Origin of the sequence: Pseudomonas sp. HB05 (genome assembly GCF_016756915.1) — a bacterium.
GTDB classification, from domain to species: Bacteria; Pseudomonadota; Gammaproteobacteria; order Pseudomonadales; family Pseudomonadaceae; genus Aquipseudomonas; species Aquipseudomonas alvandae.
Genome location: NZ_JAESPG010000010.1, coordinates 115,083 through 170,247 on the forward strand (window position 1 = coordinate 115,083; position 55,165 = coordinate 170,247).

At 60.6% G+C, this 55,165-nt stretch carries 56 protein-coding genes and 1 tRNA gene (1 of these 57 running past the window's edge); 20 read left to right on the forward strand and 37 right to left on the reverse strand.

The annotated features are described in order from the left end of the window. On the forward strand, positions 1–56 hold the 3' portion of the coding sequence (locus tag JMN22_RS26845; RefSeq protein WP_442087941.1) for a hypothetical protein. 31 nt of this gene lie to the left of the window's left edge; the window shows 56 of its 87 coding nt (coding positions 32–87); its start codon lies beyond the left edge, outside the window; its stop codon occupies positions 54–56. A 25-nt stretch (positions 57–81) separates the two neighbouring features. Here JMN22_RS26845 and JMN22_RS12010 read toward each other — a convergent pair whose 3' ends face one another. After that, positions 82–663, reverse strand: a complete 582-nt coding sequence (locus JMN22_RS12010; protein WP_030142162.1) for a TetR/AcrR family transcriptional regulator — start codon at positions 661–663, stop codon at positions 82–84. Positions 664–809: 146 nt separating this feature from the next. On the opposite strand from JMN22_RS12010, the gene JMN22_RS12015 reads away from it, so the two are divergent. After that, positions 810–1,904: an alkene reductase gene (locus JMN22_RS12015; protein WP_198796025.1), complete on the forward strand. Its 1,095-nt coding sequence runs from the start codon at positions 810–812 to the stop codon at positions 1,902–1,904. A 54-nt stretch (positions 1,905–1,958) separates the two neighbouring features. Beyond that, on the forward strand, positions 1,959–2,747 hold the full coding sequence (locus JMN22_RS12020; RefSeq protein WP_198796024.1) for an SDR family NAD(P)-dependent oxidoreductase: 789 nt from the start codon (positions 1,959–1,961) through the stop codon (positions 2,745–2,747). 68 nt (positions 2,748–2,815) lie between these two features. Here JMN22_RS12020 and JMN22_RS12025 read toward each other — a convergent pair whose 3' ends face one another. Together JMN22_RS12025 and JMN22_RS12030 are read right to left on the reverse strand one after the other, a co-directional pair. After that, positions 2,816–3,154 carry a hypothetical protein gene (locus JMN22_RS12025; protein ID WP_198796023.1) on the reverse strand — a complete coding sequence of 113 codons (339 nt, stop codon included), beginning with the start codon at positions 3,152–3,154 and terminating at the stop codon, positions 2,816–2,818. A 99-nt stretch (positions 3,155–3,253) separates the two neighbouring features. After that, positions 3,254–3,649 (reverse strand): hypothetical protein, encoded by a 396-nt coding sequence (locus tag JMN22_RS12030; RefSeq protein ID WP_030142158.1) that lies wholly within the window; start codon positions 3,647–3,649, stop codon positions 3,254–3,256. 123 nt (positions 3,650–3,772) lie between these two features. Here JMN22_RS12030 and JMN22_RS12035 point away from each other — a divergent pair, with 123 nt between their 5' ends. Beyond that, on the forward strand, positions 3,773–5,794 hold the full coding sequence (locus tag JMN22_RS12035) for a DKNYY domain-containing protein (RefSeq protein ID WP_198796022.1): 2,022 nt from the start codon (positions 3,773–3,775) through the stop codon (positions 5,792–5,794). Here JMN22_RS12035 and JMN22_RS12040 read toward each other — a convergent pair. Both JMN22_RS12040 and JMN22_RS12045 read right to left on the reverse strand, forming a co-directional pair. Next, on the reverse strand, positions 5,791–6,030 hold the full coding sequence (locus JMN22_RS12040) for a YceK/YidQ family lipoprotein (RefSeq protein WP_030142156.1): 240 nt from the start codon (positions 6,028–6,030) through the stop codon (positions 5,791–5,793). The genes JMN22_RS12035 and JMN22_RS12040 overlap by 4 nt on opposite strands. Before the next feature lie 139 nt (positions 6,031–6,169). Next, on the reverse strand, positions 6,170–7,540 hold the full coding sequence (locus tag JMN22_RS12045; protein ID WP_198796021.1) for an aminotransferase-like domain-containing protein: 1,371 nt from the start codon (positions 7,538–7,540) through the stop codon (positions 6,170–6,172). A 142-nt stretch (positions 7,541–7,682) separates the two neighbouring features. Between JMN22_RS12045 and JMN22_RS12050 the strand changes: the two genes are divergently transcribed. From JMN22_RS12050 to JMN22_RS12060, 3 genes are all read left to right on the forward strand, one after another. Next, complete coding sequence (locus tag JMN22_RS12050; RefSeq protein WP_198796020.1) at positions 7,683–8,090, forward strand: VOC family protein; 408 nt, start codon at positions 7,683–7,685, stop codon at positions 8,088–8,090. A 79-nt stretch (positions 8,091–8,169) separates the two neighbouring features. Beyond that, positions 8,170–8,796, forward strand: coding sequence for a LysE family translocator (locus tag JMN22_RS12055; RefSeq protein ID WP_198796019.1), 627 nt, complete (start codon positions 8,170–8,172; stop codon positions 8,794–8,796). 84 nt (positions 8,797–8,880) lie between these two features. Further along, on the forward strand, positions 8,881–9,723 hold the full coding sequence (locus JMN22_RS12060; protein ID WP_198796018.1) for a PhzF family phenazine biosynthesis protein: 843 nt from the start codon (positions 8,881–8,883) through the stop codon (positions 9,721–9,723). A gap of 203 nt (positions 9,724–9,926) precedes the next feature. On the opposite strand, the gene JMN22_RS12065 is transcribed toward JMN22_RS12060, so the two are convergent. The 9 genes from JMN22_RS12065 to thrS all read right to left on the reverse strand — a co-directional run bounded on the left by JMN22_RS12065 (position 9,927) and on the right by thrS (position 17,383). Beyond that, positions 9,927–10,003: transfer RNA gene (locus tag JMN22_RS12065), tRNA-Pro, on the reverse strand. A gap of 90 nt (positions 10,004–10,093) precedes the next feature. Further along, positions 10,094–10,450, reverse strand: coding sequence for a MerR family transcriptional regulator (locus JMN22_RS12070; protein ID WP_003179985.1), 357 nt, complete (start codon positions 10,448–10,450; stop codon positions 10,094–10,096). Continuing rightward, positions 10,431–10,733 carry an integration host factor subunit alpha gene (gene ihfA, locus JMN22_RS12075; RefSeq protein WP_002553164.1) on the reverse strand — a complete coding sequence of 101 codons (303 nt, stop codon included), beginning with the start codon at positions 10,731–10,733 and terminating at the stop codon, positions 10,431–10,433. The genes JMN22_RS12070 and ihfA overlap by 20 nt, the downstream gene beginning before the upstream one ends. A 3-nt stretch (positions 10,734–10,736) precedes the next feature. Continuing rightward, on the reverse strand, positions 10,737–13,115 hold the full coding sequence (gene pheT, locus JMN22_RS12080; RefSeq protein ID WP_198796017.1) for a phenylalanine--tRNA ligase subunit beta: 2,379 nt from the start codon (positions 13,113–13,115) through the stop codon (positions 10,737–10,739). 26 nt (positions 13,116–13,141) lie between these two features. After that, the gene (gene pheS / locus JMN22_RS12085; RefSeq protein WP_030142134.1) at positions 13,142–14,158 is read right to left on the reverse strand and encodes a phenylalanine--tRNA ligase subunit alpha; all 1,017 of its coding nucleotides are present in this window, start codon (positions 14,156–14,158) and stop codon (positions 13,142–13,144) included. Between the two features lie 109 nt (positions 14,159–14,267). After that, positions 14,268–14,624, reverse strand: coding sequence for a 50S ribosomal protein L20 (gene rplT / locus JMN22_RS12090; RefSeq protein WP_002553161.1), 357 nt, complete (start codon positions 14,622–14,624; stop codon positions 14,268–14,270). Positions 14,625–14,654: 30 nt separating this feature from the next. Further along, complete coding sequence (rpmI, locus tag JMN22_RS12095) at positions 14,655–14,849, reverse strand: 50S ribosomal protein L35 (protein WP_002553160.1); 195 nt, start codon at positions 14,847–14,849, stop codon at positions 14,655–14,657. 60 nt (positions 14,850–14,909) lie between these two features. Continuing rightward, complete coding sequence (infC, locus tag JMN22_RS12100) at positions 14,910–15,461, reverse strand: translation initiation factor IF-3 (RefSeq protein ID WP_169432615.1); 552 nt, start codon at positions 15,459–15,461, stop codon at positions 14,910–14,912. Continuing rightward, positions 15,461–17,383, reverse strand: a complete 1,923-nt coding sequence (thrS, locus tag JMN22_RS12105; protein ID WP_024779373.1) for a threonine--tRNA ligase — start codon at positions 17,381–17,383, stop codon at positions 15,461–15,463. Before thrS ends, infC begins: the two co-directional genes overlap by 1 nt. Positions 17,384–17,758: 375 nt before the next feature. Here thrS and JMN22_RS12110 point away from each other — a divergent pair, with 375 nt between their 5' ends. After that, positions 17,759–18,061, forward strand: a complete 303-nt coding sequence (locus tag JMN22_RS12110) for a hypothetical protein (protein WP_030142131.1) — start codon at positions 17,759–17,761, stop codon at positions 18,059–18,061. Between the two features lie 289 nt (positions 18,062–18,350). Beyond that, positions 18,351–18,563, forward strand: coding sequence for a cold-shock protein (locus JMN22_RS12115; protein WP_003179963.1), 213 nt, complete (start codon positions 18,351–18,353; stop codon positions 18,561–18,563). Between the two features lie 66 nt (positions 18,564–18,629). On the opposite strand, the gene JMN22_RS12120 is transcribed toward JMN22_RS12115, so the two are convergent. Both JMN22_RS12120 and JMN22_RS12125 read right to left on the reverse strand, forming a co-directional pair. Beyond that, positions 18,630–18,944 (reverse strand): I78 family peptidase inhibitor, encoded by a 315-nt coding sequence (locus tag JMN22_RS12120; RefSeq protein ID WP_030142130.1) that lies wholly within the window; start codon positions 18,942–18,944, stop codon positions 18,630–18,632. A gap of 154 nt (positions 18,945–19,098) precedes the next feature. Then, positions 19,099–19,404 carry a hypothetical protein gene (locus JMN22_RS12125; RefSeq protein WP_030142129.1) on the reverse strand — a complete coding sequence of 102 codons (306 nt, stop codon included), beginning with the start codon at positions 19,402–19,404 and terminating at the stop codon, positions 19,099–19,101. 129 nt (positions 19,405–19,533) lie between these two features. Between JMN22_RS12125 and JMN22_RS12130 the strand changes: the two genes are divergently transcribed. Beyond that, on the forward strand, positions 19,534–19,731 hold the full coding sequence (locus JMN22_RS12130) for a hypothetical protein (RefSeq protein ID WP_030142128.1): 198 nt from the start codon (positions 19,534–19,536) through the stop codon (positions 19,729–19,731). A 46-nt stretch (positions 19,732–19,777) separates the two neighbouring features. Here the strand turns inward: JMN22_RS12130 and JMN22_RS12135 are convergent, their stop codons facing one another. The 8 genes from JMN22_RS12135 to JMN22_RS12170 all read right to left on the reverse strand — a co-directional run bounded on the left by JMN22_RS12135 (position 19,778) and on the right by JMN22_RS12170 (position 27,321). Continuing rightward, positions 19,778–20,806 (reverse strand): nucleoside hydrolase, encoded by a 1,029-nt coding sequence (locus JMN22_RS12135; RefSeq protein WP_198796016.1) that lies wholly within the window; start codon positions 20,804–20,806, stop codon positions 19,778–19,780. A 29-nt stretch (positions 20,807–20,835) separates the two neighbouring features. After that, complete coding sequence (gene rbsD / locus JMN22_RS12140; protein ID WP_030142126.1) at positions 20,836–21,240, reverse strand: D-ribose pyranase; 405 nt, start codon at positions 21,238–21,240, stop codon at positions 20,836–20,838. Beyond that, positions 21,237–22,151: a ribokinase gene (gene rbsK, locus JMN22_RS12145; RefSeq protein ID WP_198796015.1), complete on the reverse strand. Its 915-nt coding sequence runs from the start codon at positions 22,149–22,151 to the stop codon at positions 21,237–21,239. The genes rbsD and rbsK overlap by 4 nt, the downstream gene beginning before the upstream one ends. 24 nt (positions 22,152–22,175) lie before the next feature. Beyond that, positions 22,176–23,195, reverse strand: coding sequence for a LacI family DNA-binding transcriptional regulator (locus tag JMN22_RS12150; protein WP_030142124.1), 1,020 nt, complete (start codon positions 23,193–23,195; stop codon positions 22,176–22,178). A 3-nt stretch (positions 23,196–23,198) separates the two neighbouring features. Next, entirely contained in the window at positions 23,199–24,176 is a 978-nt protein-coding gene (locus JMN22_RS12155; RefSeq protein ID WP_198796014.1) for an ABC transporter permease, read from the reverse strand. Continuing rightward, complete coding sequence (locus JMN22_RS12160; protein ID WP_198796013.1) at positions 24,173–25,726, reverse strand: sugar ABC transporter ATP-binding protein; 1,554 nt, start codon at positions 25,724–25,726, stop codon at positions 24,173–24,175. The genes JMN22_RS12155 and JMN22_RS12160 overlap by 4 nt, the downstream gene beginning before the upstream one ends. Positions 25,727–25,781: 55 nt before the next feature. Beyond that, positions 25,782–26,741: a sugar ABC transporter substrate-binding protein gene (locus JMN22_RS12165; protein ID WP_030142121.1), complete on the reverse strand. Its 960-nt coding sequence runs from the start codon at positions 26,739–26,741 to the stop codon at positions 25,782–25,784. A 133-nt stretch (positions 26,742–26,874) separates the two neighbouring features. Further along, positions 26,875–27,321 (reverse strand): hypothetical protein, encoded by a 447-nt coding sequence (locus JMN22_RS12170; protein WP_198796072.1) that lies wholly within the window; start codon positions 27,319–27,321, stop codon positions 26,875–26,877. A gap of 179 nt (positions 27,322–27,500) precedes the next feature. Here JMN22_RS12170 and JMN22_RS12175 point away from each other — a divergent pair, with 179 nt between their 5' ends. Both JMN22_RS12175 and JMN22_RS12180 read left to right on the forward strand, forming a co-directional pair. After that, the gene (locus JMN22_RS12175; RefSeq protein WP_198796012.1) at positions 27,501–27,800 is read left to right on the forward strand and encodes a DUF1654 domain-containing protein; all 300 of its coding nucleotides are present in this window, start codon (positions 27,501–27,503) and stop codon (positions 27,798–27,800) included. Positions 27,801–27,805: 5 nt separating this feature from the next. Beyond that, a complete protein-coding gene (locus JMN22_RS12180; protein ID WP_030142118.1) occupies positions 27,806–28,495 on the forward strand; it encodes an endonuclease in 690 nt (229 codons plus the stop codon). Positions 28,496–28,631: 136 nt separating this feature from the next. On the opposite strand, the gene JMN22_RS12185 is transcribed toward JMN22_RS12180, so the two are convergent. Further along, positions 28,632–28,997 carry an SPOR domain-containing protein gene (locus tag JMN22_RS12185; RefSeq protein ID WP_198796011.1) on the reverse strand — a complete coding sequence of 122 codons (366 nt, stop codon included), beginning with the start codon at positions 28,995–28,997 and terminating at the stop codon, positions 28,632–28,634. 247 nt (positions 28,998–29,244) lie between these two features. On the opposite strand from JMN22_RS12185, the gene csrA reads away from it, so the two are divergent. Beyond that, positions 29,245–29,439 carry a carbon storage regulator CsrA gene (gene csrA, locus JMN22_RS12190; protein ID WP_003179932.1) on the forward strand — a complete coding sequence of 65 codons (195 nt, stop codon included), beginning with the start codon at positions 29,245–29,247 and terminating at the stop codon, positions 29,437–29,439. A gap of 192 nt (positions 29,440–29,631) precedes the next feature. Here csrA and JMN22_RS12195 read toward each other — a convergent pair whose 3' ends face one another. The 3 genes from JMN22_RS12195 to JMN22_RS12205 all read right to left on the reverse strand — a co-directional run bounded on the left by JMN22_RS12195 (position 29,632) and on the right by JMN22_RS12205 (position 33,390). Beyond that, the gene (locus tag JMN22_RS12195) at positions 29,632–30,087 is read right to left on the reverse strand and encodes a DUF2214 family protein (RefSeq protein ID WP_198796010.1); all 456 of its coding nucleotides are present in this window, start codon (positions 30,085–30,087) and stop codon (positions 29,632–29,634) included. Between the two features lie 201 nt (positions 30,088–30,288). Continuing rightward, complete coding sequence (cysS, locus tag JMN22_RS12200) at positions 30,289–31,671, reverse strand: cysteine--tRNA ligase (protein WP_198796009.1); 1,383 nt, start codon at positions 31,669–31,671, stop codon at positions 30,289–30,291. 21 nt (positions 31,672–31,692) lie between these two features. Beyond that, positions 31,693–33,390 (reverse strand): glutamine--tRNA ligase/YqeY domain fusion protein, encoded by a 1,698-nt coding sequence (locus JMN22_RS12205; protein ID WP_198796008.1) that lies wholly within the window; start codon positions 33,388–33,390, stop codon positions 31,693–31,695. A gap of 249 nt (positions 33,391–33,639) precedes the next feature. On the opposite strand from JMN22_RS12205, the gene JMN22_RS12210 reads away from it, so the two are divergent. Continuing rightward, on the forward strand, positions 33,640–34,146 hold the full coding sequence (locus JMN22_RS12210; RefSeq protein ID WP_198796007.1) for a peptidylprolyl isomerase: 507 nt from the start codon (positions 33,640–33,642) through the stop codon (positions 34,144–34,146). Next, positions 34,143–34,910: a UDP-2,3-diacylglucosamine diphosphatase gene (locus JMN22_RS12215; protein ID WP_198796006.1), complete on the forward strand. Its 768-nt coding sequence runs from the start codon at positions 34,143–34,145 to the stop codon at positions 34,908–34,910. The genes JMN22_RS12210 and JMN22_RS12215 overlap by 4 nt, the downstream gene beginning before the upstream one ends. Positions 34,911–35,022: 112 nt before the next feature. Here the strand turns inward: JMN22_RS12215 and JMN22_RS12220 are convergent, their stop codons facing one another. The 7 genes from JMN22_RS12220 to JMN22_RS12250 form a co-directional block, all read right to left on the reverse strand. Beyond that, positions 35,023–36,552, reverse strand: coding sequence for a DHA2 family efflux MFS transporter permease subunit (locus JMN22_RS12220; protein WP_198796005.1), 1,530 nt, complete (start codon positions 36,550–36,552; stop codon positions 35,023–35,025). A 214-nt stretch (positions 36,553–36,766) separates the two neighbouring features. Then, positions 36,767–37,963, reverse strand: a complete 1,197-nt coding sequence (locus JMN22_RS12225) for an HlyD family efflux transporter periplasmic adaptor subunit (protein WP_198796004.1) — start codon at positions 37,961–37,963, stop codon at positions 36,767–36,769. 15 nt (positions 37,964–37,978) lie between these two features. Continuing rightward, the gene (locus JMN22_RS12230; protein WP_030142109.1) at positions 37,979–39,448 is read right to left on the reverse strand and encodes an efflux transporter outer membrane subunit; all 1,470 of its coding nucleotides are present in this window, start codon (positions 39,446–39,448) and stop codon (positions 37,979–37,981) included. Beyond that, positions 39,445–39,918 (reverse strand): MarR family winged helix-turn-helix transcriptional regulator, encoded by a 474-nt coding sequence (locus tag JMN22_RS12235; protein ID WP_198796003.1) that lies wholly within the window; start codon positions 39,916–39,918, stop codon positions 39,445–39,447. Before JMN22_RS12235 ends, JMN22_RS12230 begins: the two co-directional genes overlap by 4 nt. Positions 39,919–40,168: 250 nt before the next feature. Then, positions 40,169–43,855 (reverse strand): translocation/assembly module TamB domain-containing protein, encoded by a 3,687-nt coding sequence (locus tag JMN22_RS12240; RefSeq protein WP_198796002.1) that lies wholly within the window; start codon positions 43,853–43,855, stop codon positions 40,169–40,171. Continuing rightward, positions 43,852–45,579 (reverse strand): autotransporter assembly complex protein TamA, encoded by a 1,728-nt coding sequence (locus JMN22_RS12245; RefSeq protein ID WP_198796001.1) that lies wholly within the window; start codon positions 45,577–45,579, stop codon positions 43,852–43,854. Before JMN22_RS12245 ends, JMN22_RS12240 begins: the two co-directional genes overlap by 4 nt. 65 nt (positions 45,580–45,644) lie before the next feature. Beyond that, a complete protein-coding gene (locus JMN22_RS12250; protein WP_030142105.1) occupies positions 45,645–46,289 on the reverse strand; it encodes a GNAT family N-acetyltransferase in 645 nt (214 codons plus the stop codon). A gap of 174 nt (positions 46,290–46,463) precedes the next feature. On the opposite strand from JMN22_RS12250, the gene xthA reads away from it, so the two are divergent. The 3 genes from xthA to JMN22_RS12265 all read left to right on the forward strand — a co-directional run bounded on the left by xthA (position 46,464) and on the right by JMN22_RS12265 (position 49,691). Continuing rightward, positions 46,464–47,276, forward strand: coding sequence for an exodeoxyribonuclease III (gene xthA / locus JMN22_RS12255; protein WP_030142104.1), 813 nt, complete (start codon positions 46,464–46,466; stop codon positions 47,274–47,276). Between the two features lie 224 nt (positions 47,277–47,500). Continuing rightward, positions 47,501–48,835, forward strand: a complete 1,335-nt coding sequence (locus JMN22_RS12260) for a substrate-binding domain-containing protein (protein WP_198796000.1) — start codon at positions 47,501–47,503, stop codon at positions 48,833–48,835. A 508-nt stretch (positions 48,836–49,343) separates the two neighbouring features. After that, the gene (locus JMN22_RS12265) at positions 49,344–49,691 is read left to right on the forward strand and encodes a DUF6124 family protein (protein WP_030142101.1); all 348 of its coding nucleotides are present in this window, start codon (positions 49,344–49,346) and stop codon (positions 49,689–49,691) included. Between the two features lie 151 nt (positions 49,692–49,842). Here JMN22_RS12265 and JMN22_RS12270 read toward each other — a convergent pair whose 3' ends face one another. Continuing rightward, entirely contained in the window at positions 49,843–51,081 is a 1,239-nt protein-coding gene (locus tag JMN22_RS12270; RefSeq protein WP_198795999.1) for a M20/M25/M40 family metallo-hydrolase, read from the reverse strand. Positions 51,082–51,157: 76 nt separating this feature from the next. Then, positions 51,158–52,234, reverse strand: coding sequence for a diguanylate cyclase (locus tag JMN22_RS12275; protein WP_030142099.1), 1,077 nt, complete (start codon positions 52,232–52,234; stop codon positions 51,158–51,160). A gap of 292 nt (positions 52,235–52,526) precedes the next feature. Here JMN22_RS12275 and JMN22_RS12280 point away from each other — a divergent pair, with 292 nt between their 5' ends. Beyond that, positions 52,527–53,456, forward strand: coding sequence for an alpha/beta fold hydrolase (locus tag JMN22_RS12280; RefSeq protein WP_030142098.1), 930 nt, complete (start codon positions 52,527–52,529; stop codon positions 53,454–53,456). 160 nt (positions 53,457–53,616) lie between these two features. After that, positions 53,617–54,993 carry a 2-oxoadipate dioxygenase/decarboxylase HglS gene (gene hglS, locus JMN22_RS12285; protein ID WP_030142097.1) on the forward strand — a complete coding sequence of 459 codons (1,377 nt, stop codon included), beginning with the start codon at positions 53,617–53,619 and terminating at the stop codon, positions 54,991–54,993. Positions 54,994–55,165 lie beyond the last annotated feature (172 nt).

Here is a 55,165-nt window from a genome sequence, read left to right on the forward strand (position 1 = left end):
TCATTTTCCTGATCGGCCTGATCGTGGTCATTGCCCTGTTCAAGTTCATCTTCTGATCCCCCACAGCGGTAGCGCAATGCGCTACCGCTGGTTTTCCTCGGGGTCGGAGGCTGGCAAGGACGCCAGGATCTGATCACGGCAGACTTCAAGTATTTCGTCTGCCAACGGCGAATCATCCGGACAAGCGCGCGAGAGCATGACCGCGCCGATGGCATGGGCGAGCAAGTTGATCATCTTTGCCCGTCCACCTTCTCCTGTGGGCTCGAACTTTTCCTCAAGGGTAGCCAGCGTGCCTTCCACCCCATTGGCAAACGTGGCCTTGACCTCATCGGACTGACGCGCCGCGTCGCCACACAACGCCGCCATCGTGCAGCCGTTGCCCCGAGCGTCGCGGTGCTCCCGCGAGACATACATGGCAAAGAACCCAGCGACATCCAGGTCGCTGGCGCTGGTCAATGAGCGCGAAAGACTGTCCGCAGCGGCTTCGGCCATCAGGTCGGCCTTCGAACCGAAATGCTTGTAGAAACCGCCGTGGGTGAAGCCGGCCGCGGCCATCAAGTCCGCCACGCCTATCCCGTCAAAACCTCGCTCGCGAAACAACACGGACGCCGTCTCGACGATGTGTTCCCGGTTTGCCTGTGCCTGGGCCTTGGTGACTCTCATGTTCGTTTACCTCGTACCACTCCGATCAAGTCTTCATCATACATAGATGCCAACCGTAATCAAATTCGTTGACAGTTTAGATTTCGATCATCATCCTAAGCGCAAGCCGCACCCACCGCTCATCTACTGGCACGGAAACGAGAGACATGACCGATCAGATGCTGTTTACCCCCTATACCCTGGGCTCCCTCACCCTCGCCAACCGAGTCGTGCTGGCGCCGCTGACGCGTAACCGCGCAGGCAAAGGCTTCGTTCCCAGTGAATTCGCGGCGACCTATTACAGCCAGCGCGCATCGGCAGGCTTGCTGATTGCCGAGGCCACGCAGATCTCGCAGCAGGGACAGGGTTATCAGGACACGCCCGGCATCTACACCCAGGCGCAGATCGCCGGCTGGCGCGAAGTGACCGATGCGGTCCACGCCAAGGGCAGTCGGATATTCCTGCAACTGTGGCACGTCGGGCGCGTGTCCCACGTGGCCCTGCAGGAAAACGGCGCCGCCCCGGTAGCGCCTTCCGCCCTGCGCCCCGCCACCAAGGTGTTCGTCAATAACAGCTTCGAGGATGTGTCCGAACCGCGAGCGCTCGACGTGAGCGAGTTGCCGGGAATCGTCAATGATTTCCGCCAAGCGGCTGCCAATGCCATCGCCGCCGGGTTCGATGGCGTGGAGATCCACGGTGCGAACGGCTATCTGCTCGATCAGTTCATCAAGGACGGCGCCAACATACGTACCGATGCCTACGGTGGCTCGATTGAAAACCGCGCCCGCCTGCTGCTGGAAGTGACCGCCGCCGTCGTGAGCGAGATCGGTGCCGGACGCACCGGCCTGCGCATCTCGCCGGTCTCGCCCGCCAACGGCGTGTCCAGCAGCGCACCGCAGGCGCAGTTCGACTACATCGTCGATCAGCTCAACACCCTGGACATCGCCTACCTGCACGTCGTCGAAGGCGCGACCGCCGGGCCGCGTGATGTGGCGCCGTTCGATTTCGCCGGCTTGCGCCAGCGCTTCAACAACACCTACATCGCCAACAACGGCTACGACCTGGACCTGGCCACTTCGCAGCTCCTGGAAGACAAGGCCGACTTGATCGCCTTTGGCCGCCCGTTCATTGCCAATCCAGACCTGGTGGAACGCCTGAAAAGCGCCGTCCCTTTGGCTGCCCTCAACCCCGCGACCCTCTATGGCGGCGGCGCCGAAGGCTACATCGACTACCCGACGTTCGCCGAGGCGAATGCCCAATAGCGCCGAAAAAAATCACGCAGTTGATCGCCCCCCAATCCTGAAGAGACTGACACCATGACCACTCGCACAACCGTTCTCATCACCGGCGCTTCCACCGGTATCGGCGCCGTCTATGCCAAGCGCTTCGCCCAGCGCGGCCATGATCTGGTGCTGGTTGCCCGCGACAGCACGCGGCTAGAAGCACTGGCGACTGAACTGCGCAACGAACACACCGTGACCGTTGACGTGCTCCAGGCCGACCTGACCCAAATCGGCGACCTGCACAAAGTTGAAACCCGCCTGCGTGATGACGACCGCATCGGCATCCTGATCAACAACGCAGGCGCCGCCCAGTCCGGCAGCTTCATCGAACAGACCACCGACAGCGTCGCGCACCTGGTTTCACTCAACACCACCGCGCTGGTCCGGCTCGCCAGCGCCATCGCCCCACGCCTGGCAAACGCCGGCGACGGAGCGATCATCAACATCGGCTCGGTGGTTGGCCTCGCACCGGAATTCGGCATGTCGGTCTACGGGGCGACCAAGGCTTTCGTACTGTTCCTGTCCCAAGGGCTCAGCCTCGAACTGACCCCAAAAGGCGTCTACGTCCAAGCCGTCCTGCCGGCGGCGACCCGGACCGAAATCTGGGAACGCGCCGGCATCGACATCAATACCTTGAACGAGATCATGGAAGTGGGCGACCTGGTCGATGCCGCACTGGTCGGCTTCGACCGTCGCGAACCGGTGACCATCCCGCCGCTGCAGGACGGTGCTCGCTGGGATGCGTTGCAGGGCGCGCGGCAGGGATTGTTGTCCGAAATCAAGCAATCGGCGGTTGCCGAACGCTATAAAACCCAGGCCTGAACGGGGCAAACGATGGCGAAGGTTTCAACTTTGCCATTGTTTGCAATGCCGCCAGAAAAAAGCCCAAATTACTTGGGCGCGTATTCCTTGCACATGTCCTGGGCCATGGCCCCGAGTGGTGAGTTAGTTAAGGTGCTCACCATGTTTGAAACCTGGAATTTATAGGCGGGATCGGACTTTATCTTCCTGATTTGCGCCTTGGCTGCTTCGTTGAATTTTGGTTCGGTGGCCATGGCGTTCTCCACATCCCCGTTCAGGCCAGGGTTATTCTTGTTGCATATCTGTTCCATGGCCACCAAGACGACGTACCCCTGGTGCTCTTGATCTTGCTGATTCGCGAGCGAGCTGCCAGCAACGCTGGTTCCAGCCAGGCAAAGAGTAAACGTAGAAATCCTTAACAGCGACATTCAAAACTCCTTATTGATAAAACAGCCTCTACTGCCTGCGGACCAAGATCGCCGCACCTTGTCACGCCCTTCAGTTTTTCCGCACAGTTGCCCGAACGATTATTGCGAGTCTTCGGCGGATGCCTCGTCAGCATCCTCCGGTGGCGCACCATAAGGCTTGCCAATCTCGACCCGGTCAGCCTTTACCCAACCGGTATAGTCCTCGCCATCCTTGGCAATGAAATTCACTTCCAGCCATGATTCGTCCTCCAGGCTGGAGTAGACGGTGAGGGAGTCGCCCGGTATGACGAAAATCTTCTTGTTGGCACAAGCTTCATCCGGCGCTTCGTGGAAATGCAGGCGCCCGGTGCCGATGACCTTGCCTTGCACCGAAGGATGAAACTCAGGCACTGTCCCCGAGAGTTTTTCCGCCAGGGCCGAGCAGTTAACCTTAACGGCGGCCTGGCTCAGGCTGCTGAACAGGCATAGGCACAACAGGCTAGCGCGCAGATACATTCGCGGATTCCGTCTGGATGGGAGCCGTAGGATATAAAGTCTGGAATGCGCAGGGAAGAGACGTATCAGCATTTATAAATGGCTGCGTGGAGCCAAACCATCAGACCTCAAGGCCGCAATGACATGACGGACACAGAGACAGTCTGCGCCGACTGGGAACCGCTTGATCTTGAGTGGCATCAAGGCTTCGCGTTCATGGACGACGTGCTTCTGGGCGATGGGCGCGTGCCAGACGTCTACATCCTGCTCAGCCCTGAAGGCGCACGACCCGGCGAGCTAGCCCAACGTGCCGGGGACGGAGGTTATCCGCCCTCGCCGTTGATGGCCGGCCAGCCGGTCTGGCGGCATCGACGCAACCCGTGGATCTTGCGTGATGCGTTGCACGATTATTACCTGCTCCCCGGTTACCGGGAGCGCCATGGTTACCATGCGCTTCAGGCCCTGCCTTTTCAGTTCCACCGGGGTTTGGAAAGTCTCGGCCACCAGTACTGGCGTGACGAAACCGGCGCCTATTGGTTCGGCGAATACGCGATCACCGAAATCCGGCAGGCACGACCCGACAGCCTGGCGCTGTTGCCATCGTCGCCCGCCTCGGTGGCTTCAACCTCTGCGTTGTTCAGCGACGGGGCGAGCATCTTCCTGCACGGAAAATTCATCGCCGCCGCCACCGCTCGGGTGCGGTACTGCAACCATCCGTCTTATCGGGTGATCGACGGGCAAGTCTACAAGGGCTTCAAGCCCCTGCACCAAAAGGACGGCACACCGCTGCCGATCGCAAACCCCGACGACTTCCACATGCTCGCCCAACGCTGGGGAACTGACGGACAGTCGATCATCGTGCAAGCGCAGCAAGGCTCGAGCATTTCGTACGACTACTTCTACCGCATCGACAATGCCGACCTGACAACCTTCACCGTGCTTAACGAACGCTACGCCAAGGACAGTCGACGGGCCTATTACCTGACGGGGAAAACCATCCGCTACGTCGGCGATTTCCGCCTGCTCAAGGGTTGGCAGCCGGTGTTCGATGAGTGCGGCCGCGTGGTCAGCGCCAGTGAGTACGAGGATGACTATTTTGCCGTGGACGACAAATTCGTCTACGCCGCCGGGACCCGCTTGCGTGACGCCCATGGCCCGAGCTTTCGCCACTTGGGATTCGATTACTACCGTGATCGCCAGTACGTCTATCAACGCCAGAAACGCCTTGATGTCGACGTGGAAAGTTTCGTAGTGGCCCAGCTCTATCGCAATGACCAGGATTACACGCCCGTGCTGGCAGGCGACAAGAACGGCCCGCTGGGTTCTGGCGGAATAATCGATGCAGCCATGCAACAAGCCTGGGCACCCTATTTCGAGGCCCATCCGCAATTGAAGGGTTATTGGTGGCACCGCTTGCAGGCAAAGGCTGACGTCCCGCAAATATCTTCAGAAACGGCGCCTTTACGCGCCATCGGCCTCGGCTTCGAAGTGGGCCGCCAAGTGCATTTTCATGGACGGGCGATCAACGGGCTGGACGCGGCGAGTTTCAAACTGCTGGACACCCACCTGTGCGGCGATGCCCACGGTCTCTATCTGATCCCGTTCCATAACGCCGAAACGCAAGTGCCCGAACGGTTCTCCACGGAGCCTGCCGAGCACTTCCGCTCCTTGGGATCGCCTTACCTGACAGACGGAAAAACCGTGTATTGCCACCGGGTCTTCTATCATCCCCCCGAACCCATTCGGAAGGCTCACGCGCCGAGTTTCGAGTCCTGTGGACATGGCTGGGCCAAGGACCGGGAAGCGGTGTATTACTACGGCGAGGCGAAAAAACGCCTCCATCCCGCTGAGACCCGCGTGCTCGGCACTTACGCCATCAGCCCTGCCCTGATCTTCTCGGAGGGCAAGTGGCTGGATGTCGACTTCGCCCCTGATGAAGTTCGTGTACCGCATCCGGATTTCCTGCAACTGGGGACACGCAAGTTGTTCTGCCATCGACGGCCGCTGAGCGCCAAGCGTTTTGATCTGGCCACCCTGGAGTTCCTGACCGAGCGCTATGCCCGGGACAGGCATCGGTTCTATTACTACGATGGGCATGGGACATTGACGGAGGTTGATGAAGCGGATTATCGGGCATCCCTTGGACAGCCGGTGGCGGGCGCTTAGAGATTGCACTCGTACTGATATTCGAAGGGGAAAAATACGGTATCGACCACCAAGGAGAACGGTGCGTCGATAAGCAAGAAAGGGATCAGCTTTCCTTTGGACGTGCCCACCAGCCACCAGTCGAAGCGCAGGCCGATGTAGGGGCATCTGTGCTTGTCGTAGTCCATCCGCATCGCGGTGGCCATGCAGCCGCTCAAGCTGGTGATCAAGATCAGTAGGATTGCTTTCCGTAGCACTTGATGTCCTTGTTAGTTTTGCAAAGCCCGCGTAGGCCACCTTGGTTGGAAACCCCAGCGATGGATACGAAGGCGCATGTTTGTATGTTTTGCATACGCAAAAGAAAGCCGATCTATCTGATCGGCTTAAATATCTGAATCAGCCAGGATACAGGGTCTGGACGGAGTGATTCGAACATTCAAGCTTGGTCAGGAGCATCAATCCTTGCGCCAGGTCTTCGAAGGTTGGGCCGCCGAGACAAAGCCGAATGCCGGCCGCCTGGTCAGTGTGATCGACCATGACCGATTCTGGCGCAGTCACTTTGATGCCAACCGCGGCAGCCGCTGTGGCGAAGCGATCGGCAGCGTCGCGTGGCATCGGTAGCCAGACGTGAAAGGCGTCCGGATGCCAAACAAGCCCGGCCGCGCCGAACAGCGAAGCGGCCAGGTCTGCTCGGCGTCGCGCTTCATGGCGCAGGTCCTGGGGGATCGATGCGATAACGCCACTGGACAGCCACTCCTCCACCACCGCGCAGGACAATGGCGACGGGGTCATTGGGACATCCTGCAAGACTGCTTGCGCGGCGGCATTCATGCCGTCCGGTAGCGTGAGCATGCCGATCCTCAGCCCGGGACCGATGGATTTGGACAGCCCGTTGACGTGCAAGACTCTCTCGGGCGCCAGCGTCACAAGCGCAGGTTCAAGTGGAGGTCCCAACGCGTAGACGCCATCCTCGATGATCCAGGCCCCGGACCGTCGACAGACATCGACGATAGCCTGCCGTCGCGCCGTGTCCATCGTTGCCGTCGTCGGATTGTGCAGCGTCGGGGTGAGATAAACCGCTTTGCCTGCGCTTGATTCGAGGCTATCGAGGGCGTCTGCAAGCGCCTGCGGCAGCATGCCTTGCGCATCGATCTCGACGCCTTGCATCCGGTAACCCTTGCGCCGGGCCAGGGCAATCGCGCCGGGATAGGTGATGCGTTCTGTCAAAATCACCCCTTCAGGACCGCAGGCAATATCGAAGGCCAGGGAAATGGCTTGGCGGGCATTACTCGTCAGCGCCAGATGCGACGGCTTGACCTCTATGCCGAGCGTTTCAAGCCAGCGCGCCAACAGACGGCGATGCTCCAGATGCCCGGCGGGCGGTGAATACAGGTTGAGATGATCGGTGTCGATCTTGCGCGCAATACCGGTCAGCGTCCGCGCCAAAAGACCGGCCGTCAGCATTGCCGGCGGCACGTTGGACGAGAGGTCGATCTGCCGGTCCTCATGTGCCTGGTGGATCGCCACGAACATTCCCCGGCCCTTGATGCTGCGCACCAGACCTCGTCGCTCCAGCACCGCATAGGCTTTGGTCACCGTGCCAAGACCGATCTGCAACTGCCACGCGAGGTCTCGATGGGCAGGCAGACGGTCACCCCCTTTCAGTCGCCCCTCGATGATGTCGTCGGCCAGGGCGAGCACCAGGCGCTCGGCGACACTCGCCTCGATGTCTGCAAGGCGGGGTATCCAGGGCGATTGAAGACGCATTGCCACCCTCCAGAATGATTAATAGTGTCGCGTGACACTATATAAATAGCCATAAAGTGTCACGCATATTAGGGTATTTCACGAAATCAATCTTTCACCATCAGTCTGGCCGCGATGACGGGGCGAGGCAGCGGAGCGTCTAATGTTTAGCCATGTGACCGTGGGCACAAATGATCTTGAGCGTGCAGGCGCTTTTTATGACGCTATCCTCGCGCCACTCGGTCTGAAACGACGAGTCGTAGTACCTGATGGCGGTCCGGCAGCGCTTTGCTGGGTCACCGCTGAGGCGCCTCTGCCACGCTTCTATGTCTACATCCCTGCCAATGGCGAGCCATCGTCCATCGGCAACGGCAGCATGGTCGCCTTCTTGGCGTCCTCTGATCACGCCGTGGCGCTGGCCCATGCGGCGGGACTTGCCCATGGCGGGACGGACGTAGGAGCGCCCGGGCCGCGTCCCCGCTACGGTGACGGCTATTTCGGCGCATACCTTCTCGACCCCGATGGAAACAAGGCCCATATCGTTCATCGCGCGGATCTGCTGCAACCATGAAAAAAAACCACGCTTTACAGCGCAGCGGATCGCCGCATCCATTTCATGGATTGCGGTATTCATTCCAAGGAGCCGCTCAATGATCGGCAGCCCGATCCTGCTCGCCTTCGGCACCTATGTCCTTGCCGCTGCAAGTCCAGGCCCCAGCAACATGGCAATCATGGATGTGGCGATGCGTGATGGTCGCACGCGCGCCCTGATGCTGGCGTCCGGCGTCATCACCGGCTCGCTCTTCTGGGCGATCCTGGCGGCCACGGGTATCAGCGCCTTGTTGGCCGCCTATGCCCAGGCGCTGTTATTGATCAAGGTGGTCGGCGGTGTCTATTTGCTTTATCTCGCGCTGCGTGCCGGCAGATCCGCCATGCAGTCGACCGCCGACCGCACCAGCACGGTGGCAGGACAGGCGCCGCGTTACCTGTCGCTGTACCGCCAGGGTGTCCTTATGCACATCAGCAATCCCAAGGCCATCATGTCCTGGATGTCGATCATGTCGCTCGGACTCCGAGGGGACGCTCCACCGGGCACCTTATCGGCGATCATCGGTGGTTGCGCAGCGCTCGGCGTCATCATCTTCGGCGGCTACGCCATCGTTTTCTCGACCGCCACGATGATTGCCTGCTACGCCCGCGCAAGACGCTGGATCCAGGGGCTTTTCTCGGCGCTGTTTGGCGTCGCGGGATTGAAGCTTCTGGTCTCGACAAACTGATTTCGTGTTGAAACCAATGGGCCTGGTTCCCCTTCAAGGCAGGTCAGGCGAGCCTGTGTCGCCACGCAGGTGAGAGAGAATGTGATGACCCAGGTGATCCATATGATCGACGTATTCGGAGCAAAAGCCCTGAGTGGAAACCCACTGGCGGTGGTCATGGACGCGGATGCATTGCAGACAGATGACATGCAGCGCCTGACGCGCTGGCTCAACCTGTCGGAAACAGCCTTTGTGCTTTCGCCCACGCATCCGCAGGCGGACTACAGGCTGAGGATTTTCACGCTGGACAGGGAAATGCCATTTGCTGGACACCCGACGCTGGGAAGCTGCCATGCCTGGCTTTCGACCGGACGGGCGCCGAGGAACGAAACGCACATTGTCCAAGAGTGCGGTGTGGGCCTCGTGACCATTCGCCGTGAACAAGGACGGCTTGCCTTTGGCGCTCCCCCACTGCTCCGTTACGGCGCTCCGTCGAAAGAAGAATTAACCGAGGTGCTGCAGTGTCTCGGCATTGAACCCTGTGAGGTCGTTGATGCGGCGTGGATCGACAACGGTCCCGGATGGCTGGGAATCCGCCTGGCTTCGGCAGAGAAAGTCCTTTCCCTGCAACCGGCCCGGAGCTGGCCACGCAGAATCGACTTTGGCGTCATTGGTCGTCACGCCCATGGCGATGCCACCTTCGAAGTTCGCGCCTTTTTCAGCGATCACCTCGGTGCCGTTGTCGAAGACCCGGTTACAGGCAGCCTTAATGCCTCACTGGCACAGTGGTTATTCGACACAGGTGTGGTTGAGCAAGACTATGTCGCCGCCCAAGGCACCCGCCTCGGTCGCCAAGGGCGCATCCACGTAACTCGCGATGATGCAGGCCAAATCTGGATCGGCGGCGAGACACGCACTCAGGTTGAAGGTCGGATTAGCGCAGGGTGAAGGTTGCAGTAATGCCTAGGCGGCGGCGTGGAGATCGCGCACTTGCCGAGGTGTTTCCGGCCTTTTGCTGGACGGCGCCAATGAACGATTCACGTGTTTTGAATATCAGCGAAATTACCGGTTAGTTTTGCGCATGTTTTACGCGCACACAAAAAAGCCGATCTATCTGATCGGCTTAACTGCCTGATTCTACTCAGAAAATATGGTCGGGACGGAGTGATTCGAACACTCGACCCCTAGCACCCCATGCTAGTGCGCTACCGGACTGCGCTACGCCCCGACTAGGCGTGAATCTTGTTCCGCTTCTCAACGGAACGCTCAGGAATATATCGCAAGCTTTTGAAAACTGGAAGTATTTAAAAGCAGAAATTTATTTCTTGAGCACCACCAGCACATCTTCAAGCTCGGCGATCATCTGGCGGATCATTTGTTTGTACTGGGTTGTGTCGTCCTTGGCCTCGTCACCGGAGAGGCGCAGGCGCGCGCCGCCGATGGTGAACCCCTGGTCGTACAGCAGCGCGCGGATCTGCCGGATCATCAGCACGTCCTGGCGCTGATAATACCGGCGGTTTCCGCGGCGCTTGACCGGGTTGAGTTGAGGAAACTCCTGCTCCCAATAGCGCAGCACGTGCGGCTTAACCGCACACAGCTCGCTGACTTCACCAATGGTGAAGTAGCGTTTGCCTGGGATGACGGGTAGCTCGTCGTTATGACTTGGTTCCAGCATAAGCCTCAACTCGGGCCTTCAACTTCTGCCCTGGACGAAAGGTGACCACACGGCGAGCCGTGATCGGGATTTCTTCTCCCGTTTTCGGATTGCGGCCAGGCCGCTGGCGTTTGTCCCGAAGGTCAAAATTGCCGAAACCCGACAATTTGACCTGTTCGTTGTCCTCGAGAGCGTGCCTGATTTCTTCGAAAAACAGTTCGACCAATTCTTTGGCCTCCCGTTTATTCAGGCCCAACTCCTCATACAGACGTTCCGCCATCTCAGCTTTCGTCAGAGCCCCCATACGTCACTTCCTTAACGTGGCGTTCAACCTGTGTTCGAGCGAGGTGAGGATATTCTGCGTTGCGGTATTCACCTCATCGTCATTAAGAGTGCGCGATGGATGCTGCCAGGTCAAGCCGACGGCAAGGCTTTTTCTATGAGGATCAATGCCTTTACCCTGATACACGTCAAATAGCCTGAGGTCCGTCAGCCATTCGCCTGCATTTTCACGAATTACTGCCAGAACCGCACTGGATGCGACGCCGACATCAGCCACCAGGGCCAGGTCGCGACGCACTTCAGGAAAGCGTGACAACTCCTGGAATTTCGGCATTTTTCCTTGGGCGACTTCGGCCAGGATCAGCTCGAAAACGAAGACTGGACGGTCGAGACCCAGGGTCTTGGACAGTTCAGGGTGGATCGCGCCGACGTAACCGACTTCACGACCTTCTCGCTCGATGCGCGCGGTCTGGCCCGGATGCAGCGCCGGATGCTTGCCAGGCACGAAAGTGAACGCGCCGAGCGCGCCGGCAAAGCCCAGCACGGCTTCCACGTCGGCCTTGACGTCGAAGAAGTCGACGACATCGCGCCCTTGAGCCCAGCCTTCCGGCAGGCGACTGCCACAAACGACACCGGCCAGCATCGGCTCTTGCTTCAAGCCGTCCAGCTGACCCACGAAGCGCAGGCCACTCTCGAACAGCCGCACGCGATCCTGCTGGCGGTTCAGGTTGTGCTGCAACGACTTGACCAGGCCCGGCCACAGGGACGAGCGCATGGCCGCCATGTCGTTGGAAATCGGGTTCGCCAGCAAGAGTGGTTCGACACCTGGATTGAACAGTTCGAACTGACGCGGATCGATGAAGCTGTAGGTGATCGCTTCCTGATACCCACGAGCCACCAGCAGGCGACGCAGCTCTGGCAGTTCGCTGCGAGCCTCGGCCTTGGCTTGCGGGGCCAGACGCGCCTGCGGATAGCGAACCGGCAGGCGGTTGTAACCGTACAAGCGAGCCAGTTCTTCGATCAGGTCAACTTCCAGGCTGATATCGAAGCGGTGGCTCGGCACTTCAACCTGCCACTGCCCTTCCCCATCGGCACGGATGGTCAGGCCCAGCGCGCTGAGCAGACGCTCGACTTCGGCTGGAGCCATTTCCATGCCCAGCATCTGGGTGATGCGTTGGGCACGCAAGGTGACCGGCGCAATCTTTGGCAAATGCTGTTCGTTGACGGTCTCGACGATCGGACCGGCTTCGCCACCGGTGATCTCCAGCAGCAGGCCAGTGGCGCGCTCCATGGCTTCACGTGCCAGTTGCCAGTCCACGCCACGCTCATAGCGGTGCGAGGCGTCGGTGTGCAGGCCATAGGAACGCGCCTTGCCGGCCACCGCGATCTGGTCGAAGAATGCGCTTTCGAGGAATACATCGCGAGTGGTCGTAGACACGCCGCTGTGTTCGCCACCCATCACGCCAGCAATCGCCAGGGCTCGGGAATGGTCGGCAATGACCAGCGTATCGCTGCGCAAGGCCACTTCCTGGCCGTCGAGCAGTACCAGTTTTTCGCCTTCTTCGGCCATGCGCACGCGAATGCCGCCGTTGATTTCGGCGAGATCGAACGCGTGCAGCGGTTGACCCAGTTCAAGCATCACGTAGTTGGTGATGTCGACAGCCGCGTCGATGCTGCGCACTTCGGAGCGACGCAGGCGTTCAACCATCCACAGTGGTGTCGGCTTCGAAAGGTCGACGTTTCGGATCACTCGACCCAAGTAACGAGGGCATGCCGCCGGCGCCAGGACGTCGATCGAGCGCACTTCATCGTGCACGGCGGGTACAGCGATGATTGCCGGACGCGTTACAGGAGCGTCATACAGCGCGCCCACTTCCCGGGCCAGGCCGGCCACCGACAGGCAGTCGCCACGGTTCGGGGTCAGGTCAACCTCGATGCTCGCGTCGTCCAGGCCCAGGTATTCACGAATGTCCTGGCCCACCGGCGCATCGGCTGGCAGCTCCATCAGGCCATCATTGCCTTCGCCAATCTGCAGTTCCGCCTGGGAGCACAGCATGCCGTTGGACTCGACACCGCGCAGCTTGGCTTTCTTGATCTTGAAGTCGCCCGGCAGTTCGGCGCCGATCATGGCGAACGGAATCTTCAGGCCCGGACGCACGTTGGGCGCACCGCACACGACCTGGAACGTTTCCGCGCCATTGCTGACCTGGCAAACCCGCAGCTTGTCGGCGTCTGGGTGCTGCTCGGTGCCCAGCACCTCTCCCACCACCACGCCGCTGAAGGCACCGGCGGCCGGCGTCACGCTATCGACCTCGAGGCCGGCCATCGACAGGCGAGCAACCAGCTCGTCCTGGCTCACCTGCGGGCTTACCCAGCCACGCAGCCATTGTTCACTGAATTTCATCCTGCTCTCCTAAAGGTTCGTTACGACTAGCGAAATTGCGCGAGGAACCGCAAGTCGTTGTCGAAGAACAGACGCAAGTCATTCACGCCGTAACGCAGCATGGCCAGGCGCTCGACGCCCATGCCGAAGGCAAAGCCCGAGAATTCTTCCGGGTCGATCCCGGACATGCGCAGCACGTTCGGATGAACCATGCCGCAGCCCATGACTTCCAGCCAACCGGTCTGCTTGCAGACACGGCAACCTTTGCCGCTGCACATCACGCATTCCATGTCGACTTCAGCCGATGGCTCGGTGAACGGGAAATACGAAGGGCGGAAACGCACGGCCAGTTCTTTTTCGAAGAACACCCGCAGGAACTCTTCGATAGTGCCCTTCAGGTCGGCGAAATTGATGTCGCGATCAACCAGCAGGCCTTCGACCTGGTGGAACATCGGCGAGTGGGTAATATCGGAGTCGCTGCGATACACACGGCCTGGGCAGACGATGCGGATCGGCGGCTGCTGCGATTCCATGGTGCGGACCTGTACCGGCGAGGTATGGGTGCGCAACAGCATGTTCGCATTGAAATAGAAGGTGTCATGCATCGACCGGGCCGGGTGATGGCCTGGGATGTTGAGCGCCTCGAAGTTGTGATAGTCGTCTTCGACCTCAGGGCCTTCGGCAATGCCATAGCCGATGTGGGTGAAGAACTGCTCGATGCGTTCCAGGGTCCGGGTCACCGGATGCAGGCCACCGGAAGTCTGGCCACGGCCAGGCAGGGTCACGTCGATGGACTCGGCGGCGAGCTTGGCAGCCAGGCCTGCCTCCTCGAACAACGCCTTGCGCGCATTGAGGACCTCTGTGACACGTTCCTTGGCGACGTTGATCAGCGCACCGACCTGCGGACGCTCTTCGGCCGGCAGGTTCCCCAGGGTCTTCATCACCTGAGTCAACTCGCCCTTCTTGCCAAGGTAGTGAACCCGGATTTGCTCCAGGGCATTGATATCTTCAGCGCTTTGCACAGCCTCTAGTGCTTGAGCGACCAGCGCGTCCAGGTTTTCCATGTACAGACTCCAGATACAAAATAGGGGAAGAGCTTTAAGGCTCTTCCCCTATTTATGACGTTTGACACCTGGGCCCGCAGATGCGGACCCCGGTGACTGCCGGGGGTACTTAAGCCAAGGTGGCTTTAGCTTTCTCGACAATCGCAGCAAACGCCGCTTTTTCGTTCACTGCCAGATCAGCCAGAACCTTACGGTCGATCTCGATGGACGCTTTTTTCAGGCCAGCGATGAAACGGCTGTAGGACAGACCGTTAACACGAGCACCAGCATTGATACGAGCGATCCACAGAGCGCGGAACTGACGTTTTTTCTGACGACGGTCACGGTAGGCGTATTGGCCTGCCTTGATTACCGCTTGCTTGGCAACACGGAATACGCGGGAACGCGCGCCGTAGTAGCCTTTAGCAAGTTTCAGAATTTTTTTGTGACGCTTACGGGCAATGACGCCACGCTTTACACGAGCCATGAGTTACTTCCTCTATTCTTGATCCAAAAATTAACGAAGGCGCAGCATGCGCTCGACTTTTGCCACGTCAGACGGATGCAGCAAGCTGCTACCGCGCAGTTGACGCTTACGCTTGGTCGACATTTTGGTCAGGATGTGGCTCTTGAAAGCGTGCTTGTGCTTGATACCGTTAGCAGTTTTCAGAAACCGCTTAGCAGCACCACTTTTGGTTTTCATCTTTGGCATGTTCGGATACTCCGCATTCAGTTGATAAACATAATCGCAAGGCCTGCCGTGCCCTGTTGATTACTTCTTCTTTTTCGGGGCGATGACCATGATCAGCTGGCGTCCTTCCATCTTAGGATGCTGTTCGACCGAACCGTACTCAAGCAGGTCTTGTTCAACCCGCTTGAGGAGTTCCATCCCCAGCTCCTGGTGGGCCATCTCACGGCCGCGGAATCGCAAGGATACCTTGGCCCTGTCCCCGTCACTCAGGAAACGTACCAGGTTGCGCAGTTTTACCTGGTAATCCCCTTCCTCCGTCCCTGGACGAAACTTGATTTCTTTTACCTGAATCTGCTTCTGGTTTTTCTTCGCCGCGGCAATCTGCTTCTTCTTCTCGAAGATCGACTTGCCGTAGTCCATCACCCGGCAAACGGGCGGGACTGCGTCCGCGGAGATTTCCACCAGATCAAGCTTGGCTTCTTCAGCAATACGAAGCGCTTCATCAATCGAGACGATGCCAATCTGCTCGCCATCAGCGCCAATTAACCGAACCTCGCGTGCCGAGATATTCTCGTTGATCGGGGCTTTCGGTGCAGCTCGTTTATCTTGTCTCATTTCACGCTTAATAATAATTACTCCGAATCTGGGCGACCACGCCGGGAAACCGCTTGCGCGAGAAACTCAGCGAATTCGGCGACGGGCATCGAGCCCAGGTCAGCACCTTCACGAGTACGCACAGCGACAGTCTGCATCTCGACCTCCCGATCTCCAATAACCAAGAGAAAGGGAACCTTGAGCAAAGTATGCTCGCGGATTTTAAAGCCGATCTTTTCATTTCTCAAGTCGGACTTGGCACGAAATCCGCTTTGGTTGAGAGTTTTTTCGACCTCGGCGGCAAAATCTGCCTGTTTATCAGTGATATTCATGATCACTGCCTGGGTCGGCGCCAGCCACGCGGGGAACGCGCCCTCGTAATGCTCGATCAGAATCCCGACGAAACGCTCGAACGAACCGAGGATCGCGCGGTGAAGCATGACCGGGTGCTTGCGGCTGTTGTCTTCGGACACATATTCAGCGCCCAGACGGATCGGCAGGTTGAAATCGAGCTGCAAGGTACCACACTGCCACACGCGACCGAGGCAATCTTTCAACGAGAATTCAATCTTCGGACCGTAGAAGGCGCCCTCGCCTGGCTGCAAGTCGTACGCAAGGCCCGCACTATCAAGGGCTGCGGCCAGGGCGGCCTCGGCGCGATCCCACAGCTCGTCGGAACCGACGCGTTTTTCCGGACGAGTGGACAGCTTCATTTCGACTTCGGTGAAGCCGAAGTCGCGATAGACGTCCATGGTCAGCTTGATGAAGGCGGCGGATTCTGCCTGCATCTGCTCTTCCGTGCAGAAGATGTGCGCATCGTCCTGGGTAAATGCCCGCACGCGCATGATGCCGTGCAGCGCACCCGATGGTTCGTTACGGTGGCAGGCACCGAACTCGGCCAGGCGCATTGGCAGTTCGCGGTAGCTCTTCAAGCCCTGGTTGAACACTTGCACGTGGCAAGGGCAGTTCATCGGCTTGATGGCGTAGTCGCGGTTTTCCGACTGGGTGGTGAACATGTTGTCGGCGTAGTTGGCCCAGTGCCCGGATTTCTCCCACAGGCTGCGGTCGACCACTTGCGGCGTCTTGATTTCCAGGTAGCCGTTTTCACGCTGGACCTGGCGCATGTACTGCTCAAGCACCTGGTACATCGTCCAGCCGTTCGGGTGCCAGAACACCATGCCCGGGGATTCTTCCTGGGTATGGAACAGCCCCAGGCGCTTGCCGATCTTGCGGTGATCGCGCTTCTCGGCTTCTTCGATACGCTGGATGTAGGCCGCCAGTTGCTTCTTGTCCGCCCAGGCAGTGCCATAGACGCGCTGCAACTGCTCGTTCTTCGCGTCGCCACGCCAGTAGGCGCCGGACAGCTTGGTCAGCTTGAAGGATTTCAGGAAACGCGTGTTCGGCACGTGCGGGCCACGGCACATGTCGACGTATTCTTCGTGGTAGTACAGGCCCATGGCCTGCTCGTCCGGCATGTCTTCCACCAGACGCAGCTTGTAGTCCTCGCCACGGGCCTTGAAGACTTCGATGACTTCGGCGCGCGGGGTGACTTTCTTGATGACGTCGTAATCTTTCTCGATCAGCTGCTGCATGCGCTGCTCGATGGCCGCCATGTCGTCCGGGGTGAAAGGACGTTCGAAGGCGATGTCGTAATAGAAGCCTTCGTCGATGACCGGCCCGATGACCATTTTCGCGCTCGGATACAGCTGCTTGACCGCATGGCCAACCAGGTGCGCGCAGGAGTGACGAATGATCTCCAGCCCCTCTTCATCCTTGGGCGTGATGATTTGCAGCGTGGCATCGCTGTCGATGACATCGCTGGCGTCGACCAGCTTGCCGTTGACCTTGCCGGCCAGAGTGGCCTTGGCCAGGCCCGCGCCAATGGATGCGGCGACCTCGGCTACGGAAACCGGGTGATCGAATGAACGTTGACTGCCGTCGGGAAGAGTAATAGTTGGCATGGCGCCTCCTCTCCTAGTGGTGACCCCTACCAAAGGTCACGTGGGTTGGGATGAGCCAGTACAAGATCCAGTCCAGGCCATTCAATGACGAACGCCTGCCTTACAGCGGCAGGAGCCTTGCGGCCAACCGGGAAAACCGAACCAGAGTGACTGGGATTCAAATCAGGGTTAATCGAACATTTGCCGCCACCGGGACCTGTCGTCATCCGGCGCCTGAGAAATACCCGAGCCCGGCATCCTAGCACAGATGAACGGTCATCGCCGCCTCCGGATGGAAGCGCGCGTAAACTCACGCTTTTTATGCCAAAGTGCTGAACCGAAGCGCCTGCAACGCCTCAGATAACAAGACATCGACCCCAAAAGGAGCATCCTCGCATGCGTCTGAATACACTACTGGCAGTAGTCGCCCCCCTCGCCCTGCTGCTTCCGCTGGCCGCCCACGCCGAATGGCCGAAGGGCGAGCGTGAAAAATACATGGCCCAGTGCACTGAAGCGGCCACTCCCCAGATCGGCGCAGCAGCGGCCAAATCACACTGTGCCTGTGGCGCCGACGCGATCAAATCCTATCCGGCCAGTGACATCCAGGCGCTGATGGACAACAAGGCCACCCCTGAACTGCAGCAGAAAGCGCTCGGTCAAATCGCCAAATGCAAGGCCAATCCACCTGCGAAAAAATGAATAATCGGTACCACGCGAGGCCCTCGGCGCCGATAAAAAGGGCCGAATAAACGCTTTTTCGTACGATTTTTTCAGGTTTTTCAGCTTTTTTTATCGTCTTTACTTTCGGCTGAAAGCCTTTGAAACCGGGGCTTTCAGCCAATCCGGACGATAGAGAAAACACGACTGATTGGCAAACAGCTCGTCCGGGGGGCTCCCAAATCGAACATTTCGACTATGATACCCGGGTGTGCCCAGTTGGCCTGAGCAGCACAGTACACTGAAAATATATGTTTCTTGGAGATACACCATGTCTAATCGCCAAACCGGCACCGTTAAATGGTTCAACGATGAAAAAGGCTTCGGCTTCATCACTCCTCAAGGTGGCGGTGACGACCTGTTCGTACACTTCAAAGCTATCGAAAGCGACGGTTTCAAAAGCCTGAAAGAAGGCCAGACCGTTTCCTTCGTGGCTGAGAAAGGCCAAAAGGGTATGCAAGCTGCACAAGTTCGCCCAGAGTAATTTCCCGGCGCGCTAAAAAAACCCCGTCCAAGTGACGGGGTTTTTTATGGCCGGTCGAAAACCGAATCAGCCGCAGTTCACCCGATTGATCACCAGGTTGGCATCGGTATTGAGGTTCAGGCGATCGGAGCGGTACTCAAGGGTCACCATGTCGTTGGGCTTGAGAATACGAGCAATCTGCGCACCCGCACGAGTCCGTGCCTGCTCCAACAACTCCGGCGAGGCCTTCTTGCCGATCGCGAACTCGGCGGACTTCGCTTCGCAGCGGTCATGGCCGGTCTCGGCCGCCGCAGGTTCGGGGGTCGATTCAGAGGTGCTGCTGCAACCGCTCAACAGCGCAACGGCCAGCAAAGTACTCAGTGACGCGAGCTTCCAAGGCATGAAGCCTCCTTTTTTGATTGATAAACAGAGAGCGTGCGACAACCCAAACGGGGCTTGGTTTCAGCACCGTTGCCATCCGCCTGGGCAAAGCTGGCAGTTTGCCTGAGCCCGCGACCCTGTTCGGTCCAGAATCGTGACTGGATATGAACGCGGCTCAATAAACGTCGATGTAATCGAAAGGTGGATTGGGCCAGTTGTCCTTCAGCGCGTTGTAGATCTGCATGACCCAGACCTCGTCGCTGGCAGCGACCCGACCGACATATCCCGAGCCCTTCGCCCAGGTCTCGAGCCGAAACCGCAAGTCGCCGATATCAGTGCCACCGACCACACCCGAAGACAAATAGGCGATACCGCTCTTGGTCACGCGCAACTGCGTATGCTCGTCGTCACTGGCCGAGGCCAGCAATTGACGAACCGCCTCGACGGTGAGGCCGTCAGGAGCATTCAAATCGATCTGCACGGCGGGGCTCCCTTGAAAAATAAAAAGACGAGTGTCGCACAGCCCTCCCCCGATGCCTAAGTCGCAGTGCCAAATCCCTGGCAAAAATGTTTAACTCAGCCTACCGACCTCCAACTCGCGAGCCCTACCATGAGCACCGTCAGCATCGAAGCCACCATCAATGCCAAATGGTCGGAGGGCCATAGTTCCTATAGCCCGGGCAGCCCGGAGGAATTGGCAGTTATCTGCATAGAATTGTTGGTGAGAGAGTTGGGCACGGAGGTCGCCCGCGACTTTATCCAGCAAGCGTTCGAACGCTACCCGAGCATCGTCGACGCGGTGGATTGAACTCATGTGCCCCCAGGCCCAGCCTGCGGACACATAGCCAGGCAGGTTACTTCAGGCGCGCCAGTCGCTCGGTCAGCAGGTCAAAGAAGCCCTGGGCATCGCCGTTTTCCACCCATAACGCGTTCTTCGGTGCTTTCAGGCCGTCGTACCAGTCGACGATGGTCTGCCCGAACGTCGGGCCCTCGCGACTGTCCACGACGACATTGACCGAACGACCGCTAAACAGTTGCGGCTTGAGCAGATAGGCAATCACCGTCGCGTCGTGTACCGGCCCACCCGTCATGCCGTAGTGCTCCATGTCGCCCTTGACGTATTCGTTGAGGATATCGCCGACCAACTTGCTGGCGTTGTTGTTGAGTGCCGCAATCTGCTTCAGGCGTGCCTCGCTGGTGAGGATCTTGTGGGTCACGTCCAACGGCAGATAGGTCAGCTTCACGCCACTTTTGGCAACCACTTCGGCCGCCTGGGGATCGGCGTACAGATTGAACTCGGCCACCGGCGTGATATTGCCGCCGTTGAAATGCGCGCCGCCCATGATGACCACTTCCTTGATGCCCTGGACGATGTCCGGTTCCTGGATCAGCGCAAGCGCGAGGTTGGTTTGCGGCCCAAGCATGGCGATGGTGATGCTGTGCGGCTTGGCGGCCTTGAGGGTGTCGATCAGGTAGTTGACTGCATTGCCCTGGGCCAAGCCTTTCTTCGGCTCATGCACGGTTACACCCGACAGGCCTTCCTTGCCATGGATGTTTTCCGCGTAGATCGGCGTACGCATCATCGGCTTTGGCGCACCGGCATAGACCGGGACCTCTTCGCGGCCTGCCCACTCCCGGGCCAGGCGCGCATTGCGAGAAGTCTTGTCCAGGCGCACGTTGCCTGCGACGGTGGTCAATGCGCGGATATGCAGTTCTTCGGGCGACGCCAGGGCGAACAACAGCGCAACCACATCATCGGCGCCCGGGTCGGTGTCGATGATCAGGTCGATTTTTTCTGCCGCCTGGGCGCTTGCGGTGGTGATCAGGGACAAAAGCAGCAGACTCCGCAGCAGTTGATGGACCTTCTGAGCATAGCGGTGCATGGCGCACTCCTTGTGCAGGTGGGTAAGACTCAGAACGTGACGCCCGCGACGAGCACCACGTTGCAATAGGGAGAGCATTCTCCCGTGCGGATAATCGCCCTCGCCTCGCGGCTGAGCAGCTTGAACTGTTCGTGGCTGACCAGCTCCCGCGAGCCCAACGCGCCTTCGGCATGCAACGCCTCCAACGTGGCCAGGGCCGACGGTTGCTTATCAAGGATTTCCTCGGCCAGTACGTGGCTCTCGACCTGCATTTCGCTGAGCACCACCTTCAAGGTACTGACGAAATCAGGAATACCATGGGTCAGCGCCAGGTCGATCAGCTCGACGTGTGGCGGGACCGGCAGGCCGGCGTCGCCAATGACCACTTTGTCGCCATGGCCGAGGGACGCAATCAACCGTGACATGGCCACGTTCAGCAACGGAGTCTTTTTCATGATTTGAACGCCTGTACTTCCAGCAAAGTGGGGATGGAGGGCTGAGCGCCCGCGCGGGTGACCGACAGCGCAGCGGCGACCTGACCAAAACGAATCGCCTCGGCTTCGTCCTTGCCGCTCGCCAGCGCGGCTGCGAAGCCACCGACAAACGTATCGCCGGCCGCCGTGGTGTCCACAGCCTTGACCCGTGGCGCGGGGAAGTGCTCGAAGCTCGAGCCATTGGCGAACACCAGCCCTTGGGCGCCCAGCGTCACAATCACTTTGCCGGCACCGCTGGCGATCAACTGCGTCGCGGCAGCTTCGGCGGTTTCCAGGGAGTCCACCGCCAGACCACTCAGGACCATCGCTTCGCTTTCATTGGGGATCAGGTAGTCGACGTAGGCGTACCATTCGGACGGCAGCGCACGGGAGGCCGGCGCCGGGTTGAGGATGACGGTCTTGCCGAGTTCGCGTCCGCGCTTGAGCGCATGCCCCACAGTGGCATCCGGCACTTCGAGCTGGCAGATGATGACATCGGCGCTTTGCAGCACGGCGTCGAAACGCTCGAGAACCGTTGGCGTCAGCTCGCCATTGGCCCCGGCGACGATGACGATCGCATTCTGGCTGTTGTCATCGACCACGATCAGCGCCACACCGCTGGAGCCGTCCACGACGCTGACCGCCTGGCAATCGATGCCCTCGGCCAACAGCGCACCGCGCAGTTGCTGGCCGTAGGCGTCACTGCCGACGCAGCCGACCATGGACACCTGCGCGCCCAGGCGCGCGGCGGCCACCGCCTGGTTGGCGCCCTTGCCACCTGGAATGGTAGAGAACGACTCTCCGATCAGGGTTTCACCACCGCGAGGCAGACGCGGTGCACGGGTCACCAGGTCCATGTTCAGGCTGCCTATTACCACTACGTTTGCTGGCATTGCTTCATTACTCATCTATTCGGTTCAGCGGTACTGGGCGAATGTGCCGGACAGCGGTGCAGTCGATTCTCGCAGGACAATGCTCGGCGTCACGATCCGCTGGTCAGTGACAAGCCCCGGCGTAGCGATGCGTCGCAGCAAAACTTCTGCAGCCATTTCGCCAAGCTGCAGGATCGACTGCCCCACCGTGGTCAGCGCCGGGTAGACATAACGGCTCATCTGGATGTCATCGAAGCCGATGATCGACAGCTCGCTGGGCACGCGCACATTGCGTTCGGCGGCGGCGCGCAGCGCACCGATACCGATCATGTCGTTGGCGGCGAAAATCGCGCTGGGCGGTTGCTGCTCAAGCAGTTGTGCCGCGGCCCGATAGCCGCCGGTACTGGTGAAATCACTTTCAAGCATGCGCTCCACAGGCAGCTCGATCCCCGCCTCTTTCAGCGCACGGCAATAGCCCGCCAGGCGCATTTGCGCCACGCTGGTGTCCGCCGGCCCACCAATAAAAGCGATGTCACGATGGCCCAGCTCCAGCAGGTGCCGAGTCGCGAGGTACGCGCCGTACTCGTGGTCGATGCGCACCAGGTCCGCGTCCACGCCGTCAAGCCCACGGTCAACGATCACCATGGGCGTGCGCACGTTGGCCAGCCCTTCGGCCAAGCCGACATCGCCCCCGGCCGAGGCCACGATCAGCCCGTCGATGCGTTTTTCCAGCAACACCCGCAGATAACTGCGCTGCTTGTCCGGGTTGTCATCGGAGTTGCAGAGGATCACGCAGTAACCATTGCGCTCGCAGTAATCCTCGATCCCCCGAGCCAGCTCGGCGAAGTACGGGTTGAGACTATTGGGCACCAGCAGGCCGATGGTTGCCGTGGTCTTGGCCTTGAGCGAGCGCGCCACCGCGCTGGGCACGTAGTCCAACCGCTCGATTGCCGCCTCGACTTTGCGTCGCACCTCGTCACTGACCGGCCGCGTCTTGTTCACGACGTGGGACACGGTCGTGTAGGAAATGCCTGCAAGCGCCGCCACATCCTTGATCGTCGCCATGGTTCAAGCCCGCCGACTGGCGCGCTGGCTGCGGTACGTGTCGAGCACCACCGCCACCACGATCACCGCGCCGGTAATGATGCGCTTGGTCGGTTCGGTGGCGCCGATCTGGGCCAGGCCCGCCGCCAGCACCGAAATGATCAGCACGCCGAAGAAGGTACTGATCACCGAGCCACGCCCGCCCATCAGGCTGGTGCCGCCGATCACCACGGCCGCAATGACCTGCAACTCAAGCCCCGAACCCGCGTTCGGATCCGCCGCTTCCAGACGCGAAATCTGGAACAGCGCCGCAACGCCAGCCAGCAACCCCATCAGGCTGAACACCAGGATCTTGTAGGGTTTTGGGTTGATCCCCGCCAGGCGCACGGCCTCCTCGTTGGTGCCGATGCCGATCAGGTAGCGGCCGAACACGGTGCGGGTCAGCACCGCCTGGGCAATGAAGATCACCAGTAAGGCGATGATGAACGAAGGTGAAATGCCAAAGGCGATCGGGTTGGACAGCCAGGCGAACGAATCGCCGATGTAGGCGGTCCGCGAACCGGTCATCTGGTACGCCAGGCCCCGGGCCATTTCCAGCACGCCCAGCGAGACGATGAACGATGGGATACGCCAGGCCACGGTAATCGAGCCGGTGACAGTCCCCGCCAACGCGGCCACGGCCATGCCAAGCAAGGCCGACGGCCAGACGCTCCAGCCCCAGCCGAGCACCGCGATGCTGACTGTCGAGGCGGCGAGCGCCAACACCGATCCCACCGATAGGTCGATGCCACCGATGATCAGGATAAAGGTCATGCCGACGGCCAATACCATCAGGTCCGGAATCTGGTTGGCCAGGGTGCTGAACGTGTCATAGGACAGGAAGTGGCTGCTCAGGACCGAGAACAGCGCGACCATGGCCAGCAACGCGCCAGCCAGGCCCAGGTAGGTGCCGAGGCCATAGAAATTGCCAGTGGATTTGCCAGCGGCAGGTGCGGTTTTCATGAGAGATCCCTAGGCGCTGCTTCGTTGAGCAGCGCATCACGTTTCTGGTAGCCGGCGAACGCGGCGGCAAGCAAGTCATCCTGGGTCCAGCTGTCGCGCTCGAAGGTATCGATCAGGCGCCCGGCGGACAACACGCCGATGCGATCACAAATCAGCATCAGTTCCCGCAGGTCACTGGAGACCACGACCAACGCCTTGCCCTGGCGAGTCAACTCACCGAGCAATGCATAGATGTCGAATTTGGCGCCGACGTCGATGCCACGGGTCGGCTCGTCGAACAGCAGCACCGAGCAATCGCGCTCGAGCCAGCGGCCGATCACGACTTTCTGCTGGTTGCCGCCGGACAGTTCGGACACCAATTGCGTCGGGCTCGAGCTGCGGATGCGCATCGCGTCGATCTGCCGCTGCGCCAACGCCACCTCGGCGCTGCCATTGACCAGGCCGGCGCTGGAAATCTCCGGCATGTTCCCCAGGGCGATATTCGCCGCGATGGATTGCGTCAGCAGCAGGCCTTCGCCCTTGCGATCCTCAGTGATCAAGGCGATGCCATGGGCCACCGCATCGGCCGGCGACCGGATGCTGACGACACTGGCCGGCGAGCCCAGCGCCACGGTGCCGCTGTCGGCCGCATCGGCGCCGAAGATCAGCCGCAACAACTCGGTGCGCCCTGCCCCGATCAGGCCGGAGATGCCAAAGATTTCACCACTGCGCACTTCAAAGGATACGTCGCGGACCTTGTCGGACCGGCTCAGCCCCTTGACGGTCAGTGCAGGAGCACCGATTTTCCGGGGGCCCAGGTCGATGTGCTCGCCCAACTCACGGCCGACCATCAGCGTCACCAATTGTTCGCTGTTGTAGTTCGCCATCGGCTCGACGCAGACCAGGTTGCCGTCGCGTAGCACCGCAATGCGCTGGGCGACCCGCGCCAACTCTTCGAGGCGATGGGAAATGTAGATGATCGACACGCCGCGTGCCTGCAAGCGTGTGATCTGCTCAAAGAGCATTTCGACTTCGCGGGCCGTCAGCATCGCGGTCGGCTCATCGAGAATCAGCACATGGCAATCACCGATCAGGTTGCGGGCGATCTCGACCATCTGCTGGTGGCCGATGCCCAGCTCACCGACCAGCGTGTCGGGATCGATTGCGTCGAGCCCCACCTGGGCCATGGCCTCGACCGCCGCCTTGCGCAGTTGCTTGCGGCTGATCCAACCACCGTGGCTAGGCAGGTTGTCGAGGAACAGGTTCTCGGCCACGGACAGGGTCGGCAGCAGGTTGAGTTCCTGCATGACCATGCGTACACCCAGCGATTCCGCCTGGGCCCGGCTGCCGGGGCGGTAATCCTGACCCTGGAATTGCATCTGCCCGGTCGTTGGCGTGACCAGGCCACCGATAATCTTGGACAAGGTACTTTTGCCGGCACCATTTTCGCCGGTCAGCGCCAGCACTTCACCGCGCATCAACGTCAGGTTGATATCGCTCAGTACCGGCTGGGCATAGGTCTTGCCGATACCGCTGACGCACAGGACAGCGTTCGGGTCGCGAACGGACATAACAAACTCTCCAATGCGCTCGCCCGGACGGGCGAGCGCCGTTGTGTCGCCAGGGTTACGGCTTGGTCACCAGCTCGACCGGAGTTTCGATAACGCCGTTGGCGCCGCTGTCGACTTTTTCACCCTTGAGGATCTTCAGCGCGGTCTCGATACCGAACACAGCCTGCTTGGCAGCGAACTGATCAGCAGTCGCCAGGACACGACCGTCCTTGAGCATCGGCTTGATCGCGTTGATGTTGTCGTAGCCGACCACTTGCACCTTGCCCGCCTTGCCAGCAGCGCGCACGGCCGAGACCGCGCCTACCGCCATGCTGTCGTTACCAGCCAGCAACGCCTTGATGTTCGGGTATTCGCTGAGCATCGACGAGGCAACCTGGTTGCCCTTGTTGATTTCCCAATCGCCCGATTGCAGTGAAACGACCTTGACCTGCGCCGCCTCCATCGCATCCTTGAAGCCCGCGGTGCGTGCCTGGGCATTGGTGGTGGTCGACACGCCTTCGATAATGCCGACCTCGTCACCGGCCTTGAGCTGCTTGGCCAGGTATTCCCCCACCAGGCGAGCGCCCTTGCGGTTGTCCGGACCTACGAACGGCACGTTGATGTTCTTGCTCTTGACCACTGCCGGGTCGAGCTGGTTGTCGATGTTGATCACGGTGATACCGGCGTCGACGGCTTTCTTGATCACCGGCACCATGGCCTTGGAATCGGCCGGCGCGATAATCAGCGCATCGACTTTGGACACGATCATCTGTTCGACGATGCGAATCTGATTGGCGGTGTCGGTTTCATCCTTGATCCCGTTGGAGATCAGGTCGAAATCGGCGGAGTGTTCCTTTTGATACGCCTTGGCGCCATCTTCCATGGTCAGGAAGAATTCATTGGCGAGGGACTTCATGACGAGCGCGACCTTGGGTTTTTCCGTGGTCTGGGCGAGCGCCGAGGAGAAAGGCAGCGCTGCGGATGCGGCCGCGAGCATGGCGACGGCGAGAAGGCGTCCAGCGAATGGCAGCTTCATGGGTTCACTCCGATTTTATGATTATTGTGAGCAAAATCGTCGCACGGCAATCGCGCAAACGTTTGCGTGGAATGAACTATGGTAAAGCATCGGCGTTTTGTCAACGTCCCGTTTTCATCCGGAACGTCATCGATCAAGCCGTGGTGTTGACCAGCGAACCCGAGCTGGAATCTTTCGCCAGCTCCTTGATCAAGCTACCCGTAACCTGCTGCAGCGCGCCGGTGGTGTCGGCGATCTGACCCTGGATCGACAGGATAGCAGTCGTCTTGGCATCAGGCGTCGGATAAGGACGCGCCTGTGCCGCGGCAAGCTGCTGTTGTTGCTCGCGCAGTTGCTGTTGAAGCTCCTGCATGCGCTTGAGCAATATTTTTGTGGCAATGCTTTGGTCGCTGTCGCTTTTTTCGGTCTTGCTCTCGGCTTCGGTCGCCAGATTCGCACGGACCTTGCCAGGCGCTTGCGTTTCGCCAAGGGCCTCGTCGGCTGCGTCGGCGCTCGCCTCGCTCAGGGCATTCAGCGTGGCCGCGGATTTTCCGCCAATGGTGATGGCGGCGGCATTTGGAAAGCCGATTGAAATGGACATGTCTCGCTCCGTGAAAAAATTTCCTACAAGCAAGATCGTCCGCCAGGGAATTTTCTTTAGGCCTCTGGCGGAATCTGCTGAAGACAAAGGACCTTTCTCAATAAAAAAATCCTTCTTCCTACATCAAAACGCAAAAAGTGCTGTCAGACGATTTTCTTGATTTTTAAGCAGTTGCGTAAATGCCTACAAATAAATACTGTATGCACGTACAGCTTAATAAGGATAATCCTGTGGCCACGCCCTCCGCTGCAACTACTCCCTTAGATTCCTATTCACGACTCGGTCTTCGGGTCTCGAAAATCATCAATTCCCCCTCCGCACAAAAAGCCAAGGCCGCACTGATCTTCCGCCTTCCTGATGAGCCGGTGGATGAATGGGAACGCTTGCTGGAAGAAATCGACGAGAACGACAACGTCACCCTCGCTTATCGCGACGATGGCGGCGTGCAGGTTTTCTGGGTTGTGCCGAAGGAAGATTGAGCCTGATGATCGTTCGCTGTTTAGCTTTATCGCTCGTCTTCGTTGCCATGGGCGCGCAAGCCGCTGCTCCCCGCACCTTCAACGAAGCCAAGAAAGTCGCCTGGAAACTCTACGCCCCGCAATCCACCGAGTTCTACTGCGGCTGCAAATACACCGGCAATCGGGTGAACCTGGCGGCCTGCGGTTACGTGCCGCGCAAGAACGCCAGTCGCGCCGCGCGCATCGAGTGGGAACATATTGTCCCGGCGTGGCAGATCGGCCATCAGCGTCAATGCTGGCAACAGGGCGGGCGCAAGAACTGCACGCGCTACGACCCGGTGTACCAACGGGCCGAGGCTGACCTTCACAACCTGGTGCCCAGCATTGGCGAGGTCAATGGCGACCGCAGCAATTTCAGCTTCGGCTGGTTGCCGGTGCAGAAGGGTCAGTACGGCTCATGCCTGACCCAAGTGGACTTCAAGGCCAAGAAAGTCATGCCCCGCCCTTCCATCCGGGGAATGATCGCCAGGACGTATTTCTATATGAGCAAACAGTACGGCCTGCGCCTTTCGAAACAGGACCGGAGCCTGTACGAAGCCTGGGACAAGACCTATCCCGTGCAGGCCTGGGAGCGCCAGCGCAACCAGAGCGTTGCGTGCGTGATGGGGCGCGGAAACGAATTCGTCGGCCCAGTGGACCTGAAGGCCTGCGGCTGAGCGGGCATTTTTGAACCGCACAAACCAACTGTAGGAGCGAGCTTGCTCGCGATAGCGGTGGATCCACCAACAGAGACGTTGGCTGGCATGCCCCTATCGCGAGCAAGCTCACTCCCACACGTTTTGTCCTACCCGTTTATTTGGCCGTTGGATAATCCACAACCTGAGTCTCGATGTTGCGCTTCTTGGCGCGGACCAGGGCAGCGGTGATTTGCTCCTGCTTGGCTTGAGCCTCGGCTTCGGAGCTCAACGGCCCGACCAGAACCCGATCCTTGCCATCCTCCCGGACCACAGTGGACATGAAGCTGTGCTCGATCAGCCATCCGGTGAGATCGCTGACGGCCTGGGGCGTCTCGCCGCGAACCTCGACCGCCCATTGCGGCGCCGCAGCGGCCGCCGGCGTGGAGCTCGCCACTGCTTTCGGCTTGGGTGCCTCGACGTCGCGCCCTTCCCCACATCCAGCCAGCGCCAATACCGCGATAACCCAAGCCAATTTACGCACAACGATTCCCTCGCAAGACATGAAGCGGGGATTTTAGCATCCACTCTCGCCAACAACGCCCTAAACAGTGCGCAAAACACGAGAATCCTGCCCGGCGTCTCTGTATAGTCGCACCCTGGGAATTAATGCTGCGTCTGCACGTCAGAAAGAGGCACCCACATTGTGACACTTAGCACTAATCTATAAGCAGTACCGACATCTGCACTGTCTGAATCAGGTGCCCTATAAAGCTATCAAGGAGAACACCATGCTGATACTCACCCGCAAAGTCGGTGAAAGCATAAACATTGGTGACGACATCACGATCACCATTCTGGGCGTAAGCGGCCAACAAGTCAGGATCGGCATCAACGCCCCGAAAAACGTTGCGGTGCATCGTGAAGAGATTTATCAGCGTATCCAGGCCGGCCTTACCGCCCCGGACAAGCCTCAAACGCCCTGAGCCTTGTCGCAGTCCGCAGCCAGCCCGCTTGCATCACCGCAAGGCTGGCTAAAGATGCATATCGACCGCGCCTCGCCCTGCCCCATCCGCCTTGACCTCGTCCAGCCGTGAAACCGATATTAATGGCTTGCCTCGTAGCATGGCTGTCAGACGTTTCGTTTTAATGGCGGGGAAGCAGGCGTTCGTGGCCGGTCAACCCAAGCTCACGCCGCGAGCCATCCCCGTGGCGGCAATCACCATCAGGATCAACAGCAACGCCTCCAAATGACTGATCCGTGCAAAGCGCCCCGCCCTCGATGGATCGATCGCGCCCCCTTTGCCGAGGGCTATCCGCCATTTGATCAGGGCGATCATCGGCGCGATTTCAAGCAACAGAATCGCCACGAACAGCGTCATCTTCAGGTGAAACAGCGGCTGATGCAGGTAATAGTCAGCGCCTTTTTCGTACCCGGCAAAAGCGCGCATCCCACCCGTTACCAGCAACACCAGCGCTGACAGTCCCCATACGTTGTCCGCAACCAGGACATTGCGAACCACGTCTGCGCCCCCTGCGAGGCGGCGCAATGCCGTGCCCCGGGTCAGCACCGCCCAGAACCCGAGGGCGAACGCCAGGAGATGGATGGCCGCGAGAGACCAGTGAGCGAGCATGGGAGGACTCCTGTCAGAGGATGTCGAATTGACCAGACAGTACTAGCTCATAATTAATCGATTGCTAGGGTTGGAATGCAAAAAACTGTGGGAGCGAGCTTGCTCGCGATGGGGATATATCAGCAGACAAACATGTTGCCTGACACTCCGCCATCGCGAGCAAGCTCGCTCCCACAGTGGGTATTGCGCGCCTAAGAGATCTTAGTCCGCCAATCGCCAGGTCGTCCCGCCCTTCCCGTCTTCCAGCACCACGCCCATGGCGGTGAGCTGGTCGCGGATGCGGTCGGATTCGGCCCAGTCCTTGTTGGCTCGCGCAGCCAGGCGCGCCTGGATCAACGCCTCTACCTCGGCCGCGTCCACGCGACCTTCGGCGCCGGCTTGCAGGAAGTCATCGGCTTCGAGCTGCAACACACCCAGCACACTGGCCAGTTCCTTCAAGCGTGCCGCCAGGCCCGCCGCCGCATCAACATCGCTCTCGCGCAGGCGGTTGATCTCACGCACCATCTCGAACAGCACCGCGCACGCTTCCGGCGTGCCGAAGTCGTCGTTCATCACTTCGGTGAAGCGCGCCACGAATGCTTCGCCACCGGCAGGCGGCACGCTCGGCAGGCCCTTCAACGCATGGTAGAAACGCTCCAGGGCACCCTTGGCATCCTTGAGATTATCTTCCGAATAGTTGATGGCGCTGCGGTAGTGGCTCGACACCAGCAGGTAACGCACGACTTCCGGGTGGTACTTGTCGAGCACGTCGCGGATGGTGAAGAAGTTGTTCAAGGACTTGGACATCTTCTCGCCGTTAATCCGGATCATGCCGCAATGCATCCACGCGTTGGCGTAGGTCTTGCCGGTGGCTGCTTCACTCTGGGCGATTTCGTTTTCGTGGTGCGGGAATTCCAGGTCGCTGCCGCCGCCATGAATGTCGAAGGTCTCGCCCAGGCAGCAGGTCGACATCACCGAGCACTCGATATGCCAGCCCGGACGCCCGGCGCCCCATGGCGAATCCCAACTCGGCTCACCCGGCTTGGCGCCCTTCCACAGCACGAAGTCCAGCGGGTCTTCCTTCGACTCGTCGACTTCGATACGCGCACCGATGCGCAAGTCTTCGATCTTCTTGCGCGACAGCTTGCCGTAGCCCATGAACTTGGCGACGCGGTAGTACACGTCGCCATTGCCCGGTGCATAGGCGTAGCCCTTGTCGATCAAGGTCTGGATCATCGCCAACATGCCCGGGATGTGGTCCGTGGCGCGCGGTTCCAGGTCCGGCTTCTGGATGTTGAGGCGCGCCTCGTCCTCGTGCATGGCCTTGATCATGCGCTCGGTCAACGCATCGTAAGGCTCGCCGTTTTCACGGGCACGGTTGATGATCTTGTCTTCGATGTCGGTGATGTTGCGCACGTAGGTCAGGTCATAACCGCTGAACCGCAGCCAGCGGGTCACCAGGTCGAAGGCGACCATGCTGCGGCCGTGGCCCAAGTGGCAATAGTCGTACACGGTCATGCCGCAGACGTACATGCGCACCTTGTTGCCATCCAGCGGCTTGAAGACTTCTTTGCTCTTGGTGAGCGTGTTGTAGATCGTAAGCACAGGGTTTCCCTTAAGACTTGATCACTGACCCCAGGAATCGCGCAAGGTCACGGTACGGTTGAACACCGGAGCACCGGGTTTCGAGTCCTTGATATCCGCGCAGAAGTAACCTTCGCGCTCGAACTGGAAACGGTCTTCCGGCTGTGCGTTGCCCAGCGATGGCTCGGCACGACAACCAGTGAGTACTTGCAAGGAGTCAGGGTTGATGTTGTCCAGGAAACTGGCGCTGTCTTCGGCCTTCTCCGGGTTCGGCGAACGGAACAGGCGATCGTACAGGCGCACTTCGCACTCGACGCTGGCGGCAGCCGGCACCCAGTGGATCACGCCCTTGACCTTGCGACCTTCCGGGTTCTTGCCCAGGGTGTCGGGGTCATAGGAGCAGCGCAGCTCGACAATGTTGCCGTCGGCGTCCTTGATGGCTTCGTCGGCGCGGATCACGTAGCTGCCGCGCAGGCGCACTTCGCCGGCAGGCTCCAGGCGCTTGTAGCCTTTTGGCGGCTCTTCCATGAAATCTTCACGGTCAATGTAGATTTCCCGGGCGAACGGCAGGACGCGCACGCCCATGTCTTCCTTCGGGTGGCACGGCAGCTCGAGGTTCTCGACCTGGCCTTCCGGGTAATTGGTGATGACGACTTTCAGCGGACGCAACACGCACATGGCGCGCGGCGCACTGTGGTCGAGGTCGTCGCGGATGCTGAACTCCAGCATGCCGAAGTCCACCACGCCGTCGGAGCGGTTGGTGCCGATCATCTCGCAGAAATTGCGGATCGACTTCGGTGTGTAGCCACGACGGCGGAAGCCCGACAGCGTCGACATGCGCGGGTCATCCCAACCACTGACGTGCTTCTCGTCCACCAGTTGCTTGAGTTTGCGCTTGCTGGTGATGGTGTAGTTCAGGTTCAGGCGGCTGAATTCGTACTGGCGCGGGTTGGCCGGCACCGGCAGGTGTTCCAGGAACCATTCGTACAGCGGACGGTGGCTTTCGAATTCCAGGGTGCAGATCGAGTGCGTGATGCCTTCGATGGCGTCCGACTGGCCGTGGGTGAAGTCATAGTTCGGGTAGATGCACCACTTGTCGCCCGTCTGGTGGTGATGGGCATGACGGATGCGGTACATGATCGGGTCGCGCAAGTTCATGTTCGGCGAGGCCATGTCGATCTTGGCGCGCAGCACACGGGCACCGTCCGGGAACTCACCGGCGCGCATGCGGGCGAACAGGCCCAGGTTCTCTTCCACGCTGCGATCGCGGAACGGGCTGTTCCGGCCCGGTTCGGTCAGGCTGCCACGGTATTCCTTGGCCTGCTCCGGCGTCAGGTCGCACACGTAGGCGTTGCCGGACTTGATCAGCTCGACCGCCCAATCATGCAACTGGTCGAAATACTGCGAGGCGTAGCGCACTTCGCCGGCCCATTCGAAACCCAGCCACTTGACGTCGCTCTTGATCGCGTCGATGTATTCCTGGTCTTCCTTGGCCGGGTTGGTGTCATCGAAACGCAAGTGCGTGACGCCACCGAACTCCTCGGCCAGGCCGAAGTTCACGCAGATGGATTTGGCGTGACCGATGTGCAGGTAGCCGTTGGGCTCCGGCGGGAAGCGGGTGACGATCTGCGTGTGCTTACCCGAATCCAGGTCCGCCTGGACAATCGGGCGCAGGAAATTGACCGGCACGGCCGGGCCGGTCTTGGAATTCGAGGTAGGGTCGACAGTGGGCTTGCTCATAGGATCCTTGAACGTACAAGTGCGCGGCCGGGTGCGGCCTGATAAATCAAAGCCCGTATCATAGCCGATGCTGTCAAGCACCTGACAGGCCGAGCCGGCAAACGATTGAATTTAATCGATGAGCCGATGAAAAACAGCCTCGAAATTCGTGCCCGGCACGCTAAACTGCCCAACCTGGCGATTGCGACCAGACCGGTTGCGGGCGTCCGCGCCCCCGAAACCCACGAATTCCTTGAAAGAGTAGTGATCATGACCCAAGTCAAACTGACCACCAACCATGGCGACATCGTCCTGGAATTGAACGCCGAAAAGGCTCCGATCACCGTTAAGAACTTCCTTGAGTACGTCGAGGCCGGCCATTACGAAAATACCGTTTTCCACCGTGTCATCGGCAACTTCATGATCCAGGGCGGCGGTTTCGAGCCGGGCATGAAAGAAAAGAAAGACAAGCGCCCAAGCATCCAGAACGAAGCCGACAACGGTCTTTCCAACGACAAGTACACCGTCGCCATGGCTCGCACCATGGAGCCGCATTCGGCCTCCGCGCAGTTCTTCATCAACGTTGCCGACAACAGCTTCCTCAACCACAGCGGCAAGAACGTCCAGGGCTGGGGCTACGCAGTATTCGGTAAAGTCACCGCTGGCACCGACGTGGTCGACAAGATCAAAGGCGTGTCCACCACCTCCAAGGCCGGCCACCAGGACGTGCCCGCAGAAGACGTGATCATCGAGAAAGCCGAGATCATCGAAGCGTGATATTGCTGATTTCAGATTTGCATCTGGAAGAGGAGCGCCCGGACATCACCCGGGCGTTTCTGGATTTACTCGCCACACGCGCCCGCTCGGCGCAAGCGTTGTACATCCTGGGCGACTTTTTCGAAGCCTGGATCGGCGACGATGCCATGACGCCGTTCCAGCGTTCCATCTGCCAGGCCCTGCGCGAATTGAGCGACAGCGGCACGGCCATTTTCCTCATGCACGGCAATCGCGACTTCATGCTCGGGCAGGCTTTCTGCAAAGCGGCTGGCTGTACCTTGCTCAAGGATCCGAGTGTCGTGCAGTTCAACGGTGAACCGGTATTGCTGATGCACGGCGACAGCCTCTGCACACGGGATATCGGCTACATGAAGATGCGCCGCTGGCTGCGCAACCCGGTCACGTTGTTCATCCTGCGCCACCTGCCACTGGGCAGTCGCCAGAAACTGGCGCGCAAGCTGCGCAGCGAAAGCCGCACCCAGACGCGGATGAAAGCCAACGACATCGTCGACGTCACGCCCGAAGAGATCCCGCGGATCATGCAGCAATACGGCGTGAAGACCTTGGTCCACGGCCACACCCACCGTCCCGCCATCCACAAGCTGCAACTGGGCGAACACGCAGCGAGACGCATCGTGCTGGGGGATTGGGACAAGCAAGGCTGGGCGTTGCAGGTGGATGAACAGGGGTTTGCGCTGGCGCCGTTCGGGTTTGCCCCGCCGCCACAACTGCCGGCACCCGATACAATCCCTGACTACATATAGATCCCTTGTGGGAGCGAGCTTGCTCGCGATAGCGGTGGATCAGTCAACAGTGATGTTGAACGTGAATCCGCCATCGCGAGCAAGCTCGCTCCCACAGGAGTTCATGGTTGCTTCAATGACCGCCGGCAGCAGGCCCCGCCTTCGCCGCAAACGGCGGCTTCGCCAGCCACACCAGCAAAATCAACCCCATGAACGCCCAGCCCAGCAGCGTGAAGTAGTCCACGGTGGAGAGCATGTACGCCTGGCTGGTGAGTATCTGGTCGAGCTGGGCATAGACCGGCGTGCTCGCGCCACCGAGTTGGTGGATCGTCTCGCGGGTGGCCGGCTCGAAGGTGCTGATGCTTTCGCTCAGGTACGCATGGTGCTGGTCGGCGCGGCGGATCCAGATCCAGGTGGTCAGCGACGCGGCGAAGCTGCCGCCCAGGGTTCGCAGGAACGTCGCCAGCCCCGCGCCATCGGCGATCTGGTGCGGCGGCAGGTCCGACATCAGGATGCTCAGGGTCGGCATGAAGAACAGCGCCACGCCGATGCCCATGAACAACTGCACCAGGGCGATGTGCTGGAAATCCACCTCGTTGGTGAACCCGGCGCGCATGAAGCAGCTCAGGCCGATCGCCAGGAACGCCAGCCCGGCCAACAGGCGCAGGTCGAACTTGTGGGCGTACTTGCCGACGAAGGGCGACATCAACACCGGCAGGATGCCGATGGGCGCCACCGCCAGGCCGGCCCAGGTGGCCGTGTAGCCCATCTGGGTCTGCAACCATTGCGGCAGGATCAGGTTGATCCCGAAGAACCCGGCGTAACCGCCCACCAGCACAATGGTGCCGATGCGAAAGTTGCGATAGGCAAACAGCCGCAGGTTGACCACCGGATGTCCGTCGGTCATTTCCCAGATCACGAATACCGCCAAGGCAACGACTGAAATCAGCGCGCCAATGATGATGAAGTTCGATTCGAACCAATCCAGGTCATTGCCCTTGTCGAGGATCACCTGCAACGCACCGACCCCGATGATCAGCGTGATCAAGCCGACATAGTCCATCGGCTGGCGACTGGTGACTACGGGCCGCGCCTTGAGCTGCTGGCGCACGACCATCACCGCGAAAATGCCGATGGGCACGTTGATGAAAAAAATCCACGGCCAGCTATAGCTGTCGGTGATCCAGCCGCCGAGGATCGGCCCGGCAATCGGCGCCACCACCGTAACCATCGCCAGCAACGCCAGGGCCATGCCGCGCCTGGCCGGCGGGTACACGGCAATCAACAGGGTCTGGGTCATCGGATACAACGGCCCGGCGACCAGCCCCTGGAGTACACGGAAGCCGATCAGCTCTGGCATGGAGGTGGATATCCCGCACAGGAACGAGGCCAGGACGAACAGCATCGTCGCCCACAAAAACAGCTTCACCTCGCCAAAGCGACGGCTCAGCCATCCGGTCAGCGGCAGCGCGATGGCGTTGCTCACGGCGAACGAGGTGATCACCCAAGTACCCTGCTCCGAGCTGACGCCCAGGTTGCCGGAAATAGTCGGCAAGGCGACGTTGGCGATGGTGGTGTCGAGCACCTGCATGAACGTCGCCAGCGACAAGCCAATGGTGCTGAGCAACAGGCTGGGCGGCGTGAAGGACGCGTTATTGCTCATTGCGAGAGTCCTATGAAACGGAGGTAGTGAACTACTGGCGCCCCGATGAAATGGAATTACGCCCTGTGGCGAGGGGATTTATCCCCGCTGGGCTGCGTAGCAGCCCCTGTTTGATTAGATGAGTGAGTCCCTGATACACCGGGTCGCAGTTTTAGGGCCGCTGCGCAGCCCAGCGGGGATAAATCCCCTCGCCACAGAGGCCGGTAGCGCTGCCTCAGCGCTGCGCGGTATTGCTCGTCGCCGCGCTGTTTTCATGAATCAACCGAGTGATCATCGCGTCGGCATCGGCCAGCTGACGGTCATAGACCTGGGTGCTGAACGAGGCTTTTTGCGGTGGCTGCTGGGCCAGTACCGGGCCGCTCTGGTCATGCAGGTTGACGTTGACCTGAGTCGACAGGCCGACCCGCAGCGGATGCTTGGTCAGCTCCTCGGCATTGATATGAATGCGCACTGGCACCCGCTGGACGATCTTGATCCAGTTACCGGTGGCGTTCTGCGCGGGCAGCAAGGCAAATGCGCTGCCGGTGCCGGCGCCCAGGCTGTCGACCGTGCCGCTGTATTTCACGTCGCTGCCATACAGGTCAGTCTCGATGTCCACCGGCTGGCCGATGCGCATGTCGCGCAGTTGGGTTTCCTTGAAGTTGGCGTCGATCCACAACTGATCCAGCGGGATCACCGCCATCAACGCCGTGCCCGGCTGCACTCGCTGCCCCAGCTGTACGGTGCGCTTGGCAACATAACCGGTCACCGGCGCGATCAAGGTACTGCGCGCGTTGGACAGATAGGCCTGGCGCAGTTGCGCAGCCGCCGCTTGCACGTCGGGGTGGGACGACACCACCGTGTCATCCACCAACGCGCTGGTGGTCTTGAGCTGTTGCCGGGCGTTGGCCAAGGCGTTCTGCGCCGAGGTCAGGTCGTCCCGTGCGTGGGACAGTTCTTCCTGGGAAATCGCTCCGCCGGCCGCGAGGTTCTTGCGTCGGCTGTAGTTTTCCTGGGCCTTCTGCACTTCGGCCTCTTGCGCATGCACCTGCGCCTTCATGCCATCGACATTGCTGTACAAGCCGCGCACCTGGCGCACGGTACGGGCCAGGTTGGCCTGGGCACTTTGCAGCGCGACTTCGGCATCGTTCGGGTCGAATTGCACCAGCACCTGGCCTTCGCGCACCAGGTCACCGTCATCGGCGCCAATGCTCACCACCGTGCCGGTGACTTGCGGGGTGATTTCCACCACATTGCCGTTGACGTAGGCGTCGTCGGTGCTTTCGTTCCAGCGACCATACAGTTCGTGCCAGGCCCAGACACCCACGCCGGCGAGAATGACGAGCAGGGCCAGGGCCAGCAACATCACCTTGCGCTTGCGCGGATTGCTGCCGTCCTGTGGGGTTTGTTGAGTTGTTTCGGCAGTTGCCATGACAAATACCTCGAATCAGTGAGTTGGCGCGGTGGCGGCCGGTGTGGCCGAAGCTACGGTCCGGGTCTCGAAACCACCGCCCAGGGCCTGCATCAGTTGGATCGACAGGTCGATCTGCTCGGCATTGAGGGTCGCCAGTTGGCGTTGGGCCTGGAGCAGTTGCTGCTCGATGCTCAGCACATCCAGGTAATTGCCGATGCCGGAGCCATAGCGCTGGACCACGGTGTCGTAAGAGCTTTGCGCGATATCCACGGCATGTTGCTGGGCGCCGATCTGCCGACCGATGTCACGCAACTGGTTGATGGTGTCGCTGACATCGCCAAGGGCCGCGACCAGGCTCTTGTTGTATTGCGCCACCGCCAGGTCGTAGTCGGCGTCCCGGGCATCGAGATCGGCCCGCAGGCGTCCGCCGTCGAAAATCGGCAGCGACACCGTCGGTGCCACATTGAAGAAACGGCTGGCCGAGCCGAACATCGCGTCACCCAACAGCGATTGCACTCCCGCCGCCGCGCTCAAGTTGAGGTTGGGGTAGAAATTGGTCTTGCCGGCTTCGATGTTCTTGCTCGCCGCCTCGACCCGCCACCGCGCCGCGACCAGGTCCGGACGACGGCCCAGCAATTCGGCCGGCAGATTCGACGGTAACGCCACGGCGCTGGCCTGCAGCACGTTGGGCCGGGCGATTTCGTTGCCACGGTCCGGCCCTTTGCCCAGCAGCACCGCCAAGGCGATCTTGGCGCTTTGCAAACGTTTCTCCGCGTCGATCAACGTTGCATCGGCGCTCGCTTCCAGGCTTTCGGTCTGCTGGAACTGATACTGGCTGTCGATCCCGGCGCCGAGGCGACGCTTGCCCAGGTCCAGCATCTGCCGCGTGCGCTTGAGGTCTTCGTTGGCCAAGTCATGAATGATATGGGCCTGGCCCAGGTCGCTGTAGGCCCGGGCCACATCGGCAGCCAGGGTCAGTTGCGCGGCCTGGCGGTCGATCTCGGCGGCGCGGGCCTGACCGAGGGCGGCTTCCCAGGCGGCGCGCTGGCCGCCCCAGAGGTCGAAGTTGTAATTGAAATCCACGCTCAGCGAACGCAACGTGCTGTAGGCCCCACCCTGCCCTTGCGGATCCTGGTCGCGAGCCAGGCGCGAACGGCTGACGCTGCCGCTGGCATCCAGGGTTGGCAGGCGTGCGGCGTTGGCGGCATAGGCGGCGGCACTGGCCTGGTGAACCCGGGCGCTGGCGATCTGCATGTCCGGGCTGTCGTGCAGCGCTTCGCGGATCAGGCTATCGAGTTGTGGGTCGCCGAGGCTTTTCCACCAGTCGCTTTTCGGCCACGAGGCCGGCGACAGCTTGACGCCAGTCAGGGACTGTCCCGCCTGGAGGCTCTTGGCTTCGAGGCTGACCCCTTCGGTCTTCAGGCCGCTGTAGCTGGCACAACCGGCGAGGCTCATGGCCAGCAGCACCAGGCCCAAGCGGGTACGCAAGGTTTGACGCTTCATTTTTCCCCCAATCGCAAGACGGTGATGGGGTCACCGGCGGCGAGCAGTATTTTCTTGAGGATGTCTTCGAGGGTTTGCAGCTCCTCGCGGCTGATGGCACTGGCCAGTTGATTCATCGCATCGGCACCGATGAACGGCAGGCGATCGGCAAGGGCCTGGCCGGCTTCGGTCAGCACCAATTGCACTTGGCGCCGGTCCTCTGCCGAGCGTTGGCGAACCAGGAAGCCCTTCTGCTCCAGGCGATCGAGCATCCGTGTCATCGAGCCGCTGTCCAGGGAGAGGTAGCGGCACAGTTCGACCGGCGTGTCGATGCCGTGCTGGGCCATGATGATCAACACCTTGAACTGCGCGGCAGTGATGCCGACGGGCTCCATGTGAGTGTCGATGATCCGATCCTTGAGCAGCGCGGCACGGCCGAGCAGCATGCCGAGTTGGCAATTGTGGAAATCGCCTGGGGTGAAATGCTTCATCTGGATACCGTTGTCGGAAGACGTTTTGCTGCCTAGGCAGTGAATGTATGTCGAGATATTACTGCTTAGGCAGCAAATGTCAAACAAATAGTTAGTTAGCTACGTATGACGCTGGAAGAAAATCGGTGACCCAATGTGGGAGCGAGTTTGCTCGCGATAGCGGTGTATCAGTCAACGAAGATGCTGAATCTGATGGCGCTATCGCGAGCAAGCTCGCTCCCACAAGGGGATTTTGTTTTCTGGGAAGGGATCAGAAATCGCGCTTGTAGAAGATATCCAGCGAACTGGCGACGCCGCTGGCGGCTTCGAGGTAGACCTTCTTGCTCAGCTTGTAGCGCAACGCGATGGTATTGGCCGGTTCGAACACGCCCACGCCATAGCGCAGGCTGAGTTTTTCCGACAGGTTGCCACTGGCGACCACGCTGGTGTCGTTGCCGCTGCCCTGGGTGTCGAGCTGGAAATCTTCGATACCCAGGTTGTTGGCCAGGCTGGTGGTCACACCGGCGCTGCCCATCAAGCCCAGGCCCAGCGCGGCCTGGGCGAGCATGTTGTTGTCCTCGCCGGTGGTGCTCAACGGCCGGCCCAGCACCAGGTAGGACAACGCCTGCTCCTGGCTCATGGCCGGCTCGGAGAAGATCTGCGTGGTCGGCTGCTCGGCGCTGCCACTCAAGCGAATACCGGCGATCACATCGTCGGTCTGGCGGATCGCTTCAATGTCCAGGTAAGGCTGGTCGATCGGCCCGGCAAACAACAATCGCGCCCGGCGTACCGTCAGGCGTTGTCCGTAGGCCCGGTATTTTCCGTCGTTGAGCCAGAGCTCGCCGCGCGTATCCATGTTGTCGCCGATGTGGACCTGGCCTTGGACGTTGGCCGTCAGGCCAAAACCCGAGAAGGCGAGTTTTTCCTGGCCGACGATGACATCGATGTCCATCGCCATCGCAATCGGTGCCTTGCCCTCTTCAGTCTGGTGGCCGACGATCACCGTGTCATCCGATACCTTGACCGTGGACGGCGGCAGCTCGCGAACGGTGATCTCGCCCTTGGGCACCAGGACCTTGCCGGCAATCGAAAGTCGTTCGCCCTGCATCGTGATGTTCAGGTTCGGCGCCACGTCCAGCACCGCGTAGGGTTCGACAGTGACCGGCAGTTGCGAGCCCTTGAGAGCCAGGTCCATGGTCAGGGCCTCGCCCCAGCCAATGCTTCCGGTCAGGCTGCCCTGCCCGCTCTTGCCACTTTTCCAGGCGCCATCGAGCCTTACCGTATCACCGGCGATCATGGCCCGCAGTTGCAGGGCTTCGAGGCTGATCGGCAGTTCCGGGCCGGACATTTCGCCGTCGCTGAGCACCAGGTTGCCGTTGACCTGGGGCGCGAGCAATCCACCGGACAGCGTGCCACTGCCGTTCAAATGACCGGTCAGGGTTTCCACCATCGGCACGAACGGCCGGGCCACCGACAGGTCCAGACCATTGAGTCGGAAGGAGCCGCTCAAAGGCTTGCTGGCCGGCAACGGGTTGATCCGTGCCTGGAGCGTCAGCTCACCCAGCCTCGCGCCGATGAAATTGATATCGGTATCGATGCGCGTCGGCGTCAGGCGGCTGCTGAGCGTCAGGGTCTGGTAGGGGAAATCCAGCCATTGCCCCTTGTCCTGCTCCTTATCTCGAATCCGCAAAGTACCGCCGCTGGCATCCACCAACACGCGGCCGTTCGGGCCGCTGGCCGGCAGGTCCAGTTGCAGGTCGGCGTTGAGCTGTCCGCGCCAGCCAAAATCCTTGGGCATCCACTGGGCCAGGCTTTCGATGGGGAATTGCTTGAGGTGATAACGCAGCTTTGGCTCCGGCATCAATCGCTGATCTTCCCCGCAGAGGCTGGCCTGGCCGGATCGCCAGCAGTGGGCACCGAAGTTCAGCGTGCCGTTGGCCAGGCGCTCAAGCTTCGCTGGTGCCTGCAAGCGCCAGGTCTGCCCGCCGACCTGCACGTCGCCGCTGGCGAGGCGTCCGCGCCAGTTGCCTTGGTCGAGCGAACCGTCGAGGGCCAAGGTGGTTTCCAACCGCGGCCCCTGCAAGTCGAGGTTGAGCCTCTGTTGCTTGATGTCGCCCTGGCCGCTGACCGTCAACACGCCCAGCGATGTTTCGCCGGCCCGGATGCCGCTCGCCTTCAAGTCGACCTTGCCCCGCTGCGCACTGTCGAGCGTCGCGTCCAGGTTCAGGCTTTGCAAGCGGTTGTCCTGGAAGGCCAGTTGCGTACCTTGCAAGTCGAGCTTGCCTTGCGGTGCCTTCAGCGTCCCGGCGAGATCGACGCGGCCGGTGATTTGGCCGCGCAATTGCGGCCAGAGCTGGGCCAGGCGCAAGAGCTTGATATCGATCTGCCCTGTCAGTTTCTGCTGCAGGCTGCCCGTGCCGTTGATGCGGTTGTCGCCCAGACGAATATCCAGCGCGCCGAGATTCCATTGTTCGCCAGCCCCGCTGGCCTTGGCCTGGAACAGCGCCGGCTGGCCGCGCAGCTTGCCCTTGAGGTCCAGGTCCGCGTCGAGCTCGAGGCGCTCGTTTTTCATCGTTCCCTTGCTGCGCAACGGCCCGGCCAGGGTGCCGGGCAACTCGCCGAGCCAATACGCCGGGTTGATGGCCGACAATTGCAGCGCCGTATCCCAGGCAACGCCGTCGGCAAATTGCAGGCTCAAGTGCCCTTCGGCCTTGCCCTGCCCGGCGGCGAGCTTGAGCTGTGGCAAATGGATCTGCGTAAGGTCGCCGCTGAACGGGCTGTCCAGGCTGAACGCCCCGGCCGGACCGTCCAACGCCGCGTGGAAGTTGCCGAGGTATTTGCCATCGGTGTACGAGACCTCGCCATTGAAACTGCGCAGCGTGACCTGCGGTTCGTCTATCAGCGGATAGAGGCGATGCCAGGGAAAATCCAGCCAGGCGACTTTCGCTTCGGCACTCAGGCCTTCGCGCCAATCCAACTGCCCGCTGAGCTTGAGGCTTTGCTGCTCGCCCGCCTCCAGATCGAGGCCGGCGATCTGCGCACCGTTGGCGTCCACCTTGCCGCTGAGTTGCAACGCCACCGGGCCCTTCTCGGCAGGAAGACTCGCTTTGCCGAGCAGTTGGTAGCCATTTTTCAGGTTGCCTTCGCCGGTCAGCTCCAACTGATTAAGCAGCAGTGTGTCCGGCAAATCGGCGCTGGCCCTGAAGCCGTCGGCGGTGATGCGCACCTTGGCCGGCAGGTTGTCCGCCAGCGGTTGCAGCTCGCCACTCAGGTGGCCTTGCAGATAACCGCTGCTGTCGGCAGTGAGATTGAGCGTCTGGAGCAGATCGCCATCGACTTTCAGATCCAACGCCCAAGGCGTCGCGCCCGGTGCCGGCAGCGTCAGTTGCCCCGCAGCACTCAGCGGCCAGTCCCCTCGCGGCTGCAACAGGCCGGACAGCTTCAGGCTCAGTTCGTCGCGCTGGAGCTGCACCGAGTCGATCTGCAAACCTTCTGCAGTCCAGTGCGCCGCCAGTTGCAAACCCTTGAGCTGCTCCGTGCCGTTGAACGACAGGCTGCCCACCTGGACGTCGCCCAGCTCGATCGCCAGTGGCAAATCCAGGTCCGGCAGGCTGATCGGAGCGCTGCTCGGCTCATCGGAAGAGGCCGGCAGTTGCAAGGCGATGTTGTCGGCCTTGAGCTGATCGATGCACAAGGTCATGCGCAACAGGCACGACGGCGACCAGGCGAATATCGGCTGATTAAGTTCCACCCGACTGGCGTCCTGCTGCCACAGCACCCGGTCAGCACTCCATTGGCCGCCCAACCGCCCCTGGTAATTCTCCACCGTCAGACCCGGCACCAGGCCGAGGGCCCAGCGGCTGCCAAACGTCGTACCCAACAGGATGCTCAAGACCAATGCAATGGCCACCAGCAGCCCGCCGAGCGTGAGCGAGGTTGCTTTCAAACTGCGATTCACAACTCAGGCCCCATGGAAAAGTGCAATCGAATGCCGCCGTCGTCGTCCAGGGCATGGGCCAGGTCGAGGCGGATCGGGCCGACCGGCGACACCCAGCGCACGCCGACACCCACGCCGGTCTTGAGGCTTGGCAAATCGAGATTATTGAAAGAGTTGCCCTGGTCAACGAAGGTTGCGACGCGCCATTTTTCCGCGACCGAATATTGATACTCGACGCTGCCGGCCACCATGTAGCGGCCGCCGATGCGATCGCCGTCGGAGTTTTCCGGCGACAGGCTCTGGTAGTCGTAGCCGCGTACGCTCTGATCGCCGCCGGCAAAAAAACGCAGGGATGGCGGGATCGATTTGTAGCCATTGGTAGCGCTGCCGCCGATCTGGGCGCGGGCCAGGAAACGATGCTTGTCGAACACAGTGGTCAAACCCTTGACCATGGCGGTGCCATACAAAAGGTTGTTGTCCGAACCCAACCCTTCCTTGGCGACCTTGGTGTCGAATTGCAGGCGATAGCCATGGTGCGGGTCGATACGGTTATCGCTGCGCAGGTACGAATAGCTGACGCCCGGCATCAGCAACGTACTCAGGCCCGAATCGTCGCCAAGACGGTATTCCTCGCGCTGCCACTTGAGCGACACCACACGCTGCCAGCCGCTGGGCAACTTGCTGTGCCATTCGGGCCCCACGGTCAGCAGTTTGCTGAGGGTGTCGGTGCCGGCCAGCTCTTCATATTGATAACCGCCGGCGTAGCGCAGCTTATCGGTCAACGGCGGGTCCAGCGGCACGTCGTACCAGAGGCCGATGTTTTGCCGGGGCGCCGAGACTTCCGCCTCCCAACCGTAGCTGTGCCCTTGCGGATTGACCCAGTGACGCGTCCAGTTGGCCTTGGCCCGTGGCCCTACGTCGGTGGAAAAACCCAGCCCCAGGCCCATAGTGCGTGGCTTGCGCGTGTCGAGCCTGACCGCGACCGGAATGATATTGTCGGTGGCCGCGGTGGGTGCCGCATCGACCCGGACGCCCTCGAAATAGCCGCTCGATTGCAAGGCCTGGTTGAGTTCGGCAATGAGCTCGGAATCGTAGGGCGCGCCGGCCTTGAACGGCACCATGCGTCGCAGCAGGTCCTCGTCGAAAGGAGTGTCGCCTTCGAAACTGACCGGGCCCAGGGCGTAGCGCGGCCCGCTGTCGTAGATCAACTCGATGTCGGCAATGCCGGCCTGCGGGTCTACGCGCAACGTCTGGCTGACGAACCGCCCACTGAAAAAACCATAGCGCGAGGCCTGGTTCAGGATCGTTCGCTTGGCATCTTCATAGCGACCATGATTGAGCACCGCACCTGGCTTGAGGCTCGCATTGTCTGGTATGCGGAAACCCTTGAGCGACGCCGCCGGACCTTCGATGCGGATCTTCACATTGCGCAAGTGCACCGGCTCGCCGGGGTCGATGGACAGGATCAGGCGCGGCGTCTTGCCCGTCGTGACCTCGCTGTCGATCTGCGGCTGGTAATAGCCCAGCGCCTGGGCCGCTTTGCGCGCCTGCTCCTCGGCGCCGCGACTGAAACGCAGCAACGCCTCTTCGTCACGATCGCCCACACCACCGATGTAGCCTTCTACGTTGGCCTTGAGTTCGTCATTGGAGGGTTTGACCCGCACATCCAATTCACTTTGTGCCAGCGCCACGCAGCTGAGGGACAGCAAGAGCGCGCCACCGGTCATTCGTCCTGGGAAATTCATGGCGCGGATGCTATCACGAGGTTGGGAGCCTGATAGAGCCAGACGATTCCCAAAAGTTCGTCTGACTAAGCCGTCGCGCTCTGCAGGACCTGCGGGTTCGCATGAAAGAAAACATGCTCGCGGATCGGTCCTACCGCTATTTCGCCAATTTCCTCATAACCCTGGCGTTTATAAAATTCGAGATAACGGGGATTTCCAGTGTCCAGCACCACGCCTTGGGAATGCTCGTCCACGGCACACCAGTTGTGCACCGCCTCGAGCAACTGTTCGCCGTAGTGTTTGCCCTGGAATTGCGGATGAACACCCAGCAACGGCAACACATGCACCGCGTCCGAAGGCAGGCAGGCCAGCACGGCGGCGTGATAGTCCAGGTACCGTCGGGTACAGCGGAACCCCGTGCTCAAGACCATGCGCAGGCGCCAGGCCCAACTCTCGGTGATACCCAGACGCCGCTGCGGCGGGGCGATCAGGGCGATGCCTATCAGGCGGTCGTTGACCAGCAGGCCAATGGCCGGCAGGTCCTGGAGGAAATGCTGCTTGACCAGTTCACGCACGGTCGCCCGCACCCGCTGTTCATAGCCGGGACGCTCGGACTCGAACAGGTAGCTGAAGGTCGGCTCGTGGCGATAGGCCTGGTAGAGCAACGAACGGGCTTCGCGGGAATAGCCGCTGTCGAGCATATGGATATCAGCAGTGGCGGTTTCAGGCATGGCGTTGCGTCTCCTGGGCGGGCTCGATGAGGCCTGCTCTTATTGACTACGAACCCGATAGGGCTGCGATCGTTCCTACATGCCAAGGACATTAGCAGTGCATTTGTCCTACTGCCACGCTAGCCCCGTTCCCACATGTCAGCTAGCATCGCAGTTTTGCTAGGACAGCCGACCATGAAGATCGTCTCCTTCAACATCAACGGCCTGCGAGCCCGTCCCCATCAGTTGGCGGCACTGATCGACAAGCACCAGCCGGACGTGATCGGGTTGCAGGAAACCAAGGTCCACGACGAACAGTTCCCGCTGGCCGAGGTGCAAGCCCTGGGTTATCACGTGCATTACCACGGGCAGAAAGGCCACTACGGTGTCGCCCTCCTCTCGCGCCAAGCGCCGTTGACCTTGCACAAAGGCTTCGAGACTGACGATGAAGATGCCCAGCGGCGTTTCATCTGGGGCACGTTTGCCGATGCCAACGGTGTGCCGGTGACCATCATGAATGGTTATTTCCCCCAAGGTGAAAGCCGCGATCACCCCACCAAATTCCCGGCCAAAGAGCGCTTCTACAGCGACCTGCAGCAATTGCTGGAAACCCGCTTCAGCAACGACCAGCCGGTCGTGGTGATGGGCGACGTGAACATTTCCCCGGAAGACTGTGACATCGGCATCGGCCCGGACAACATGAAGCGCTGGCTGAAGACCGGTAAATGCAGCTTCCTGCCGGAAGAGCGCGAGTGGATGGCGCGCCTGAAGAATTGGGGCCTGGTGGACAGCTTCCGCCACCTGAACCCAGACGTCACCGACCGCTTCAGCTGGTTCGACTACCGCAGCCGCGGTTTCGAAGACGAACCCAAGCGCGGGCTGCGCATCGACCTGATCCTGGCGTCCCACGGCCTGCTGCCACGGGTCAAGGACGCTGGCGTGGACTATGAACTGCGGGGCATGGAAAAGCCGTCGGACCATGCGCCGATCTGGTTGGAACTGAGCTGAATCCCAGCCTTCAGATTCTCTGTAAGAGATCCCTGTGGGAGCAAGCTCGCTCGCGATAGCGGTTTATCTGCCACATCAATACTGACTGTGCTGCCGTCATCGCGAGCAAGCTCGCTCCCACACTTGATCGCGCCGGTCATTCGTTTTTCGTCGCACCCCTGTCATCTTTCAGTAACGCGACTGACTTAATCTTCCGGCACTTCCCAAGGTCAGAAGGTGCCGGCATGCGGCTCAGCGTTGTGTTTTTCCTCGGCTTCTGGCTGCCGTGCGGCGCATGGGCGGACCGCTTGCCCATTCCCGAACACGGCCCTGCCCTGCGCCTCCAGGGCTCCAACACCATTGGCGCGGCGTTGGGGCCGGCCCTGGTCCGCGGACTGATGGAGAACCAGGGATTGCTCAAGGTCAGCGCCGAAATCACCGGCCGCGACAACGAGCAACGCATCGTCGGGCAGACCGCCGAAGGCCAGCGAGTCACAGTCGACATCGCCGCCCACGGCTCCAGCACCGGATTCACTGCGCTCAAGCAAGCCAACGCCGACCTGGCCGCCTCTTCCCGGCCGATCAAGGAAAGTGAACTGAAGGACCTGGCGGCCCTCGGCGATCTGAAAAGCCCGACATCCGAACAGGTCATCGCCATCGACGGCCTGGCGATTATTCTTCACCCACAAAACCCATTACGGCAGCTCGACACCGTGCAACTGGCACGCATCTTCAGCGGCGAGGCAAAAACCTGGGAAGCGGTGGGTGGCGTCGGCGGGGCGATTCATCTATACGCCCGGGACGAGCAGTCCGGTACGTATGACACCTTCAAGGAATTGGTACTCAACCGACAGGGAAAAAAGCTGGATCCTACGGCCAGACGCTTCGAATCCAGTGATCAACTGTCGGATGCCGTCAGCCAAGACCCACAAGGCATCGGTTTCATCGGTCTACCCTACGTGCGCCAGGCGAAACCTCTGGCGATTGTCGATGGCGATTCCCAACCCATGTTGCCGCTGAACAACCTGATCGCCACCGAGGACTATCCCCTTTCCCGGCGTTTGTTCTTCTATTTACCGCCCTTGCAGACCAATCCGTGGGCCGAGGCGCTGGTGGACTTCACCCAAAGTGAACAGGGCCAGGCTATCGTCGCGGCCAACGGCTTCATCGCCCAGACAGTCCAGGCGATGTCGGTCACCCCCAACGCCTTGATGCCCGAGGGTTATCAGGCCCTAAGCCGTCATGCCCAGCGCCTGACCGTGAATTTTCGTTTCGAAGAAGGCAGCGCCAATCTCGACAACAAGGCCCATCAAGACCTCGGTCGGGTGCTCGACTACATCAAGCAGCATGGCAAAACCGATCGGCGTGTGACCCTGGTGGGTTTCGGTGACGCCAAGGACGATCCAGCGCGCGCCGACCTGCTGTCCAAACTGCGGGCAATGGCGGTGCGGCGTGAATTGGTCAAATTCGGCGTGGCGTTGCGTGAGGTGCGCGGTTTCGGCGCGTTGATGCCGGTGGCGGCCAATAGTGAAGATGAAGGACGGGTTCGCAATCGGCGGGTGGAGGTTTGGGTGTATTAGAAAGCTTCGCAATCCAAAGCGAAGCCAGTCATGTGGCGAGGGGATTTATCCCCGCTGGGCTGCGCAGCAGCCCTAAAACAGTGAACACAATCTTTCTGACATACCGAGTTGGCTGGTTTGGGGGCCGCTGCGCAGCCCAACGGGGATAAATCCCCTCGCCACGAAAGCTCTGATGTTTATGTCGATAATCTTGGCGTAGGAAGGAACGCCCTCTTCTTGCGCCATTGCCTACAACTACGCCAGAATCCGCCGGCTTGTGCGCCTCGAGGGTGGGCTTTACTGTTGCTCGGTCGCTGAAAATCAGCGATCGGGTTTGGTAGCCCGGGCTTTCGGTGCATAGCGTCACCTCTCGCAAGTGCAGAAATGCGCTTCGCTTTATGGTGGCCCTGCGCAGGGTCTCTTCGGAGACGCCGGCTCCGATGCCCGGTCTACCAACCTTCGTATGGCCACCACCCTCCGTTTGGTAGCGAGAGGGTAATGGCTCCATCAAACGCATCGGAGTTTCATCATGTTCAAAGCAACCCCAAATCCGCCGGACAACGATCCAGCCGACTCAGCAGCGCTCGACAAAGCGGCAGCAGACCGCGCCCTCGATTACTACCTGAAACCCAAATCCAGCACACCGAAAACCGATCCAGGCCAGCTCTTCACCCTCATCAACGGCATCACCACCGAAGCCCTCCTCGCCAACCTCAGCGAAACCCTGGCCTCGGCCAACGCCATGATCAATGACCTGGCCTTCGACCTGGACGGCTCACGCCGGCACGTCGCCCTGGGCATCCTGCAACTGGTCGAACTGAGCGGACTGCTGGCGAATCGCGCGCTGGATAACGTCGAAGCCCGTCCCTCGACATAACGCATCCCTGTGGGAGCGAGCTTGCTCGCGAAGGCGGTATGTCAGTCAACACTTGATCGACAGACCGATCGTTTTCGCGAGCAAGCTCGCTCCCACAGGGTTTCGAGGCGTTCGCCCTATTCCCGGCCAACGCCCCGAACGACATAGCACACTACCGCCCCGCCAATTCCATGATCATCCGCGAGAGCAAATAGATTCGCGGCACCACGCTCTCGACTTCAGCGTATTCCTCAGGGGTGTGAATGTTACCCCCGACGATGCCAAAGCCATCCAGCGTCGGCGTGCCAACCCCGGCCGACAGGCTGGCGTCCGCCGCCCCGCCGCTGCCTTCTTCGGTGAGTTTGCGCCCCAGTTCGCCGTAGATACCCTGGGCCATGGCCATCAATCGATCCGACTCCTTCGTCTGCGGCATCGGCGGCAAGCCACGCTGCAGGCTGGTGGTGACTTCGGTGTCGGCGATCAACTTGTCCTTGGACACCCGGGCCAGGTCTTTTTCGATGCGGTCGAATTCTTCCGGCACCGCCGCCCTCACGTCGGCCTTCGCCGTGGCCTGGTCGGGAATCACGTTGGTCCGGTCACCCGCCTTGAGCACGGTGAAGTTGATGGTGGTTTTCTTCTCCGCGTCGCCGAGCTTGCCCAGTTGCAGAATCTGATGCGCCGCCTCCATCGCCGCGTTGCGCCCCAGCTCCGGCGCCACACCCGCGTGGGCCGCCTTGCCCTTGACCTCCACCAGCGCCGTTGCGCTGCCCTTGCGCCACACCACCAGACCGTCAGCCGGACGACCCGGTTCAAGGTTCAGGGTCACGTCGTGGGCCTTGGCGGTTTTCTTGATCAGGTCGGTGGCGGCGTCCGAGCCGGTTTCTTCGCTGGCGTCGAGCAGGAAGGTGATCTGCGCGTAATTCTTGAAGTCGAGGTTTTTCAGCACTTTCAAGGCATAGATGCCGGCGACGATACCGCCCTTGTCGTCCATCACCCCCGGCCCGTAGGCCCGGCCATCCTTGATATGAAAAGGCCGCTCGGCGGCGGAGCCTTCCTTGAACACCGTGTCCATGTGGGCCATCAGCAAGATCTTCGCCTTGCCGGTGCCCTTGAACGTCGCCAGGACATGTTGAGTACCGTCCGAATTGGGCACCTTCTCGATGGTCGCGCCGAGCTTTTGCAGCTCATCAATGGCGATATCACCGACCTGGGTCAGCCCCGGTACATAACCGGAACCGGAGTCGATATTCACCAGCCGTTCCAGCAGTTTCAGGGCCTCGCCCTTGTACTGCTCGGCATCGGCCAGCACTTGCTGATGGGGCTGCGCAAAGACAGCGGGGGCGAAGGTGCCAAGGGCCAGGCTCAAGCCAAGACTGACGGCCAGACGGGAGCGACGAGCGATAACGGTCATGAGTTCATCCTTGTTTCGTCGGGAAAGTACCCTTGAGGGAGTCAAGGGGCACCCTACCCGACAAAACGCCAATGCTCTAGACCGTCGACGTCTCCAACACCGGTCGATGTCGCTGACAGACAACCCGATTACGCCCGCCAGTCTTGGCTTCGTAGAGCATCTGGTCAGCGTCGTTGAGCCATGCACTGGCATCGCCATAAGCCGGGTTGAACGCTGCCAGGCCAATGCTCAGGCTCACTTTCAAGGCCGGATCCTGCTCATAGGCGAGCGTGGCAAAGCGCTCGCGCAAACCGTCCATGGCCTGCACCGCGTTGTGCAAGGTCAGGTCCGGCAGGATCACGCAAAACTCGTCGCCACCGTAGCGCCCGACAATGTCGGCAGCCCGCAGGTTTTGCCTGAGCAGCTTGCCGAGCTGGCGCAGCACAACGTCGCCGGCGCCATGGCCGTAGGTGTCGTTGATGGCCTTGAAATGGTCGATATCGATCAGCGCGATTGCGCCGTGGATTCCGTCCGATGGATGACGCAGGCAACGCTGGAACTCTTCATCGAGTCGATCTTTCCAGGCGCCATGGTTGAGCAGCCCGGTGAGGCTGTCAGTGCGACTGAGGGCCAGCAATTCGCGCTTCTGCCGGCCGAGCGTGTAGGCCTGGCGAAAGCAGATCCAGCCCAGCGCCAGCGGATACAGGCACAGCAGCGGCAGGCAGGCATAGAGCTGCGCCGGGCTGGTCATGGGCACGCTGCTCAACGGAAAAATCACGCCTCCTATCGCAATGCCGGCCACTTGGGCCGCGGCCCCGACCAGCAGGAAACGCAGCCCGCCGATAGCGACATTGTTCATGGCCATCATCGCCAGGGTGACGGCCGTGGGCAGCGGATTGAATTGCATCGCGGCGACCCAGAAGCCGCCAAGGAAAGCATCGATCAGCAGGTTGCGGTGTTCGGCGTGGTACGGCACCGCCGAGCGACGCGCCCATTGATAGGACACGTGCGGCCAGAGCAAGCCGTTAAACAACATGAAGCCCCAGACCCAGGGCGCCGGGTCGAGGGGCAGGACGGCAACACTCACCACCAGCAACCCCAGCGCCAGGCCTAGGATGCGCGATGTATACAGCCTCCTGGCCAGCGAGAGTCCCTTTTTTCCCGTCTTATGCATAGAGGCCTCTGCACCGCCGGTCTCCCGATCGCCGGGATGGGTTGTTGGGAGTCTATCAGGGCGGCGTCAAATAGCCATCACTCCATGCAGGGGTATTTATCCCACCGGACGAACGTAGTTCTTCGCGTATTTTGGCTATACATGAGGAGGGGAATTGTTGTCCGACACAGCGCGTATCAAAGCAGACACCTGCATGACATCGCGATATTCCAAGGTTTCAGCTTCACTTACCTTGATCCGTCGGATCATATCGACGGGTCAACATCCAACGTGACCCATGGAGGGCAACGACATGCTGGTGTTGTGGGTGGTCCTCGCCGTGTTCATCGCCTGGAGCTGGCTGACGTATCCGGGCATCGGCCACGTGCTGTATGACCTGGGCATGGCCCTGGAAGCGCGGCTTTACCGGCTGCACAAGATCACGGTGCCCATCAGTGAAATGACGGTGTCGACCTGGCAAGGTGGCCCTTATGAAGCGTCCGGCAGCATCCTGATGCTGCACGGCTACAGTGCCGACAAGAACCTCTGGCTGCGCTTCGCCCGGCATTTTGTCAGCCAGTACCGCGTGGTGATTCCCGACCTGGCCGGCCATGGCGAAACCGGCTTCAAGGCTGGCGGCGGCTATGACATTCCGACCCAGGCCCGGCGGGTGATCGAGCTGCTCGATGCCTGCGGCCTGGACAAGGTTCATGTGATCGGCAATTCCATGGGCGGCCACCTCGCGGCGTGGCTGGCGGCGACCTCACCTGACCGCGTGCTGACCCTGGCGCTGATCGACCCGGCGGGCGTCACCGCCCCCCAACCCAGTGACATGGAACGCCACCTGGCCGCTGGGCATAACCCGTTCCTGGTGTATTCGCGGGATGATTTCGCACCGTTCTACGCCATGACCATGGCCTCGCCGCCCTGGTTGCCGAGCGTGGTGCTGGCGGCACTGGCCGAGCGTTACGAACAGCGCCGGGAAGAACTGGCGGAAATCTTCGTCGATTTTCGCGCCAGCCCACCGATGGAGCCCCGCCTGAACGACATCCGCGCGCCGTCGTTGCTGCTTTGGGGGCGCAAGGACCGGCTGATCGACGTCAGCAGCGTGCCGGTCTGGAGCAAGGGCATCGCCGATTTGCGGGTGGAGATCTGGGACGGCGTCGGCCATATGCCGATGGTAGAGAAACCCGGGAAAACGGCGGCGTTGTATCGGGATTTCCTGAGGGGATTGGGGCAGTGAACACAAGGCAGGCTTGATTGCTTGCGACGACGTCTTCGGCGGGAGCCTTCGGATCAGTCCCTGGCAGAATGAAGTCCTGAAGATTCTTCGTTTGCCGGCATTGGCGAAGGCTGCGATCTTTCGTTCAACTTTCCCACAGCCCTCGCCAGGAATTCTCACGATGAGCTTCGTCAGCCCCGACTTGATCCGCCAACGCTTTTCCAGGGCGATGTCCGACATGTACCGCGACGAGGTGCCGCTGTACGGCGCACTGATGAACCTGGTGGAACAGACCAACGCCCAGGTGCTGGCAAACGACTCCCCGCTGGCCGAACACCTGCGCAGCACCGGCGAGCTCGAGCGCCTGGACTTGGAACGCCACGGTGCGATCCGCGTCGGCACCGCCGCCGAGCTGGCGATGCTCGGTCGCCTGTTTGCGGTGATGGGCATGGAGCCGGTGGGCTATTACGACCTCACGCCTGCCGGGGTACCGGTGCACTCCACGGCATTTCGCGCTGTTCACGAGGCATCGTTGCAAGTAAGCCCGTTCCGGGTCTTCACCTCGCTGTTGCGCCTGGAGCTGATTGAAAACACCGAGCTTCGGACCTTTGCCGAGTCGGTGTTGGCCAAACGGCAGATTTTCACCGCCGACGCCCTCGATCTCATTGAGCTGGCCGAGCGCCAGGGTGGCCTGACGGAGCACCAGGCTGACGAGTTTGTCCTGCAAGCATTGGAAACTTTCCGCTGGCACCACAGCGCCACGGTCACCGCCGAACAATATCGACAACTCAGCGCCCAGCATCGGCTGATCGCCGACGTCGTGGCCTTCAAGGGCCCACACATCAATCACCTGACGCCGCGCACCCTGGACATCGACATCGTCCAGGCCCAGATGCCGCGGCATGGCATCACGCCGAAGGCCGTGGTCGAAGGTCCACCTCGCCGACAGTGTCCGATCCTGCTGCGCCAGACCAGCTTCAAGGCCCTCGACGAACCCGTCGCGTTTACTGACTCGCCTCAGTCCAAGGGCAGCCACAGCGCGCGTTTCGGCGAGATCGAACAACGCGGCGCCGCCCTCACGCCCAAAGGTCGTGCGCTGTACGATCAATTGCTCAACGCCGCACGGGACGCCTTGGGGGAATTTCCCAACGAAGCCAACGCGCAACGCTACAACGCGTTGATGGCTGAACATTTCGCCCAATTCCCGGACACCCTCGATGAGTTACGCCAGCAGGCACTGGCGTACTTCCGCTACTTTCCGACATCGAAAGGCCTGGCCGCCAAGGGCACGTTGGCCAAACCGCTCACACTGGAGTACTTGTTGGAACAGCAATGCCTGCGCGCAGAGCCCTTGGTGTACGAAGATTTCCTGCCAGTCAGCGCCGCCGGTATTTTCCAGTCGAACCTCGGCGATGCCGCCCAGAGCCACTATGCCGGACAGTCCAATCGGCAGGCATTCGAAACCGCACTGGGACGAACAACCATCGATGAGTTGGCGCTGTACGCCGCGACACAGCAGCGCTCCATCGATGAGTGCATGTCTGCGTTGGGTGCGTAGAAAAGCCGAAGGCAAGACGGCGCAAGAAGTTGCACGGGGCGCTGGCTTCAATCCAGCGCTTGTCGCCGTTTCAGCCGCCCCAGCGCAGTGTGCAATCGACGGGGATACACGGCGCAGTCCATTGCGTGAATGTCCGGCGCTTGATGTCGGATTCGACAGCGCCGCTTCACCA

What these genes read in the sequence shown, in the direction of transcription:
- JMN22_RS12165 (WP_030142121.1), bottom strand. Translation starts at nt 26,741, where the DNA reads ATGAAGCTGCCATTCGCTGGACGCCTTCTCGCCGTCGCCATGCTCGCG.
- JMN22_RS12045 (WP_198796021.1), bottom strand. Translation starts at nt 7,540, where the DNA reads ATGCGTCTTCAATCGCCCTGGATACCCCGCCTTGCAGACATCGAGGCG.
- JMN22_RS12265 (WP_030142101.1), top strand. Translation starts at nt 49,344, where the DNA reads ATGTTCAAAGCAACCCCAAATCCGCCGGACAACGATCCAGCCGACTCA.
- JMN22_RS12170 (WP_198796072.1), bottom strand. Translation starts at nt 27,321, where the DNA reads ATGTCCATTTCAATCGGCTTTCCAAATGCCGCCGCCATCACCATTGGC.
- pheT (WP_198796017.1), bottom strand. Translation starts at nt 13,115, where the DNA reads ATGAAATTCAGTGAACAATGGCTGCGTGGCTGGGTAAGCCCGCAGGTG.
- JMN22_RS12120 (WP_030142130.1), bottom strand. Translation starts at nt 18,944, where the DNA reads ATGCCTTGGAAGCTCGCGTCACTGAGTACTTTGCTGGCCGTTGCGCTG.
- xthA (WP_030142104.1), top strand. Translation starts at nt 46,464, where the DNA reads ATGAAGATCGTCTCCTTCAACATCAACGGCCTGCGAGCCCGTCCCCAT.
- JMN22_RS12155 (WP_198796014.1), bottom strand. Translation starts at nt 24,176, where the DNA reads ATGAAAACCGCACCTGCCGCTGGCAAATCCACTGGCAATTTCTATGGC.
- ihfA (WP_002553164.1), bottom strand. Translation starts at nt 10,733, where the DNA reads ATGGGGGCTCTGACGAAAGCTGAGATGGCGGAACGTCTGTATGAGGAG.
- csrA (WP_003179932.1), top strand. Translation starts at nt 29,245, where the DNA reads ATGCTGATACTCACCCGCAAAGTCGGTGAAAGCATAAACATTGGTGAC.
- JMN22_RS12060 (WP_198796018.1), top strand. Translation starts at nt 8,881, where the DNA reads ATGACCCAGGTGATCCATATGATCGACGTATTCGGAGCAAAAGCCCTG.
- JMN22_RS12130 (WP_030142128.1), top strand. Translation starts at nt 19,534, where the DNA reads ATGAGCACCGTCAGCATCGAAGCCACCATCAATGCCAAATGGTCGGAG.
- JMN22_RS12230 (WP_030142109.1), bottom strand. Translation starts at nt 39,448, where the DNA reads ATGAAGCGTCAAACCTTGCGTACCCGCTTGGGCCTGGTGCTGCTGGCC.
- JMN22_RS12270 (WP_198795999.1), bottom strand. Translation starts at nt 51,081, where the DNA reads ATGACCGTTATCGCTCGTCGCTCCCGTCTGGCCGTCAGTCTTGGCTTG.
- JMN22_RS12220 (WP_198796005.1), bottom strand. Translation starts at nt 36,552, where the DNA reads ATGAGCAATAACGCGTCCTTCACGCCGCCCAGCCTGTTGCTCAGCACC.
- JMN22_RS12205 (WP_198796008.1), bottom strand. Translation starts at nt 33,390, where the DNA reads ATGAGCAAGCCCACTGTCGACCCTACCTCGAATTCCAAGACCGGCCCG.
- JMN22_RS12030 (WP_030142158.1), bottom strand. Translation starts at nt 3,649, where the DNA reads ATGTATCTGCGCGCTAGCCTGTTGTGCCTATGCCTGTTCAGCAGCCTG.
- JMN22_RS12245 (WP_198796001.1), bottom strand. Translation starts at nt 45,579, where the DNA reads ATGAATTTCCCAGGACGAATGACCGGTGGCGCGCTCTTGCTGTCCCTC.
- JMN22_RS12055 (WP_198796019.1), top strand. Translation starts at nt 8,170, where the DNA reads ATGATCGGCAGCCCGATCCTGCTCGCCTTCGGCACCTATGTCCTTGCC.
- JMN22_RS12035 (WP_198796022.1), top strand. Translation starts at nt 3,773, where the DNA reads ATGACGGACACAGAGACAGTCTGCGCCGACTGGGAACCGCTTGATCTT.
- JMN22_RS12135 (WP_198796016.1), bottom strand. Translation starts at nt 20,806, where the DNA reads ATGCACCGCTATGCTCAGAAGGTCCATCAACTGCTGCGGAGTCTGCTG.
- JMN22_RS12225 (WP_198796004.1), bottom strand. Translation starts at nt 37,963, where the DNA reads ATGGCAACTGCCGAAACAACTCAACAAACCCCACAGGACGGCAGCAAT.
- JMN22_RS12050 (WP_198796020.1), top strand. Translation starts at nt 7,683, where the DNA reads ATGTTTAGCCATGTGACCGTGGGCACAAATGATCTTGAGCGTGCAGGC.
- pheS (WP_030142134.1), bottom strand. Translation starts at nt 14,158, where the DNA reads ATGGAAAACCTGGACGCGCTGGTCGCTCAAGCACTAGAGGCTGTGCAA.
- JMN22_RS12175 (WP_198796012.1), top strand. Translation starts at nt 27,501, where the DNA reads ATGCCTACAAATAAATACTGTATGCACGTACAGCTTAATAAGGATAAT.
- JMN22_RS12280 (WP_030142098.1), top strand. Translation starts at nt 52,527, where the DNA reads ATGCTGGTGTTGTGGGTGGTCCTCGCCGTGTTCATCGCCTGGAGCTGG.
- JMN22_RS12235 (WP_198796003.1), bottom strand. Translation starts at nt 39,918, where the DNA reads ATGAAGCATTTCACCCCAGGCGATTTCCACAATTGCCAACTCGGCATG.
- JMN22_RS12010 (WP_030142162.1), bottom strand. Translation starts at nt 663, where the DNA reads ATGAGAGTCACCAAGGCCCAGGCACAGGCAAACCGGGAACACATCGTC.
- JMN22_RS12195 (WP_198796010.1), bottom strand. Translation starts at nt 30,087, where the DNA reads ATGCTCGCTCACTGGTCTCTCGCGGCCATCCATCTCCTGGCGTTCGCC.
- JMN22_RS12110 (WP_030142131.1), top strand. Translation starts at nt 17,759, where the DNA reads ATGCGTCTGAATACACTACTGGCAGTAGTCGCCCCCCTCGCCCTGCTG.
- JMN22_RS12015 (WP_198796025.1), top strand. Translation starts at nt 810, where the DNA reads ATGACCGATCAGATGCTGTTTACCCCCTATACCCTGGGCTCCCTCACC.
- JMN22_RS12160 (WP_198796013.1), bottom strand. Translation starts at nt 25,726, where the DNA reads ATGTCCGTTCGCGACCCGAACGCTGTCCTGTGCGTCAGCGGTATCGGC.
- JMN22_RS12150 (WP_030142124.1), bottom strand. Translation starts at nt 23,195, where the DNA reads ATGGCGACGATCAAGGATGTGGCGGCGCTTGCAGGCATTTCCTACACG.
- rbsD (WP_030142126.1), bottom strand. Translation starts at nt 21,240, where the DNA reads ATGAAAAAGACTCCGTTGCTGAACGTGGCCATGTCACGGTTGATTGCG.
- JMN22_RS12250 (WP_030142105.1), bottom strand. Translation starts at nt 46,289, where the DNA reads ATGCCTGAAACCGCCACTGCTGATATCCATATGCTCGACAGCGGCTAT.
- hglS (WP_030142097.1), top strand. Translation starts at nt 53,617, where the DNA reads ATGAGCTTCGTCAGCCCCGACTTGATCCGCCAACGCTTTTCCAGGGCG.
- JMN22_RS12020 (WP_198796024.1), top strand. Translation starts at nt 1,959, where the DNA reads ATGACCACTCGCACAACCGTTCTCATCACCGGCGCTTCCACCGGTATC.
- rplT (WP_002553161.1), bottom strand. Translation starts at nt 14,624, where the DNA reads ATGGCTCGTGTAAAGCGTGGCGTCATTGCCCGTAAGCGTCACAAAAAA.
- rbsK (WP_198796015.1), bottom strand. Translation starts at nt 22,151, where the DNA reads ATGCCAGCAAACGTAGTGGTAATAGGCAGCCTGAACATGGACCTGGTG.
- JMN22_RS12070 (WP_003179985.1), bottom strand. Translation starts at nt 10,450, where the DNA reads ATGCTGGAACCAAGTCATAACGACGAGCTACCCGTCATCCCAGGCAAA.
- JMN22_RS12260 (WP_198796000.1), top strand. Translation starts at nt 47,501, where the DNA reads ATGCGGCTCAGCGTTGTGTTTTTCCTCGGCTTCTGGCTGCCGTGCGGC.
- JMN22_RS12210 (WP_198796007.1), top strand. Translation starts at nt 33,640, where the DNA reads ATGACCCAAGTCAAACTGACCACCAACCATGGCGACATCGTCCTGGAA.
- thrS (WP_024779373.1), bottom strand. Translation starts at nt 17,383, where the DNA reads ATGCCAACTATTACTCTTCCCGACGGCAGTCAACGTTCATTCGATCAC.
- JMN22_RS12180 (WP_030142118.1), top strand. Translation starts at nt 27,806, where the DNA reads ATGATCGTTCGCTGTTTAGCTTTATCGCTCGTCTTCGTTGCCATGGGC.
- JMN22_RS12025 (WP_198796023.1), bottom strand. Translation starts at nt 3,154, where the DNA reads ATGTCGCTGTTAAGGATTTCTACGTTTACTCTTTGCCTGGCTGGAACC.
- rpmI (WP_002553160.1), bottom strand. Translation starts at nt 14,849, where the DNA reads ATGCCAAAGATGAAAACCAAAAGTGGTGCTGCTAAGCGGTTTCTGAAA.
- JMN22_RS12275 (WP_030142099.1), bottom strand. Translation starts at nt 52,234, where the DNA reads ATGCATAAGACGGGAAAAAAGGGACTCTCGCTGGCCAGGAGGCTGTAT.
- JMN22_RS12115 (WP_003179963.1), top strand. Translation starts at nt 18,351, where the DNA reads ATGTCTAATCGCCAAACCGGCACCGTTAAATGGTTCAACGATGAAAAA.